This is a genomic window from Candidatus Kapaibacterium sp., assembly GCA_023957315.1.
Classification (GTDB): domain Bacteria; phylum Bacteroidota; class Ignavibacteria; order Kapaibacteriales; family UBA2268; genus PGYU01.
This window is the reverse complement of sequence record JAMLHE010000008.1, coordinates 115343-164037: the sequence shown is the minus strand read 5'-3', so window position 1 is coordinate 164037 and position 48695 is coordinate 115343. Positions and strand designations below refer to the sequence as shown.

The following is a 48695-nucleotide window of genomic DNA, read 5'->3' as shown; positions in this document are numbered from 1 at the left end:
GTTTATGAAACACGCAATCTTGCTATTAATATTTTTCATCAGCGTTGATACTGCAAATGCTCAATTCAAAGATAATCATGCAATATATCTAACAAGTGAATTGAACTTTGGGAATTATGTTGGAGTAGATTTCAACCTAAATTACGTTTACCAAGAACTGTATGCACTTAAAATAGGATATTCCGGTAATGTGAGCCCTGCTTCATCTACACCGGAGGATTACAGTCCCGGCTTAATAGGTTTTTTCATATTAGGATTAGGGGGTCCTTTTGACTATCTATCAAATTATCAAATTACTGTTGGAAAAATATACAAAATGAATGTTAAAGGAACCACTAGGGCAAATATTTCTGTTGGACTGGGTTATACAACAATTAACGAACCTACAAACTATCAAGGAACCGGTGATGGTATTATTGGTTCAAATTATAAATGGGATTATTATGAGTACAAAACAGTTAGCCTAATCATCAACCCAAAAATTGAATTTGCTACATCTACAATTTTTGGACCGACTATTACTCTCATGATTCAAATCAACAAAGACAGAGTTTTCTACGGACTTGGTTTTGGATTTATGTTAGGATTACTGCGGAAAGAGCTAGTGAAACCATGGCATATAAAGCAATAATTCATAAAAAAAAAAGAGTTTGCCTTGCGACAAACTCTGTACTCGGAGAGGGACTTGAACCCTCACGGGCTAATGCCCACAGGATTTTAAGTCCTGTGCGTCTACCGGTTCCGCCATCCGAGCGAAAAAAGAATACAAATATAAGGAGAAATTTTAGAATAGCAAAATGATATTTTTCTTTTGCGATTTTTACCCTTTTTTGAAACTAAATTTGTTTTGTTGCGTTATCTACTTATGGAGGTATATTATGAAAACATATAATTTAATATTGTCAATCGCCTTAATGGCATTCATCGCAGTGGGTTGTTCCACTACGAACTCATCGGATAACTATTTTGGTTATACGAACAATCCTAAGCAAGTAGAAGAGGCACCCGCTCCGGCTCCGCAACAGACTGCTGTTGCTCCTGCTCAGGCATGGACTAATCCTATGGCTGCCGGCGGTGGAGCTCCCGTTCAGGAAGTAGCTGTGCGTTCCGAGGATTTGAGACGCAATGATTATAATTACAACCAAACTGTTTATGTTCCTGTTATTGTGCCTTGGTGGTCTAACCACTATGGTTGGGTATCTACACATCATTATAGCAGACGCCATTACCATTTATCTTCCGGATATTGGGGATGTGGCTGGTATAGTCCTTGGTACGATTATCATCCTTATCACGGCAGATACTGGGACCCTTGGGCTCCTTGGTATAGCAGAGGCTGGTACTCACAACCGGTTTATGCATATTCAAACACAAAACCTAACAAACGCGACACTTATCGTTCCTTCGGTGCAAATAGGGGTTCTTATACTTATGACGACCGCAATGTTACAGGTCAATCTGCTCCACGTCCATCGGGACAATCCGAAAGGGTTTCAACCGGCTCTGCTCAAAGAGTGAGTGGTACAAGTTCGCCGATCAGATCGAGTAGCAGTAGCGATTATAACAGAACTGAAACTCCTTCAAGCTCGCCAAATTCGGTACGTTCGTCAGGCTCTTCAAATTCTGTACGTCCGTCCGGTACTCAAACCCGTAGTTCGGGTAACTCGGGGAATGTTTTCAGAGTAGTCGAAACTGAATCACGTCCTGCATCAGAACCGACCAGAACAAGTGGCGGTGGTGTAATCCGCAATGTAGGCGAGACACAGCCATCACCAACGAGAAGCTCGACAAGACCTTCTGAATCTGCTCCGGTATATCGTGACGCTCAACCAAGTAGCTCGGGCAGTAGTGCTCCGGCATCATCATCGGGTTCAGTCAGAAGCACTCCTTCGAGTAGCGGTTCGAGTTCAGGAAGTTCAAGTGGAAGAGGTAGTTCAAGTGGCTCGTCAAGGTCAGGTTCAAGTAGTGGAAGTGGTTCAGGTCAAAGAACGAGGTAAAATATGAAAAAAATTATAACTTTAATGGTTTGCCTAATTTGTGCAAACGTGGCATCTAATGCCCAATTTGTTGAAGACGCATTAAGATATGCGAAAAGCAATGCAATTGTCTCGCCAAGGTCGGCAGGTTTGAACGTAGCATTCTACGGTATCTCCGATGATGCTTCGGCTATGCTTTTCAATGCAGCAGGCTTAACGCTAATCGGCAAATCAGAACTCAATGTTGGGCTTGGTTTTACCAGAAACAATAGCGAAACAGATTATTTGAATTTTAATAATATGCTCAAGACTAATGTAGAATCAATCACAAATGCGGCGCTTGTTTCATCTTTTCAATTCGGTGCCGAAAAGCGGAATGGAGCAATCGGCATAGGATACTTTTTGGAAGATGACTTTGCCAATACTTTCAGATTCACGGGTGTGAATAATCATTATTCGATGATTGCATCCGAAGTGGACTTTGGTCCCGGAAATGCTGATGATAACTGGGCATACCAACTTTATTTGGCTGATGAAATGCAGAATGGTAGTCAGACTTCCTTTTCTACACCTTTTAGAGATAGTCTTTCGCAATCAGCTATGGTTACCGAAAAGGGAGGCTTGCACAATGTAACTGCAGCTTTCGCTTATGATGTCAACGAATTTGTGGCTTTAGCGTTCAGCATTGCGGGAAAATGGGGCAACTATGGTTATACTCGTGAGTTCAACGAACGAGACGCTACCGGCAAATATGCTAATACAAATGTAGGTGGCTATGTATTTGATAATTTGCAAACATATGAAACTCTCAACCAGAAAGTTTCCGGAATAACCGGTTCTGTTAATATTATGGCTCGCCTCGAAGAATTTTTGAGATTTGGAGCGACGATTAAATTCCCGACTTGGTATCAATTCGAGGAAGAGTTTACAGCGAAATATACTGCAAACTATCGGAACGAACAATCCCGTTTTTACGAATATGATGGCGAAAGTTCATATAATCTTCGTACTCCATTTGTTTATGCAGCGGGACTATCGGTCAATACTCTTGGCTTGACGTTCTCAGCAGGTGTCGAATATACTGACGTTACTCAAATGGAATTTAGCGACGCTTTGCCAAATGTTATGGCTTTGAATAATAATATTATTCTTGATTTGGTCGGTCAAACAACTTGGGGACTTGGTGCTGAGTACCAGATACCTATTTTCCCCGGTATGATTCGTGCAAGTTATGCTAAGACAACATCGCCATATCACCAAGACATTCCAAATGCCGGAGTCGAAAATTTTGCAATAGGCGGTAGTGTATTTGTTGGTAAAAATATCAGAATTGATGGAGTAATGCGTTGGGTCGATTATTCGGAGTTGCGTACTACTTATGCTTCACCTCACCAAATGCAACAATATTCAAGATATGTACTGACAAAAAGCCCCTTAAATATAATGTTTGGAATGGCTTACAGATTTTAATATTTCGATTCACTAAAAAATTAAAAAAGCTGCTAATATTAATTATTAGCAGCTTTTATTTATTTAATTTATACATATAATCCCTAATTAATAATAATAATAATAATTTAATTATCAAATTCTTATTCAGAAATTCCAAGTGTTTTCAATATAAAAGCATAATCAAAAGCAATTTCCTTAAATTTGGAATAGCGTCCCGAAGAGCCACCATGCCCCGAATCCATTTCAGTAACCAATAATAATAAATTATTATCAGTTTTAAATTCTTTTAATTTAGCATTCCATTTTGCTGGTTCCCAATAATGGACACGCGGGTCATTTAATCCGGCTCTGATTAATATATTCGGATAATCGGTTTTCTTGACATTGTCATATGGCGAATATGATGAAATATAATCAAAATAATCTTTTTGCTCAGGATTGCCCCATTCGCTATATTCCGCCACTGTCAATGGAATTGTGGCATCAAGCATAGTATTCAGCACATCAACAAAAGGCACTATTGCCAGCGCACTTTTGAATAATTCCGGGCGTAAATTCAGAACAGCACCAATTAACAAGCCTCCTGCACTTCCACCCTTGATAATTAATTTATCAGGACTTGTATATTTTTCATTAATTAAATATTCGGAGCAAGTAATGAAATCCGTAAATGTGTTTCGTTTTTTCATCATTTTCCCGTCTAAATACCACTGCTCGCCGTTTTCGCCACCACCGCGAATATGGGCAATCGCTATCACAAAGCCTCGTTCGAGCAAAGATAAGTAGGTATGGGAAAAGCTTGGGTCATTCGTAATGCCGTATGAGCCATATCCGACGAGCAATGTGGGATTATTGCCGGTAAATTCAATATTGCTTCGATGAACGATTGAAATTGGAATAATCGCTCCATCTAGCGCCTTTGCGAATAATCTTTTCGTGATATAATCTTTTTTGTCGTAATTGCCCAAAACAGTAGTTTGTTTAAGCAAGGTGAGCTGCCGCTCTCGCATATCATAATCAAAAACAGTTTTTGGCGTAATAAATGAACTATATGTGAATCGCATTGTGTCGGAATTAAAATCAGGCAAATCGTTCGAGTCGCATGAATAGGTCTCATCCGGGAATTGAATATAATGCTGCTCAGAGCTGAGCATATTCAATATTCGTATTTGGCTCAAACCTCCGGAACGTTCATTTATCACCAAATAATCTTTGAACGGCTCTATATTGGTGATTCTGATATTATCATCATAGGGCAGGAAATCAACCCAATTCTCTTTTTGAGCTTGGCTTTTCGGAGCTTTTACTATTTTAAAATTCAGCGCCTCATCATTAGTAACGATGAGATAATCATCCAAATATGATTCTAAATAATATTGAATATTCGGTTCACGAGCACGAATTAATTGTGGGAATGTGTCTGCTTCATTCAACGGAATAACCCAAACTTCTGATTCGTCCTTGCTCATCAATGTTATCAAGATTGTAGATTTATCTTTAGTTTTTTCAATACTCAAAAAATAAGCATTGTCTAATTCATGGTAAATTAATTTATCCGAATCTATCGAATCGCCCAAAACATGCTTCCATACTTTGTCGGCTTGTTGAATATCATTTAATGTCGAATAAAATAAAGTTTTGTTATCGTTAGCCCATTCAATATTATCGGAGGCATTTTCAATTTTATCAGACAAAATATCATCAGTATCAATTACCTTGAAATTAATTGAATAAGATTCGTAACCCTCTGAATCTGTTGAATATGCTGCGATTTCATGATTCGGGCTGACTGCAATCGAACCAATTTGTAAATATTGCTTGCCTTCGGCTAATTGATTATGGTCAAGAATGACTTGCTCGGGAGCATCCATTGAGCCTTTTCGACGGCAATAAATTGGGTATTGCAAGCCTTGAACCGTCCTTGAATAATAGTAATAATCGTCCCGCTTGACCGGTACAGATAAATCAGTCTCTTGGATTCTGGAAATGATTTCATTGTAAATCTTCTCTTGAAGTTCACTCGTATCCTTCATCTTTTGTTCGGCGTACTTATTCTCGGCTTTGAGATATTTTATGACATTGGGGTCTTCTTTGCGTCTCATCCAGAAGTAATCATCAATGATTTCAACCCCGTGAACCGTGCTTTTGTGTGATATTTTATTTGCCAGAGGAAATGATTTATTATTAGTTTTATCACCTTTAGGAGAGCTTTGCTTTTTCGATTTTGAGTCAAATTTCTTGGATTGGTGAGCGTTAACATCCGACATCGCACGCGCGAATCCGATTTTCAAGACCATTTCCAATGCCTTGACACCGTCATTAATCATATCATTGACAGTCTCATCTTCGTTTGGATAAAAATGCGATAAGACGTAGTCCGACATTCCGCCGGGACCGAAGTCTTTGCCAATTCCAAGCCTCAATCGAATAAAATTGCTTGCGTTTATATGCTCGATTACCGATGCAATCCCATTATGTCCACCATCGCTACCCGCTGATTTGAGATGAATTCTACCAACTTGGAAATTGTATTCATCCACGCAAATCACAACATTCTCGGGTGAAATGCCATATTTATTCAGCATTTTTTTGACTGCGATTCCCGAATTGTTCATATAAGTCGTTGGTAGGCAAGTATATACTTCCTGACCTGCATATTTGAATTCTGCAAATTCGCAATCCGGTCCGAATTTGAATTCAGACTTGCATTTTGATGTAAAGGATTCTACTACTCGCATTCCGATGTTATGCCGAGTTAATTGGTACTTTGAACCGGGATTGCCTAAACCAACGATAAGCCACTTAGTTTTCGTCATTGTTGTGAACGAAAATAAGACGTACTTCCCCCAATTAGCGAATAGACGTTTTTGAAGCCGTGCTTGTTCAGAATCGTTGCTGCGGTTTTGCTACGAACACCGAAAGTGCAATACACGACTATTTCATTATATTCAGGATACTTTGTTGTTATTTCATGAACAAATGTATCAATTATGGATAACGGTATATTTACAGCTCCTTCAATATGATTGCGATGGAATTCCCATTCTTCGCAAACGTCAACTAACAAAGGCGGTTCGTCATTTTCCATTACGAATTTCAAATCGTCAGCTGTTATTTTTTTGTAAGCTTTCTTTTGTAAAATTTTCTTGTACACTTAAAAACCATCCCATATAAAAATGAAAATCAACACAAATAAAAAAAAGTAATCTACAATATTGCATATAGATTACTTCAATATACGGAATTTTGGTCAATTATGCAAATGATCTTGCAAATAATTCTTCAATAGCTTTTTTGCCATTGTCTTTAAGCAGTCTGGTGCCTGTTCCGGTAAAATGTGCATTTGTAATGACCGGGTCGGTGACATTTATCCAATTTTCACGATTCCATTTGAACCAACGATTTTGCTCTTGGTCAAAAACGTAAAGAGGCTTATTGCAAATTTTGGCAAATTCAGCGCCCCATCCGGTGCCACCTTTGACAGTCTTATCATTTTGGATTTTCCCGATTACGAAAACTTCCTGACCCTTGTTGATTTGATACCAAATCGTTTGCAAAATCTTACGGAAAAGCTGAGTTTCAGGGTATTTTCGGTTCATCAAGCGCGAAGCATATGTCATACTGATATCGCCTTGCTTCAATTCTTCATGATTCAAAATTCTAATTCCACGCGTACGGGCGATTTCGTGCCCTTCGAATGAAAAATTCACTTCGTCGATTCCATATTTTTCGGCTATTCTGCCAAACTCTTCTTCGGCACCATTGGCACCACCGCTAAAGAGTATTGTGTCTTCTACTTTCAACATGTATAACTCAAATTTGTTTTAAATAACATAAACTCACTTTTTAACGTTTATCTCATGATATTCATTTAAAATTGTTGTGACTCTTTGTATTTTAGTGTATTATTATTAAATTAGATTTTTAAATTTGACATATTGAGAAAAACATGAAAATTGTAAAAATTTTAGTAGCTTTTGTTGTTGCATACTTGTTGTTTGGCAGTATGGCAGCATTTTCCGCTGATGGCGACACAGTCAAAGTCCGCACAATCGAATTTCAAGACCGCAGAGAGGGATGGTACGATTTCCCTTCGATTGACGAAGAATTCCAGAGAATTTTGCTCCATTTCACTCTTAGATGCCCACCCGGTAAGCCATGCGGCGAGTGGGATTACATTTCGAATGTTTTCGTCAGTCATTATTATGCTCCCTCATTCCGAGTCAACGGCGGCTCACCTGCAACTTATTCCTTCGTGAATGATACTGCTTGGAACTATGAGAGAATTCAGGTAGATGGCGTGTGGGAAACCAAAAAAACTGCCAAGAATTCCACAGTGCTATATTTTTACGATATTGATTCGGAAACACCGACTAAGGCAGTAGATTCGATGATTGTTTGGAATTTGTATTATGATAATTATGAATGGGATGAAAACGGCAAAGCAACTGATTCCACTCTTGTCGCGGCTGATTCGGTGATAACGTTAGCTAAAAAACGTGTGTATTTCAATGACAATGTCACAATTAGAGAACGTTATGAATTGATGAGATTCATCACGCCTTACGGCAATGGCTTAAACTTGGGTGCAGGTTTTACTTGGACATTGGACGTTAGCGATTTGAAAGATATGATAGCCGGCAGAGTGCACCTTTCTTCGCCCAATGGCGGTTGGGGAGACCCGTTTGACCAAAATGACCAAGAGGATTTGCAACTGACTTTCAGCTTCATCGAGGGCACTCCACCACGAAATATAATCAACCGACACACATATTTACAATATATTAGTGCAGTGTATGACGGAAATTTTGAATCGAAAGTTCCTGCTTTTGATTATACGTTTTCAAATGAAGAGAAGGGTGCAAAATTAATCGTCATCCAAACCGGACACGGATTTGGTGGTAACAGTGATAATTGTGCAGAATTTTGCCGAAAAGAAGCGTATGTCAAAGTGAATAATGTGCAGACTCATTCGCAATGGATTTGGCGTGATTGCGGAATCATTCCGGTTTTCCCGCAAGGTGGCACTTGGATTATAGACCGCACAAATTGGTGTCCGGGAGCAGAGGTCGTGCCTCACGAATACGAAATTACACCTTACATAACGTCGGGCAGCACAGCTTCAATCGATTATGATATGGAATTCTATAATACTCCTTGGAATCCCGGCAGTAATCGAGCACCTGTTTGGGTTTTGTCATCATACCTTGTGACTTACGGCGACCATAATTTTGAAACTGACGCCAGATTGGAAGGCATCATAGCCCCAACAAATGAACAAATGCACTTGCGTCAAAATCCGATTACGACAAATCCCATCATTCAAATTAAAAATACAGGCAAAAACCCGATTTCCACTATTAAAATCAAATATGGCAACAATCCTGATAATTTGGCAGAATATACTCATGAATTTGGGGAATCAGATCTATTAAATTTCGGCGAAGTAGCCACACTCTATTTGCCTTATAATAACTGGCTGCACGCAAGTTCGCCTAATTTATTCATCGCCGAAATTATTGAAGTCAACGGCAATCCTGATGATTACGCATCGAACAATATCGGGAAAGCCTTTTTCACGAAAAATACAAATATTTATCCGAGCAAATTCGTTGTTGATTTGACTACGAATAATTCTGAAGTTTTAGGCATTAGCTCGCCATATAATTGGGCTATTTATGATGCGAATTTCAACATTGTTAGCGAAAGAGCCTCAACGCAAAACAGCACACGTTACCTTGATACAGTCAACTTACCTGAAGGGAATTATAGGTTTATTATTCGTAATCCTGCCGGTTACGGGCTCGGATTCTGGTTTTATAACAGCCAATTAGGTTTGAATAACGGAGCTCTGAAATTTACGCGTGACGGTGCCACTATTCGTACATTCGCAGTTGATTTCGGAGATTTTATAATTCATGAATTCATAGTTGCAAATAAGCCGACTGTAATTTCTTCAATAATTGGCGATAAAATTGAATTCGCATCAGTTGGTGTCGGCGAAAGCAAAATTATTGATTTAGTTTTGAAGCCCGAAAATAATGCAGGTGTAATTATAAACGATTTATCCTTATTTTTTGCTGATAATAAAAAATTCGAAGTAAGCGAGATAATCGGCAATGGAAGTGATTTCCCGTATAATTTGGAATTAGGCGATTCGCTAATTATCAAAATTAAATTCACTCCGCAATCTGTTGGTCCCAAGACTGCTCAAATACGAATTTCGACAAATGACCAATTCAAGTCAAGCTTAGTATATAATTTGTCGGGCTCCGGCACCGACGGCACAAGCGTAGAATCTATGCAAACGCCATCATTCAGCATTACGCCAAACCCGGCAGATGACTTCTTAACAATCCATCTAAACGGCGGCAACCCTACGGTTAACCGTAGGGTTGAAAACACAGATATAAAAGTGCAGATTTATGATGTGTTGGGAATTGAAGTAATATCTTTAGAAACACTGCATGCAATGTCTGCCCAAAAAATCAATGTCTCCCATTTACCCATTGGCTTATATATCATCAAAATTGGCAATTATACACAAAAGTTTATGGTGGTGCGATGATTTTTCGTCAGAACTATGATTTATATGATTAATTTGATTTTTTTGATTTGATAATTTAATGTTTGAATTATTTGAATCATATTAATCACGAAAATCATGTAAATCATAGTTCAGACAATTATATTAATCACAATAATCAAGAAAATCATAGTTCAGACAATCACATTAATCACCTAAATCAAGAAAATCATAGTTCAGACAAGAATGAACTTGAATTTCTTGTGTAATAATTCATCCGATGACTCCCACTCATATGTGCCACAAATTTAATAAATTCAATGCATATGAATAGGGCAAGTCATCGGATGAATAAATTAATTTATCATAGTGAAACAAACACAAAAAAAATGTGTCTTTGCAATTGAGAACGATGATGAAAAATTACAAACGATATAACGACGAAGAATTGATTAGTATCACGGCAAGCGAGCCTGAGCCTGAGAAGTCGGGTGCATTTTCGGAGCTGTACAATCGCCATTGCAACAAACTGTACTTGTATTGCCGAAAGATTTTTGGTGATGGTACTTATGCCGAAGACATTTTCCAAGACACATTTATGCAACTTATTCGAAGTATCGAGAGCAAAATTGTCATCGGCAATGTGCAGGGTTATCTGCTCCGAACCGCCCGAAATCTATCGCTAAATTTCAAGAGAAACAACAATAAATTACTTGTCGAATTTGACGATTACCATGCTTATTTCACTGAGAGAAATTTCGAGGTGAAGGAACTGACTCAGATGATAGACGCAGCACTGGATTTGCTTCCCGAAGAACATAAAGAAGCGTTCATTTTGCAGGCTTACCAAGGACTAACATACAGCGAAATTGCTACACTAACAGAGGTTCCACTCACAACTGTCAGAAATCGAGTTGTAAGGGCGAAATCGAAACTGAGAGAAATTTTGTCGCCAATGCTTGAAGAAGGAAAGTAGGAGAAAAATTATGAATGAAAATATAAAATATAATGATTTGATTTATCTTGTGATTGACGGGGAGGCGAACGAAATCGAGAGCTCGACCCTTTTTGCGGCGCTCAATGATAATATCGAATTGCAAAATGAATTTCAAGCGGCGCTTAAATTAAATCGTGCTTCAGAAGCTTATGTAACTGACTCGGCTGTGCCTATCGGCGTGACTTCAAAACTGTTCAATCAAGCAGGATTAACTTATGTCCCTATGGCTACCACGACTGCTGCTAAAGTTGCAACTGGTAGTGTAATGAGTAAGTTCATGAAATCTACGCTTGGAAGCATCGGGTTCACAGTTTTGGGGCTTATTTTGGGTGCTGCAATTATGTATTTGCTGAGTGATAGCAAGAGAACTGACGAACAAAATAAAAATCAATATACCATAAATAATAGGCATATTCAATTTACTAAATCCGACAAAACGTATCCCGAAATGACTTCATTCAGCGACGAACGAGAGGTGCCAAAAGTTAAAAAGATTAAGCCGAAAGCTATCATCAATACTGAAGATTCGCAAAACGACATGGCTTTATTGGAGAATAATGCACCCAAAGCGGCTTTGAATGTTGCACCCGAAATAAATCGTTCTCTGTATGTCTCTAATCACGAAAGTCTTGATTTGCTAAAGTCAGCTGATTTTGAAGCTATGAATATGGTGAATGCAGACATTCTCCCGATTTCCAATTTCGATTTTAAAGATTGGGGCTTATCCATCGAAGTGAAAAACTCATCATACTGGAATCTCCCGAAAGAGTCTATCTATCCGAGTGAAATATCAAAATTTCATAATATGTCGGTGTCATTATTATATGATTTATCTGAAAATTGGAAAATTGGCGGCGAAGTCCGACATGAAACTTTTTACGTTAAATATTTGAGCACGGACGCTCTCCGACAGGATTTCATATTTGAGCAGCAACCGAACTTGACGAGTTATGGTGCACTTGTAAGATACTCCTTTTATAATACTGAAGCATTAAAAATCTTTGCACAAAATAATTTATCAGCTAATTATTATGGCTTAGTATTTCGGGGTTCATTAGGTGTTGAATATTATATTATTCCCGAACTTTCAATATTATGCGCTGTGGACTTTGCCGGATTATACTACAAACATCAGACGAGAACGAATACATCGGAAAAAGTTGGCATTTCTTATGGTATTAATTTTAAATTATAAATGTATAAAATGAGAGTATGAATTATGAAAAAGTTTGCTACCATTTTTGTTTTTATTACGTTTTACATATTTCAAGTACAGGATTCTTTTTCTCAAGATGTTAATTTAGGTCTAACGGTTGGAATGAATCATTTCATGCATAATTCAGACAATGCAAATTTCTCTTGGGCTGAGGGAAATATGATTGCACCTGACAAGTTAAGTGATTGGGGCAAGTCTATTCTATTTGGTTTTGTAGCAGAATTCCAGCCATCCGAAACTGCAAAAGATGCCTTCCAATTCCGTTTTTCGTACAACTCTTACAGTTTCCAAAGCGATTATAATTATACTAACAATTATAGAACAGAGAGCATGCCGGAAGAATTAATTGATTCAACAATTACAAAAACCTTTAGATATCGAAATGACTTTACCTTGAATAGTTTCTCTGTGGATTTATTGTATGCATATTATATTTTTGAAGATGTTTCTATATTGGCAGGTACAAAAATCAATTACTTCATCAGGAAAGATGTGATTGCAACCGATGATTTCATATTACCGATTCAAGGACAATTTACCGGTGTTGATAAAAAATATATTAATAATCATAGGACTATACTTATTTATCAAAATGATAATGTCGAAGAAATTTCAAGTTTTAATATAGGAGCAACAATTGGATTTCAGTATAAAATCAAGTTGAAGAGTTTAGAAATATGTCCCATTGTCTTATATAATTTTTACTCAACTAATCTTATGAATGATTTAGGATGGAAATTGACTACATTTATATTTGGTTTTGATTTTATGTTCGGTGTTTAAGTTTTTGTGAAATTGTTGTTTAAGTATAAATAAATATTAAATTTTAAATTTGAGAGAAAGATGAAAAAGTCTATTAATTTGCTTGCCCTTTTAACTTTGTTGTTTGTAGTTTCCTGCGGAGATATTGTTGATTCTGATGACAATATCAAGAAAACAGCTGTAACTTACGCAAAAGTTCTTGAAAACCAAGAAACAGGAGTGATTTTGCCTTTGAAAGTAGGGAATAAATGGCTCTACACAGTTGATGAACTTAATGAAAACGAACTTGTGTTTAGAAAAAGGGCTGATTCGATTGTAGTGATAAGCGAACTTACTTTAGACGACGGCATATGGTTCGAGGTATATTTCCCATTAATTTCTAAAAAAGAAAATGTTTTGATGACAAATACCGAAAAAGGTCTATGGGTGCGATGCGAACAATGCGAAAATAAATCATTTCTTTGGGCTGAATATCCCTACCAAAATAAATTATTTTATGTAATGGAAAAACACTTTGTAATATCAGATTCAAACGGCGATACACTTGCTGAAGATTTTGGTAGTATAGGGAAAACTGCCCAATCAGCTTCTATTAAATTGTCAAATGGTCAAGAATATGAAACAATTAAATACGATGTTTTCGCAATAAATAAAGAAAAAATGATAACACAACTTCATCTTGGTGATGAACATTACGTTCCGGATTTCGGATTAGTATCATCATACATCAAGCCATATTCCAAAATGATTGGCGAAAATTACGAATTAGTTCAATTTATAAATGAAGAACAAGAGGATAAATCCTGTGTATTTGATGAGTATATCAACTTAGGTGAAATTCGTAAAGATAGCCTTGTAACAATTTCAAAAGAAATCATAAACACAACAAATAATAGCTTCAAATTAAAAGGGATTGCAATTATTCCGGCAACCGAAATAATCAGCTTTGGAAAGTTTAAACCTTCGATGCATGAATGGCTCAATGCATCGCTCAAACCCGGACAAACACAATCAATTGAAATAAAAGTCACTCCCGACAAATTAGGTGAATTTTCCACCACAGTTATGATAATATATTCAGACCTAAATAAGTGCTTTTATAATATATTAATTGAAGGTACTTGTATAGAGTAGCATTTTTATTAAATCAATTATCCGATGACTACGGTCATCGGATGAATACAAAGCATTTGCCCGCAGGCTTCATCAAAATAGGTGATAATATAGAGAAATTTGTGAAGTGGTAAGGCTTTGTCTGAACTATGATTTTTGTCTGAACTATGATTATTTTGATTAAATTGATTATTATGATTTTATATTGAGTTAAATCACATTAATCACAAAAATCATGCAAATCATAGTTCAGACTACATAGCAATTCATCCGATGACTCCCTCAGATTTGCCACAGCTTCATTTAAACCAATTCATCTAAAAAGCGCAAGTCATCGGATGAATAAAAGAATTTAAGAGCTTCTAATTCACATAAATCATAGTTCAGACTTCATATTAAAACGGTGCAGTTACCGATAAGGCACCGCCGGTTCTACCCTTGGCGTTTGGACCAATGCCAAACCGAACATCAAATGACCAATAAAGTACATTGCTAAAAAATGTTGGTATGCGAGATAATCCAAAACCTGCTTCAGAATAACCGGCTGAACCAGTTTCTCGGTAAAATGAATTTGAATTGTTGTAATATTCGCCATATGTGCCACCGATTGTTAGTTCAGGACCTCTGCCTTCATATGTTGGAAGTCCAATCCATCGCCACCAAATATCAGATAAATTATAAAGTGCTTGAACCGAATAATATTTATTTCCGCCATAAAACCCAAGTGGTGCTGTATAGAAATTACCCACATTGTTCAAAATAAATAGCCTCGTAGCCATGCGGTGTTGGTATTGGACCGGAGTATCGTCTGTTGCTATACCACCTGAAAGTGACAACATGAGTTTCATCGCTCCATATCCTGTCTGAAATGTCGGAATTGAAACAATGAATCTGCCACTAATACCACCAAAATCTGTTTCAGTTTTCGTTTCCTGACCTCCGAAAGCATCAATATTGATTTCGGCATCAATCGTTTCAGGAAGCATAATTGGAATAATTTTACCATAAGCAATGATTGAGCGCAAGATTCGATAATCACCATCAATTGCTTTTGGATGATTTCGCCATTCATAATCCTCAAAAAGAGATGCATTTGTAGTTTTATCAAGTGAAAAATTTCTTGAAAATTCCGCACTTAAAGCGAATTTAAGATTTTTGGAACTTATATCCAACCCTAATCCAAATCCATCGTTTTGATAATAGTCGTTATAATCCTCATGAACGAATGCAGCCGCTGCAGTATTGAAAAGTCGGGGATACTGACCTATGGAATGCCCGAACTCGTCCTGAACTGAAAAAACTTTACCACTAAATATGAAATCCGCACCTGCCATTTTTAAAGGTGGCAATTCCAACTGAACGCTCCCAAAAACATCCTGCAGCCCAAAACTAAAATAACCCAAAGTATTTAAATTAAATCCATATGCTTCCAAACTTGGTTTCAATCCCAAAGAAACAGAAGAAACCCTGTTGAAATCTATATAAGGTATCATCCAGCTAAAATTGACATTGCTTTGGGTTTGAGCGGTTTGAACAGAATCAAGCGCTACGGCACTTTCAACTTTCGCATAAATCTCAATTTCTCTATCGGACAATTCACGCATCGAATTTTGCTCCCAGAATAAGGAGTCTCGTGTATCAGCAAGCGAAGAAATCCTTATGCTACGCTTGCTCATATCTTTTGTATAAAAAGAATCCGGCAGGACTACATTTATTTTTGCATCACTAAAAATACTTGTTGCTTTTACATCCGTCGAGAAACCTAATATTCCTTTGACAACATCAACTTTGGCTTTAGCACTTACCTCAAGAAATGCCGGATACCAGACTTTTTCTTCAGATTCGCTGTACTTTTGTTTTATTACAAGGTTTTGAAAAAATGGAATTGCGGTTGTAGAACTTGGGCTAAGTTCAAGTTCTACGATATTATATGTTTCTTCCACTATTCGAATTTCACCTTCAAACCGAGGGTAAATATCTGACTTCGGCTCAACATTTAATACATAAATATATCTATCATTTTGGTTAATTCTATCTTTTAATGTGAAATTATAATCAGATAGGGCAGAAGTACCAATGGGAGAAGGCATTGTCGTTTTCAGAAAAGTAATATCATCATCGTAAAAACTAACAAACTGAGTGATTGCCATAATATTCTGTTCAGATGGAATATTTGCAGTTTGGCGGCGTTTATTTATAGTCGCTTCGCTAATATTTTTCTCATAATCCTTTTGAACTGTTGAAAATGTTTCCATAATTATATATTTTTTACTGTCCGAAGGCTCTTCACTTCCACCTATACCAACTGATGCACCCATAGACACTTTTCCATCTTCACTTGTATTAATTGAAAGCAGAGAACCATCAAGTTCCATTACTAATTTTGAGTATAGCTCACCCGAAAAAGTGCGTAGCTTTTGCACATTTTCATTCCGTTTCTTCACAGCCCTTTCTATTATTTGTTCTGGAGTAATCGCAGCCGTTACATTCACATTTCCGGTAACCACCGGAACAGGTTTGAGTTTGAATTCCAATTTCTCCGGCTTAACTTTAACTATCAACGAGTCTGAGCTATAGCCCAAGGACCGCACAAGCAGTGTTTCGCCTTTGTTTACACTTAGTCTGAAAAATCCTTTAGATGATGAGTAAGTACCTCGGTTTGTTCCTTCAATTCTGATGCTCGCCCCGGGAACAGCCTTGCCGTTCGTGGCATCAATGACATTCCCTTCAACAACAAAAACCTCGGCAGAGTAAATAGTCGAAATATTAAACAAAATGGTAGCAATGATCAAAGTTACAATTTTCATTCTATTCTCGTTTTCATTTCTAAATAATTCATATTACGGATGGTGTATAAATTAGTTGCAATAATAGTTCAGACTATTGTTTGTTTCAGATTTTATGATTAGTTTTGAAAGAAAGCAATATTTGTTTTGTTGAAAATAAATAGGAGACCTAACAGTGAAAATGTTCTTATCCTTGATAGTAATTTGTGTTTTATTTGTTATTTCATGTGATTCCACTACAGAACCTACCACTAAACCTATGATTTATGGTACTTTCGTAGATGCTGACGGTAATCCCTTAGCTGATGCTGAGATTTGTTTGATTCCTGATAGAATCTCAAAAGCAGTAATTGGCAAGATTGCATTTAGCGATGCTCCAAAGCCACCTATGCTTCAAGTTGTCGAACTTCAGTATTTTACTGCAAACAGGAAGGATGGACATGTTGAATTGGAATGGGCTACTTCAAGTGAGCAAAATTGCGACCGTTTTGAAGTCATGCGTGCCGTAATGAAAGATAACAAGCCCGATGTTTATACGAAAATTGCAACTGTTCAAGCAAAAGGGACAAGTTCGACACCCTCTTCTTATTCTGTGACAGATGAAAATATAGTTCTCAATAATTCTTACTTTTATAAATTAAAGATTATTGATAAGGATGGAAGTTCAGTAGAAACTGACGAAGTTTTAATGGTAAATTTTGAAGCTCTTATTGAAATGAAAGCAAATCTACCTAATCCCTTTACCAATTCAACATCTATAATATACAAATTGCCCAAATCAACTGAAATCAAGTTCAATATTGTTGAAAAAAGTACAGGAAACCAATATTATGATTTGAAAATGCACGCTCCGAGCGGAAATCATATGTATGAATGGCATCCATATCTTGACGAAGCAAATAATAATTTCACTATACTTCGCCCGGGTGTTTTCATGGCTAATCTAATTACTACAGATACTACAATATCTATCGGAATGATTCTTGATTTTATATTTATGGAATCTAATTGCGAAATTCCTCTCCATATTGTTAAAACTGATAAAGATGGAAAATTTGAGATTGATTGGAAATGGGTACCCGAACTTGCAGAATATTATCGAGTAGCTCATGATGGTTCTGTACTTGGAAAATTTATGTATGGTGATAGTGGTGAAATCATTGCCAGAAAATTTGTTTCTGAAAATGATAACACTAAAAAATACTTAATAGGACGGCATTCTTTTGTCGCTGATAGAAATGGAAAATTGAAAATAAAGCTCACAGCTAAAGAAGTTGAAGTTCAAAAGTAATATTTTGACATTATGACAATTTACTCTCAACGAACTTCTTGATTTTGGGCAATAACAACAGGCTCAATAAGATTCCGATTGCATCCGCTGCGACATCCCAAAAATCACACATTCTGCCGGGTACAAAGTGTTGGTGGAGTTCGTCACTCAAGGCATATAAAATTCCTATTATCGCTACTGCGAAGTAAGTTTTTTTAAGTGTCAGATTTGGTTTTTGAGCTACAACCGCAAATTGCAACAATATTCCGAATATAAAATATGCAGTAAGATGTAAAATTTTGTCTTGACCCATGATTGCATCCGAAACAAAGGGAACTTGGTGTATCGAAGACATCACAAAAATTGCAATTGCCATCATGACGACCGGCAATGTAAAAATCAGTTTTTTATTTATCATTATTCTATTTCTGTGCTTATAATAGATTTGAAAGAGCCCGGCAAATAATCAATAATCGAAGATGCTGTAAGGGTGTATTCATCATTTTCCATTGAATACAAATCTCCGGCTCTCGAATGTAAATATGCCGCCAATGCAGTCGAATGCAGCAAATCATCGGATTGTGCCGCTAAAGTGCCGATTATTCCGCTCAGTACGTCACCGCTACCGGCAGTTGCCATTCCCGAATTTCCCCCCAAATTCAAAATAGTGCTATCACCATTTGTAATAATTGTGGGGTGTGACTTTAAAAGAAGCGTACAATTTTGTTCGAGAGAAAATTTCTTAGCAATATTCATTATATCATTTTGAATCTCCTCAACGGGCAGATTCGCCAATTTGGAAAATTCGTATATGTGTGGCGTAAGTATTATATTATTATTTAACTCAATGTCATTGCTGATGATTCGCAATCCGTCTGCATCTATCACAATAGGTGTTTCAGGAAATTCAGCTATAATCTCATTCAGCATTTTCAAAGTTGAATCATTCGTTCCAATTCCGGGACCAATTACAATAGAACTTGCCTTTTTGCAACGACTGAGGATTAAATCTTTGTTTCCGGGCGAAATTGTTCCGTCAGAATTTGATTTCAATTTATATGCAATGACTTCGGGCAAAAGTGCCGGATGAATGTTTGGCGTGAGCAACTCAACGAGACCTGCTCCTGACTTAATCGCCGAATTTGCTGTTAGTGCAGCTGCTCCGGGCATTGAATCCGAACCCGCAATGACAAGGACTCGTCCAAAATCAAATTTGTCACTATTTTGATTACGAACGCCAAGAATTTCACTTGCCGATTCATCATCCAAGCACATATAAGCATCTGCGTGAGGTGAATTTAGAGGTGCTCCGAGATTGCAAACAATGATTTCACCGCAATGATTGGGCCCATCTTGCAGATACATTCCCAATTTTGAGGCAAACATAGTCAAAGTGATTTCGGCACTGAAAGCATCAATATGTGCCCGTCCCGTATCGGCATTCAATCCTGCCGGTACATCAATTGCGATTTTCATTGCATCGGCAAAATTCAAAAGTTTTAGCAAATCCGGAGTATTGCCGCGAAGATTTTCATCAGCTCCAACGCCTATTAATGATTCAATCACGACATCCGATTCTTTCAGCATATCAAATATGAAACTATGCTCAAGATTTTCATACATTGGAATTTGCATTTTTCGGACTATTTCGTAATTGCTTCTTGTTTCGGCACTCATCTTGTCCGGCGAACCAAAGAGGAAAATCTTGATTGATTCGAATCCATTCACATGCAAATGTCTCGCCAAAGCCAAACCATCTCCACCGTTATTTCCTGTACCGCAAAATATTGCAATACTTTCTTCTATTAAAACTCTTTCTCTTATCACTTCAAATGATGCGCGTGCTGCATTTTCCATCAAAATCTGAGAGCTGATGCCCAGACTTTCGATTGCGTAAGCATCTGCTTTGCGTGTTTGCTCGATTGTTAAAATATTTTCCATGCCTATTTGACGTTTAATGACTCATAAATTTTGGAACTTTCTTTTAAAAAAGTCGTATATCTTGTATGGATATGACGATATAATGAGGGGAAATCGTTTGATTTTGAATATTGATGATTTTTTTCTTTAGGCTAAACCAAATGTCGGTATAATTTTTGTAATTGATTAATAACATTTGTTGGATTTGCGAGTCTAAAGCTTAATATAATGTTCAAAGGAGAAACCGATGATTGATGAAAAATTGAAGATACAGACCAAAAAAAATGAAGATATACATTGTGTGTATCTGAATGGCTATCTTGACGCTCACACAGCACCAAAACTCGAAGAGACCTTCCAACGAATAATTAATGATGGAGACTATAAGATTTTGGTCAACTTTAGCGAGTTGGACTATATCAGCAGTGCCGGTTTGGGTGTATTCATGGCATACATCGAAGATGTACGCAATAATGGTGGCGACATCAAACTAACTTCGATGAAGGATAAAGTCTTCTCGGTTTTTGACTTGCTCGGTTTCCCGATGCTTTTTGATATTGATGCTGACGAGCAAGACGGAATTGCGAAATTAGCGAATAATCAATTTAGATGAAAGCTGATAATTCACATAACAACTCTATTTGTACGGCTGGTGACGCAGTTGAACTTTCGCGTATTCGTGACTTTGTCAAATCTAAAGCTGAAGTCTTCGGTTTCGGCGATGGCGATTGCAATAAAATAGTGCTTGCGGTGGACGAAGCCTGCTCAAATTTGATTGAACACGCTTACCGAAAAGATGCCTCAAAACTACTCTGCGTTGAAATTGATTCATCAGATAAGGACTTCATCATCAAAATTTTGGACAATGCAACACCCTTTGACCCTTTGAATGTACTTCAAACCGATATGGAGGAGTATTTCAAAACGCTCAAAAGAGGAGGGCTTGGCATCAAAATCATGCTTATGGTGATGGACGAAATCCTTTACTATCCTTCAAATGAACAGAATCCTGTCAATACTTTAATCCTAAAGAAGCATTTAAACTAAATAATATCATTAAATATTCGTAATTTTGTATGAGATGTATTTGTAAAATTTTACAAAGGTTTTATGAAATTTGTTATAATGTTTGGGGCTATAATCTTAGCGGCACTATTCGCTGCAATTGGTGGTTACACTAAACCCAAAGCTTTATGGTGGAAAGTTATCGCAATCCTGATGGTCGCATTCGCTCTGATTCTGACTATTCTACCGCCTGTATCCGGCAATCTTGCTACTGCTCGCTATATCAAAGAGGGATTTTACGAAAGCCTCAACCTTCATATCACTAATAAAACCGAGAATCATTACTTCGACGCCCAATCAGGCAAATGGTTTGTCTATTTCGGCGACAAACCCGCTGACCTTTCCGACCCTTCGGTAGTGAATTTCAATCGCAAGTTGGTCATACATTCTAAAGAACTTCCACATGGATTTTCCGAAGATTCAGAATTAGTAATCAAAGCCGGGTACGACAAAGAGAACGATGCCATTAAATTTATCGAAACTAAATATGTCAATCCTCTTTTCGATTATCCTTTTGTTCCCAATTTGGACGAGCGAATCAAAATCTTGAATCTGCATGTGCCAATGGCTTGGATAGCAGTAATAGCTTATTTGATGTCTATGATATATGCCATTCGATATTTGAAATCGGGCGATTTGAAATGGGACATCAATACTGCATCTGCTGCAGCCTTAGGCAACCTTTTCGCAATATTGGCTACTGTAACGGGTATGTTGTGGGCAAAATATAATTGGGGTACATATTGGAACTGGGACCCTCGTCAAACGTCTATATTTGTATTGATATTGATTTATGCAGCATTTTTTGCTCTCAGAGCTGCGATTGATAACCCGGAGCGTAGAGCCAAACTCAGCTCAGTTTATTCAATCATATCCTTTGTTACAGTGCCTTTTTTGGTCTTTATTTTGCCAAGAATGTCAAGCGGCTTGCATCCCGGCTCTGCCGATGATGTCAATGCAGGACCACTTGTTTCAGCACAGCCAAGTGCTTTGGATACTAATTTAGTTTGGGGCTTTGGGTTGGCTTTGTTTGCATTTACAGTCATTTACTTCTGGCTGTTCAATATTTTAGTCAGAATGAACATTATTAAGAATAAATTGAGTTAAGGATTTTAATATGGAACAATTTCTGCATGATAATTCGCTCTTTGTAGTACTTGGAATCGCATTGATTCTATGGTTCGGCTTAGGTATTTACATGTTCTCTTTAGATAAAAAAGTCAGTAAATTGGAAAAACAAATCGCAACAAACAAAGAATAGTTGCATTGACAGTACGATTTTCTGCGTTTAGTTGGAAAAAATGTGTTATATTACATTGTAGTAATATTGTAAATTAAGGTAAATTATGAAAACAAAATATATAATCGGAATCGTTGCGGTAGCAATATTTGCCGCACTCGCTATATTCTCTTTCGATTCTTCTAAAATCGAATATGCAAGTTTCCCCGAAGCTAAAGACAAAGCAAAAGTTGTCCAAGTTATTGGTTCATGGGACCAAACCGAAGGACAAGAGTACAACTCCGAAGCTAATACTTTTTCTTTCTCGATGGTTGATGAACTCGGCAACAAAGCTCGAGTGGTAAGCACAGGCTCAAAGCCAAATAACTTCGACGTTGCTCCTATGGTTGTAATCAAAGGTAAATTCGAAGGTAACGATTTTCATGCGTCCAACATTCTTACAAAATGCCCTTCAAAATACGAAGGCGAGTTTGAAGAATTGGAAGGAACACAACTTTATAAAAATTAATTTTTCAGAAATTTCCTGAGATAAAATATATGTTTGGTAAAATTTTAATCATTTTGACAGTGCTTTTTGGCTTACTGTCAACTATTCTCTATTTAGTTTCCTACAAGAAAGACCACTTACGCAAGTTAGGTAGGATATTTTACTATTTGATGACCGCAGGAATCGTGGGAGCAAGTATTTATCTGCTTGCCAACATCTTGGGGCACAACTTCCAATTCACTTATATTTGGGAGTATTCTTCCACCGAACTGCAGAATTACTTCTTGGTTGCCTCTTTTTATTCTGGGCAACAAGGCTCATTCATGCTATGGATGATTGTTCTTGCTATCGTCGGACTGTTTCTCATAAACGGTACCAAGAATAATGGATATGAATCATTAGCAATGGGATTCTTCACATCCATAATTTTCTATATTGCATTGATTTTAATCTTCAAAAGCCCATTCGATTATGTTTGGGAAACATTTTCAGGCGAAGGACTCGAAGCCGGGTTTATGCCGGCAAACGGGCGAGGGCTCAATCCGATTTTGCAAAATTATTGGATTACAATTCATCCGCCGATTCTATTTATTGGCTATTCGATGATGGCTGTGCCTTTTGTATTGGCATTAGCCGCTCTTATCAAAAAAGAATACAAAACTTGGATTGACATTCTGATGCCGTGGGCATTATCCGGAACTGCCATCTTAGGTTTGGGCATCATGCTCGGTGGTTTTTGGGCATACGAAACATTAGGTTGGGGTGGTTTTTGGGCTTGGGACCCGGTCGAAAATTCATCACTTATTCCATGGATGATAGCCGTTGCTTTGGTGCATACCTTGATGGTTCAGCGTCGAACCGGCGGATTAATCAAAACGAATCTTATTCTGGGAATGCTCTCTTTCATTTTTGTGGTCTATGCAACGTTTTTGACTCGCAGCGGTATCTTAGGTGATACTTCAGTTCACTCATTCGTTACTCCCGGGGCAATCGTATATACCATGTTGATATTTTTCCAAATCACCTATTTAGGACTTGGAATTTTCTATATCGCATATAGATTCAAAGATATTAATAAGTATCTGAGTAAAACCACTATCAAAGATTTCTCTAAAGAATATTCCTTGACATTAGGTTCGATACTGATTTTAGCTATGGCTGCTATTGTAATTATGGGAACAAGTTGGCCCGCAGTTGCAGAATTATTCGGACAACAAAAAGTAGCAATCGAAATATCGGTCTATGACAAATTCGGAACTGTCTTTGCAATTGTTTTCCTTCTCATCAACGGTTTTTCACTATACCAAAAATGGATGATTGGCAATTTGAAAGATGTATTCGGCAAAATCATACTTCCATTTATAGCTTCAGCATTACTCGTAGTATTGCTTGCATTCATGGGATTAGACAGCTTTAATTTCATTTTGCTCACATTTGCCGCAGTTTTCTCACTTCTCACAAATCTCGAATTTTTGATTAGAAATCTCGCTAAAAATCCCAAAAAGCTTGGTCCATACCTTTCTCACTTTGGTGTTGCATTCTTGATTTTAGGTACCGTTGCAAGTGGGGGGTATGAAGCCACTCAGCAAATTAGATTGACTGAAAATCAGACAAAATCTGCTTTCGGTTATGACTTCACATTCATCGGGAAAAATAGAATCGAGCAAGAGTTCAAAGACAGAGAGAAATACCGATACAATGTATCTATTAAAAAAGGCAATGAAGAAAAAGTAGTCGGACCAATTATTTATTGGAGCGATTTTAATGAATGGAAATCACCATTCTTAGAACCCGGCGTATTCGTAAAAGTCGAAAAAGATATTTATCTGGCTCCAAAAGCTGTCGAAGCGGCACATACTTCACCAGAAGCATACCTCCGTAAAGCCGAGTCAACATTAGTGCCGATTGATTCGAGTCTCAGAATTTCAATCACAGGATTTGATTTTGACCAAGTATCAGGCGTCAGAGGAAATACTGCAGTAATAGGAACTATTTTGAAAACTCAATTTGCTGACGAAAGTTCACGAGCGGACACGCTTTATTCGATGTTGGACGTAACTACTTGGGAATCGCAGCCAAATTGGTATCAAATCCCCGATACAGAAGTTGAAATTAGCATGATTAGACTCGTTCGCGATATGAATGATGTCCAAAATACCAAAGCACACTTAGTATTCAAAAAGGCAGGAATGCCTGAACCTGAACCAATGGAAATTTTCACATTCGATGTTACAATCAAGCCTTTCATCAATCTTGTTTGGCTCGGAACTATTCTAATCGTGGTAGGATTTTTGCTACCGATTTCGAAGTACACGGCAAAAGGAAGGAAAAATAATATTACTCAAGAGTAATATGTAATTGTTTTCATTTGTAATCGTCTTAAAAGTACAATTGTAATCATTTAAGGAGAATTTAATGTCTGTTACTAAGTTTAAAAAGACTTTTGCCTTGCCCTTTGCCTTAGTGGCGGTGGCTGCCATATTAGTGTTTTCATATACAAACACAACTCAAGCCCAAGCTACGAGCAAAGCAGGCGACCCGATTGTTTTGACAATCAATTCTGTGATTCCGAATAACGTAGCCGGTACACCCGTAAACTTCAAGTTTACCCACAACGGAAAAGAAACCACTTTTTCAGAGTTCACCAAAGGTAAAGTTGTATTTTTGAATTTTTGGGGTACTTGGTGTCCGCCTTGTCGCAAAGAGATACCCGATATAATTGAAATACAAAAGGAATTGGGAAACAAGGATTTTGTGGTAATCGGCATTGCTATGGAAAGAGACCGTGACCCGATGACAAAAGTAACAAGCTTTTCGAAAGCACAAGGAATTAATTACATAAATTTCATTGGAGTCAAGGAACTCTTTAACGCATATGGTGGCATTAGTTCAGTTCCGACTACATACATAATTGGTGCTGACGGCAAAATTGAAGAAGTAATCGTTGGAATGCGTGCCAAAGCACAATTTATGAAATCTATAAACAAAGTATTGAAATCATAATCAAAGATTTTTTACTTTAAAATATATTCAAGTGGCTGCCTTCGCAAAGGGCAGCCACTTTTATTTTGTGGGGGAGAATAGCTATGTGAAGTCCAAAGCCCGAAGGGCTTGAATGTCAATAACCCCGTATGAAATGCGGGGAAAAGCATTTGCAGCCAATTATCTTTCGTATCCGTAAGTTTCACATACTGTTATTCACATTTAAGCCCTTCGGGCTTTGACCTTGTGCTTAAGTTAATTACACTGCCCGTAGGTTTCACATACGGTTATTCACATTTAAGCCCTTCGGGCTTTGACCTTGTGCTTAAGTTAATTACACTGCCAGTAAGTTTCACATACTGTTATTCACATTTAAGCCCTTCGGGCTTTGAAATAAATCTAAAGCTAATTTGTCTATCAAAAAAAGTAATTTATTTGATTTCGTTAAAATTGAGCTATTTCTAATTCAAATTGAACAGATTTCAACAATATAACTTATAAATTAAAGAGTTTATGAGACATTCGAATATTTAAAGCAGTATAATTATGAAAAAGTCGGGCTTCAAAAAATCAGATAGTACAGTTACTGTTGATGAACAAATAAGACCCCAAAAAGCGGCTTTCAATAATTTTCCTGTTGTAGGCATTGGTGCTTCAGCCGGTGGCTTAGAAGCACTTGAGCAATTTTTTTCTAATGTTCCCCCCGGTATAGGGATGGCATTTATTGTCATCCAGCATCTCGACCCCAATCATGTCGGAATGTTGCCTGAAATTCTTCAACGCACAACTGATATGAAAGTAACTCAGGCTGAAGACCTTATGAAAGTACTACCCAATCATGTCTATGTAATTCCACCCAATAAAAGCATGTCAATCGTAAAAGGTCATCTGCGTTTATTAGAGCCGATTGAAATACGCGGGCTGAGATTGCCGATTGATTTCTTTTTCAATTCGCTTGCAGACGAACAACTCAATAACGCTATCGGTGTTATTCTATCCGGAATGGGTAGTGATGGTAGTCAGGGTATAAAATCAATCAAGGAAAGGCATGGTATTGTTTTGGTTCAAGACCCTGCAACTTCAGTTTTTGATGCAATGCCCAGAAGTGCAATTGATTCTGTAGTTGTGGATATTCAAGGCACGGCTAATGAATTACCCGGCAAACTGATAGATTTTATTAATTTTAATACTAATAATGCTATCAAAAATGACTTTGATGGTGCCAATAAAAGTAATATCGAGAAAATAGTTCATTTGCTTCGCACATCTACAGGTCATGATTTTTCCCAATATAAAAAGAATACCCTGTACCGCAGAGTTGAACGGCGAATGGGTGTTCATAAGATTGATAAGATTGCCAATTACGTAAGGTTTTTGCAGGAAAATCCGAGTGAAATTAATATTCTTTTCAAAGAATTATTAATAGGAGTTACTAATTTTTTCAGAGATTCTGAAGTATGGAATAAGCTTAAAAATAGCGTTCTTCCTGAAATGCTCAATGAGTTGCCTGATGGTTATATTCTCAGAGCGTGGGTTCCGGCTTGCTCTACCGGAGAAGAAGCATATTCTCTGGCTATTATTTTTGATGAAGTATATCAAGAAATCAAACATAAAAAGAAACTATATTTGCAAATATTCGCTACAGATATTGATAATGATGCAATAAATATCGCTCGAAAAGGAAATTATTCTTCGAACATTGCAACAAATGTTTCATTAGATAGAATTGACAAATATTTTAAAAGTAATGAGTACGGCTATAGAATAAACACAAATATTCGAGAAATGGTTGTTTTTGCAAGCCATAATATAATCAATGACCCTCCATTTACAAAATTAGATATTCTATCATGCAGAAATTTGTTTATATATATAGAGCCTGATTTACAGAAGCAACTTATGTCATTATTTTACTATAGTTTAAATGTCGGTGGATTAATGATTCTCGGCACTGCTGAAAGTGATAGTTCCAAAAAAGGTATGTTTGACTCAATCGATACAAAATTGAAATTGCTGAAACGCTCTAATAATGAAATAGAATCAATATTTACAGATTTTCCAAGCTCTTATTTAACTAAATTAAGAATTCCGATGAATGAAAAAAAAGCAAACATGATGCCGGATAGTATCCAGTCACTTGCAGAGCAATTATTGCTGCAAAGATATGCACCGGCAAGCGTTCTGATTAGTGGTTCGGGTGATATAATCTATATTACAGGTCGCACCGGCAAGTATTTAGAGCCTGCTGCCGGAAAAGCTAATATGAATATCTACATAATGGCTCGGGAAGGTTTGAGCCACAAGCTACCTGAAGCTATCCGAAAAGCGAAACAAAATTATGAGCCTGTTTTAATTTATGATTTAAAAGTTGGTTCTGAAAAAGATTATCACATGGTTGATGTTATTGTACAACAAATTGAAAAACCTGATTTATTAAAAAATAATATTATTGTGGTTTTTTCAGAAGTTCCTGAATACAGAGTACCGATTTATACTAAATTAAAACCCGGGCAAACAGACGCTTTGCTACCATTGAATGAGTTAGAAATAGCACTTGCCCGCGCTTATGAAGATTTGAAAACCTTGAGAGAGGAAATGGAAACTTCGAACGAGGAACTAAGCTCCTTGAACGAGGAACTTCAATCCTCAAATGAAGAACTTCAATCCTCAAACGAAGAATTAACTTCATCAAAAGAGGAAATGCAAAGTCTGAACGAAGAGCTTCAAACTGTTAATGCCGAATTACAAATCCGTGTAGCAGATTATCTTGAAGCAGATAATGACATGAAAAATCTTCTCAACAGTACTGATATTGCAACATTATTCCTCGATAGAGAATTGAATATCCGTCGTTTTACAGACCAATTAACTAAATTAATAAAACTGAGACCAACTGATATTGGACGACCTTTTACTGATATGGTTTCGGAGTTACAGTATCCCGAAATTGCAGAACATTCTAAAGAAGTTCTCCGAACACTGGTATTCAAAGAAATGGACATTGCAACCAACGATAATAAATGGTACACTGTAAGAATTATGCCTTACAGAAATTTTGATGACAGAATTGACGGTTTAGTAATAACCTTCATTGACATAACATTTGCTAAACATTTGGAAGCTGAACTAAACAAAACCAAAGATTTACTTCGTAAAAATAATTTAATGTAAGGTGCCTTCGGCTTAGTCTGAACTATGATTTTTATGATTTTTGTGATTGAGATGAATGTGCCAAAGGTTGTAAACATATTTCAGGACAAAAACCAAAGAACCTCACCCCGACCCTCTCCGAAGGAAAGGGAGAAAGAAATAAACATAGTCCACGAATTTATTCGTGGATTTGAATTATAGAATATCATTGATGCCCGTTGCGGTGCGACCTCGAAGAGGTCGAATTCATATCATCAACGATTTTGCTATAAACATGTGACTCTTTCAGAGTCAATAAATGTTTCACCTGACGAAACGGAAATTATTAAAACTCTTCGATTTTAATACCGGATTGCTTAATAATTTCATATAATGTACCTTTCGGCAAATCCTTTTTGTGCATTGGTATCACGACTCTTGTTTTAGTATCATGGTTAATTAGAATGTGGTGACTACCTTTTATTCTGTCAATCAAAAAGCCATTTTTAAGAAGTATTTTCATAATTTCCGTAGGCGTCAATGATGGCAGTTTAGGCATAAGATTCTACCATAACACTATACTCCAAGGTTTCATTATCATTTGGAATAGATTCATTATGCTCTGAAAGGCTTTCTAAATATAGTTCGATTGCTTCCTTAGCCATAATTTTTGCCTCAATAAGCGTTGAACCATACGAGATACATCCGGGCAAAGAGGGCACTAAAACTGTAAAACCACCTTCCGGCTCTGGTCTTAATAATACCTTGTAATTATTATATGTCATATCAAAACCTAAAAATAATAAATCATAAAAATCGACGAAATGTAAATCTTAATATTTTCCCTTTCCCGTCAGGAGTTACACCTAACTTATACATTTTGTCATTCTGAACGAAGTGAAGAATCAAGATTTCTTTATGAATTAATCCCGGCAGGGATTACATGTTTATCGAAAATCATCTATATAGGTGGCGGTTCGACCTCGAAGAGGTCGAATGTATATTGTTAACAATTTTGCTATAGATATGTGACTCTTTCAGAGTCAATACGTCACGTCAGGTGCAACACCTGACAGAACGGAATAAATTAAAAAGGATTGGGAATCACGAGTTGTTTGCAGATTTCTTTACAAGTATTATTTTTCAGCTCATTATGTCTGGGGACATAAGACCGAGTGCATCTAAAACATTTTCACGAGCTTCTTCCTTAGTCTCACCTTCAGATATCACACCTCTCATTTCTTTAATATATGCGGTATAGCCACCTTCTTCGCAAGGCGTATATACAATGGTAAGTTTTAATTTGTTTTCCATATTTTTTCCCTTCTTTTATACCTATATTGATACGGTTTAGCAGATTTTTTATTACTTGATATATTTTTCGTCCCGTCAGATGTTACACCTGACGAAATTGGCAAAATCTTAAATTCCCGCTCCCTGAGCCTGTCGAAGGGTGAGGGGTGTATGCGCAGCAGACGGGGTGGAAATATTGACCTAAAATTCATAACCCACGAATGAATTCGTGGGCTATGTTTGTTAAGATATTTTTGTACAGAATGGAATTTACGATTTCATCAGCTTTTCTAATTCTTCGGTGTAGCGTTTGATTTTTTGTATCGTAAGTTCTATGGGTTTGGGGCTGCTCATGTCAACTCCGGCTTTTTGCAATACGTTGATTGGGTAATCCGAACTACCTGAAGAAAGGAAATCCAAATAGCGCTTGATTGCAGGGGCGCCTTCGTTCTTGATTTGCTCGGCTAAAGCGTGGGCTGCTACAAATCCGGTAGCGTATTGGTAAACATAGAAATCGTATTTTACCAAATGATGAACGCGTGCCCATGATAAGCCTTCTTCAGCATCGGTTACCATTTCGGGTCCCCAATACTTTTGGTATAGCTCGGCGAATAATTCAGTCAGTTGGTCTGCTGTCAATATTTCACCTTTTTGAGCCTTTTCGTGTGTCAACATTTCAAATTCGGCGAATCGTGTTTGACGGAAAAATGTCATTTGTGCTGAGATTAAGAATTTTTCGAGTAGTTCAGCTTTTTCTTCTTTTGTTTTAGCATTTTCGAGCAAGTAATCGAGCAATAATGCTTCGTTTGTAATTGATGCCACTTCTGCTACGAAAATCGAATATCCGGTATAATGATATGGTTGGTTTTTCTCGCTGAAAAATGAGTGCATATTGTGCCCGATTTCATGAGTCAATGTGAACATATCGTCCATTGTGTTGTTCCAATTCATCAAGATGAATGGGTGAGGACCTGCACCTGTACTATTGGAATATGCTCCGCTGCGTTTGCCCTGAGTTTCGTAAACGTCAATCCATCTATTTTCAAATCCGAATTTCACTTGTTTAACGTATTCGTCGCCTAATGGTTTGAGCGATTTTAGTACGATTTCGGTAGCTTCGTCATATTGATATTCACGCTGTGTAGCAGGGAAGAGCGTCACATATGTATCATATGGGTGTAGCTCGTCTAATTTCAAAGCTGTCTTTTTGATTTTTGCCCATTTGTGCAGTGCATCAAGGTTGCTATTTACGGATTTTACTAAATTTTTGTAAACATCTACCGGAATATCGTTGCCTTTCAAAGCGGCTTCAATCGGGGAGGAATACTTACGAATTTCCGAATTCACAAGTCTTTGCTTTACTCTGGAATTGTACAATGATGCCATTGTCCCTTTTAATGCTCTGTATGGTTCATAAGTGGCTTTGTAAACGTCGCGGCGGTAATTTCTGTCCAATGCAAATAGTGCTGCTCTGTATCGACCGTGTGAAACTTGCATTTCCGTTCCGTCATTCATTTTGATATTTGGGAAAGGCAATTCAGCATCGTTCAAAATCGAATAAGTATTGCTTGCAGTCTGGAATACAGGACTAAGTTTTGCAAGAAGTTGTTCCTGGTCTGCCGGTAGAGTATGGTCGCGCATTTTGTAAGTTGATTCCAATCGGTGCCTGTAATCTGCCAAAACCTTGTCATTCAAATATGAATTGAATTTTTCTTTTGGAATGGCAATCAATTCAGGCGTAATAAACGAAGCCGCTGCAGAAAATTCCGAACCGAGCTTTTGGATTCTGTCGTACATCATTTGGAATTTGCCTTCGTTCAAATCTGTATCTCTCGACAAAGCGACGTATAAGTATAATTTCGAAAATGCCGCCGATACTTTATCAGTCAGAGCAAAGCAATCATAAACGGATTTTGCCGATTCGGCAAATTTGCCTTTGAACTGTTGAATCTTGGGGATTTCACTTTTTATACGTGCGAATTCCTGTTCCCAAGCATCATCGGAAACAAAAATATCGGCAGTATTCCACTTGTATTTGTCGTCAATTTCAGCCCTCGTGGGCAGTTTGGTTTGCGTATAGGTTTTCATGGAAGCTCCAATTATGCAAAAAATTACAATCCAAATCATATTAAACTTATTCATAAAGTTTTTCCCTTAAGTACGTAAAGAGTATATTTACAAAGAATCATTTTCATTTATTTCATTTTTATTTTCAAAATTATCAATAAATTGATTATGTTACACTATGCTGACGACAACTTTATATAAATACGAAAAAAAATTATTAAAGATTCTGATAATTTTCATGATTTTTCATCTACCGGTTAGTAGCAAGGATTCAGCAAGTGAACCTCTAATGCAAAGTGTTCTGTCGCTTAATCCGATAAATTTCAGGGAAGTTATTCATACTTTGGGACATGATTCGATGATGGGCAGACCCACCGACGGCAAAATCGGGAATAAAGCTGCGGAAGTGATAGCAAACAGATTAGCTGACTATGGCATTTTGCCGGGCTTGAACGGTTCATACTTCCAAAATATCCCATTGCATGAAATTTCGGTGTTACCTGAAAGCGAATTTAAAATTGAATGTAATGAAACTATTGAGTTCGCTCTTTATGAAGATTATATTGTCAATTCTACCGGAATGATGTCATATTTGCCACGACCTTTGGATATAGTATTTGCCGGTTTTGGGATTTTTGCTCCCGAATTTGATTATAATGATTACCAAAATATTGATGTAAGCGGCAAAGTGGTTGTTTTGCTAAATGGTGAGCCATATTCCGAAGACCTCGAATATTTCAATGGCATTTATCCGACTATATATTCAAATTTCCAAACTAAAGCCAAATATGCTTTAGCTCGAGGTGCAAAAGCTTGTATAATACTGCTTTCCGAGAAGGATTTACGATTCAAACCCTGGGCAGACATGTTGCTCGAATATAATTTGCCCGAGATGACATTGGCTCAGACAGCTTCAGAAATTTTAACTATAATTATGCCTTATACCAAAGCAGATAAAATTCTCGACTGTCTGGAGATTACTATTGAACAAGATGAATTCGGATTTTCAAATTTCAGTAATGAAAGTCAATCCAAAGCTACTTTTTCATTCAAGGGGAAATATACTGATAAGACTTTTTTGGCTCCAAATGTGGTTGGAATTATCCAAGGGCGAGGTGAAAATGTCAAAGATGAGTATTTGTTGCTTTCTGCACATTATGACCACCTTGGGATTGGTGTTCCGATTGACGGCGATTCGATATATAATGGTGTTTTGGATAATGCAATGGGAGTGTCGGCATTGTTGGAGTTGTCCAGATTGTTGAATTTATTTGCCGATAATTTGAATAGAAATATTATAATAGTGTTCACTACTGCTGAGGAAAGAGGTTTGCTCGGTAGTATTTATTATGCCAAAAATCCGGTCGTACCATTGTATAAAACTATCGCAAATCTGAATATTGATGGCATTGCATTCATTGATAATTTTAACTCTGTCATTGGTGTCGGTTCGGATTTCTCGGAATTGAACGAAATATTAAATAAAGTTGCGGAGAAAAATAATTTGTATGTAGAATTGTTGCCATATGAATTAAGCAAAGTGGGTGCTTTTAATCGCTCCGACCAAACAATTTTTGCTCAAGCCGGAATTCCCTCGATGCTTGTGATGGAAGGAACAGATTATGAAAATATTAGCCACGAATTCGGTTTCTATCGTTTGTATGACTACATGGTGAACTATTATCATTCGCCTTTTGATGATTTAAATTTTATGATTAATTACGATGCGGCTTTGCAACATGTAGATTTTTTGTTAAGTTTGTCTATTGAATTAATCAATTCGGAAAAAGTTCCCGAATGGTACGAAGGAACAAAGTTCGAAATTGAGAGACTGAGAACAAGGGCTGAAAGGAGATGAATTTGAAAATTTTAACATTGTTGGTTTGTGGTTTGATAATTTTGGGGTGTAGCTCCACTACAAAGGAGCCTACTCGTATCATTATCAAAGGCTCTGATACCATGTATATGCTTTCGATTAGATTAGCCGCAGAATACATGAAGAACAACCGCAATGTTTCAATTTATGTTTATAGCGGCGGCACAGCCTCAGGATTTCAGGCAATTCAAGATAAATCTGCCGACATTTGCATGGCATCACGTAATGTTGAACCCGAAGAAGTAAAGCGGCTTGCCGATGAATTTAGCGCTGTTGGAGTTTCGCATCTAATCGCAAAAGATGCCTTAAGTATTTACGTAAATAACAAAAACCCCGTGCAATCGCTTTCAATGCAACAATTGCAAAATATTTTCAAGTGCGAAATCACTAATTGGAGTGATTTAGGATGGGCAGGCTTGAAAATCAGTCCTATCAACAGGCAAGAAAATTCCGGCACGCGAGAATATTTTCTGACTCACGTTCTTGACGGACATGAATATTGCAAAAATATTCCTTCGGCGCTATCACTCAGCAATATGATTGAAATCATCAGCCAGGATTCTTTGGCAATTGGTTATGGCGGCATAACTTATGTAGAAGGAGTCAAGCATCTCAACATTAATGGTATCGAACCTACAACCGAAAATGTACTTAAGGATTTATATCCAATAATAAGATATTTGCAATTTTATACGATAAACTCGCCCAGAGGGGCTGTCAAAGATTTTTTGGATTGGTGTTTGAGCAAACAAGCACAAGATTTGATTAAGGAAATGGGATTTATTCCAATTTGGGATAAATAATTATCACAATTTGAAAATATTGAATGAATATTCTCGAGAAATTTTTCGGTAATGTGAGTTTCAAAAGCGATGCAGAAATTGATTTGATGCAAGATTCGGCTCGCATTGTTTCAGATACTCTTGCGATGCTCGCCGATGAAATTAAACCCGGAATTCAGACTATCACACTTGACCGTTTGGCTGAAACTTTCATTCGTGACCACAAAGCTACTCCTGCATTTATAGGATTATACGGCTATCCGAACACTCTTTGCACTTCGATTAATGATGAAATTGTTCATGGCATTCCCGGAAATAAAGAACTTCGCGATGGTGATATTATTTCGATTGATTGTGGTGCAATTATGCACCAATTCTATTCTGACCAAGCCTACACTTTCGGAATTGGCGAAATTTCCGACGATAAAAAGAGACTCCTCACCGTAACTTATGAATGCTTGATTTTGGGTATCGAACAAATGAAATCCTATTATAAAGTTGGTGATATTAGTTTTGCTATCCAGCAGCACGCTTTGCGAAACGGCTATCAAATTGTTGAAGAATTAGTCGGGCACGGGATAGGTAAAAAGATTCACGAATTCCCCCAAATACCGAACCATGGACAAAAAGGCTCCGGTACAATTCTTGTAACAGGATTTGTATTGGCAATAGAACCAATGCTGACACACGGTTCGTCGAAAATACTCAAACTTGAAGACGGATGGACAATTGTAACTCGGGACGGCTTGCCTTCGGCACATTTCGAACATAACGTCGCAATCAGGAATGGAAAAGCTACTGTGCTTTCCGATTTTTCTAAGATTGAATCAATTCTAACTCGTAGAGGATATTTCAAACCTCAAGATTTTGTTTCTATTGAAAATTCAATTAATTATTAATGATTAATTGTGCATTCTAATTTTTTTATTTATTTTTAAAATATTCTATCACTCAATTTCACACTATATGATGAGATATATTTTTATTACTTGTTTTTTGGTGTTGATTTGCTCAAGTCTCCAAGCCCAACTTTATTTGGGAGCGGGTCCTTCGATGTACGTTCCAACCCAAGATTTCGCCGATTTAAATAACGAAAGCATAGGATTCAATCTCCAAATCGAGAACCACTATTTTTGCAATCTTTGGTGGGGAGCTAAGATTGAATATTTCGAATTCGACAGAATTGAGTCGCTGCCTGCCGAATCGCCCTCGCTCGTAGATTATTTTGCGATTACTCCAAATGTCAAATTTAATTTAACGGATGTATCAATTTATGGCGATAATAGTTGCAACGGGAAATTCATTCCTTATATTAATTTGGGTGTGATTATGAGCATTTCCGATACATTCCAACCCGAAACCGATAAATTTGGTATTGGCGGAAATGCAGGTGTAGGCATTGCATACGGGTTCACTTTTTTAAATGCTTGTATGATGATTGACCTAAATGCAACATATAATTCTGCAAACTTTCTATACAAGGATGATGCTCGGAGTACAATTAATGCGCTGATTGTGGGACTAAATTTGAGCGTAAGATTATGAAAAAACAATTAGTGAAAATATTTACATTTATAATTTTTACCATGATTGTTTCGTGTAGCAGTTTTGAACGTACAGACGAAGCAATAAGAATCAAACCCGAAGCGACTCACAAATACAATGAAATTTTCAACCGCGATAGTAATTTCGTCGCTATCCGCAACAGCAATACTTTACGCGGAACTGTCCTGAAAATAGTCGAAGTTACAAAACCTGTGGATTGCACCGCCGAAAATGAACTTTTTGAAACACAAAAATATGTTGTATTTTTAGATTCTCTCCAACCCGATAAAAAATCCTTAGAGATGATTCCAATTGAAGACATCGAATTAATTGGACCAAAATTAACCGATTTGCCACCAAATGAGCATGGAAATATAAATTGGTTTGAAAGCTTTAATAATCCTCTTGACCCAACGACAATACGTGAAGTTCCGGTTGAAAAAATCAAAATTCCCTGCAAAGATTCAAGTACTAAATTCTGCGATTGTAGCCCTTTGGTATTGCCTACTTTGAACTGTCCCGATTGCGATTACAAATCTTATTTTGTGGAGTTACGCGGTGGCATTGCGGCTTATCGCGACCGAAAATTGACTGATATTGATATGACTCAACAAGTTTACGAAGGGCGCTCGGCATATTTTGGAGATATTGCAGCCGGCTACCGTTCAGAAAATTGGGGTCTCGGAGTAGTATTCAGCAGCGGTGTCCCGATTTATAATTCATTCGTCGGGGATGATTTTTATCGCCCATTTGCTTTGCTGCACGGCAGATGGCATTTCGACGATTTTTTCTGTATGAGACCTTTTTTATTCGGCGAGTTTGGGCTTGCAGTTGATGATATAACGCTCGATTTGTTCAGAGTAGCGATTTGTGAAGAATGCAACGAACAAATCCGAATCGAAGATAAAAGCAAATTCGATGTCTCGCTTCCGGTTTCTTGGGGCTTAGGTGCGGGTCTTGATATTCCCTTGCCTTTATGTTGGTTTGATTTATCTTTCGATATTGGTTACAGGTCTTTGGCAATAGGCGAATACGTAGATGCGTCGGGCTTTTCAAATGTTCCGTCCAAAAGAAGAGTGAACATGTTCTTTTTCAGATTAGGTATAACCCTCGGGTATTAATGAAGGATGAAAATGACAATGATAAATATTAAAAAATGCTTTATATCAGCTTCGATAGGAATTTTGTTGATTTTTATGGCAAATTCCTGTTGCGAATGTCCTCTTGAGCCTTATGATGCTCCGATTATTTGCAAGGTGCGTGAAGTAACCATTACCGAATTCAATCCCGGAATTAATCAAATTGATGATACAACCTTCGTCCCGGTTCCTGAGTATTCGATACATACATATCAGTTTCCAAGTTCGGATTTGAATTCCGGAATATTGCCAAATGATGAGCGTTTTGCTGATAGTGAGGTAATTGCTTTAGCTACAGAACCTTTCGAAGACTCGCCGTATTCCGCCGTAATTCTCGATACATATCCTATTAATAAGGACTTGAAAGGGGATATGATGGTTGTTTCAGCCGACCCGGTAAATTTACGTGCACTGCTAAGATTTAAGGGTAGTTTGCAACGCATCAATCCTAAATTTTTATCCGAAAATGCTAACGAGTTTTGCGACTATATTGAAAATAATGAAACTCAAATTAATGCCGCATTGGCTGATTTGAAGGAGTATGGCAAGGGCTTAGTTGGCTCAGAATTCATTTCGTATAATTCTACAAATATTGACGTGATTGATGCAAACGGTCGAATTGTAACTAACCAAGACGGTGTACCCTTTCCATCGCAAAATATGATTGACAAATTGCTTAATAGCATCAGCGAAGAAGCTGTGAACATACTTGTCGAAATTGGTGATGTTTTTGTTTATAAGGCAATTGACGGGAAATTTTTTGTGTTTGTAATTGCAGATGTCTCTCAAGGTACTTTTGAGCCACGTAAGAGGCGAGTCACCATCATGTTTAACCGAATCGGATAATTCATATGCCTAATGTAAACTTTGCAAATATTTCACTCGCTATTTTTCTTACAATTTTGTTAGCATCATGCTCGAACAAAATCTACAAATACCCTGATGGCAATTTAAACAATAGCAGACCCAATGCAAACAAAGAATTTAGTGAAGTGGCTCCTGTTCAAAAATCCCAAGAATATGATATATGCGGGGCTTTCGACCGTGAACATTCAAACAATGATTTTTCCGAACAATCTGTATCGCCATCGTCAGCATATATAAATCAAATGTTTCCTGTTTCAAATTTCAACAAGGAAATTGTTGATTTTTTGACCAAAAATATTGAATCTATCGTATTTACAGGTGTTGACAAAGGATTCGCCGCATTTGCACATCCAATTTCATTCGATTTGGCAAAAAATTTGAATTTGCCATTTTCACCCGAATCAAAAAATGTTGGTGGCGCAGATTTGTTTGAATTTTATAAAAATCGCGAAGGTAAGTTTGAATTTAAAATTTTAGATTCGCCCATTAATTCAATTTTCTGGGATTCGCATCCGACTGCAATCACGGACACTTTATCGGATGGTTCGTGCGTTACATTGTTGCTCTGGTCATCCGACAGAAACGCACCCTTTGCCGAACGAATTAGTTTGAGCGGCAAAAAATTTCCCGGCGGAAATGCTGATTTATTCTACGCTTTTAGATTTGCCGATGGTACTTGGTCTGAAGTCAAAACTTTAGCACAAAACATAAATACTGAATACAACGAAGGCACGCCTTTTATATATTGCTCGTGTTGCAATCCATTTCTGCTTTTTTCCTCCGACAGATTGAAATCCCAAGCGGGTGATTTTGATATTTTTTACACCAAATTGGCAATTGATTATAACAAATTTGAAATTAAGGTTCTTGATGATGCACAATTACTGGGGGAAAAAGCGAATGAAAGCAGGTCTGACATCAATACAATTAACTCTTTTTCCGATGACAGATTTCCTTTAGTTCCTTTGCCACACGGCTTATCCTCTCCAAATTTGATTTACTTTAGTTCAAATCGTTATGATTCGAAGTCGGACAAACAGGTGAAAATTGGCGGTACAATTATCGCAAATGCCGGCTCCTATGACATTTATAGATTACTATTGCCCGAATTCATGAACTGCCCTGCACCTGAACCGCCAACAGTCAAAATGAATGTGGCTCTAATCAATCTTGCAAATCCGGACGAACCTGTAAGAATGCCTGTTATCAGCTTGTTTGATAATAATGGCAATGAAATCGAATCACGAGATATGAGCCAAACTGAATTTGAAATAAAAAGCGGGAAACAATATTTCATCAAGGGTGGGTCGCATTTTAACATGCTTGATTGTGAATCCGAATCTGCCAAAGTTCTCTCGGGCTATCTCATCCCAAATGATACAATTGTTGTAATCGGGCGAGAAATTTCTACAGAGAAAAGAGTGGTAAATAATTTGAAATCCGGTTTAGCGGATTTTGAAAAATTGCAAAAGCTTCAGTATGACACAAGCTACAGCGAAACATTGGTTTTTGACAGAAAATTGAACGTTCAACATGCCCAAACTACTGTTATCACTAATCCGCGATTAGTCGATGAGATGATGGAATATGACCAAGAAATCACTATCGTTTCAAGTTATGATAAGCTCCGCCGACAAACTCCGAAAACTGTTTCACAAGCCTCAAATGCTCGATTATCAGGTGCAGGAGCGAATTCTGAAGTTTCCAAAAATGGGGGATGGAGTGTGTCACCTCGCAGTGGAGATAATCTTGTTTTTTACGATACAGTCTATGTTTTGCCCGAATATTTTGTCAAGCCGCCTTGCTATTGCGAGTTTACAGAATTCATGACCGGTTACGAACAAAACGTACCCTACTACCAAACAGGTTTTTGGGAAGTAAACACTTTGAGCAATTTCAGACGCGACATGAATAAATTGGGCAGACGCGAATTTGCCGAAGCTAAATGGGTTGAATTACATAGAAATAATCAATATTTCACCAATTCTCCCGAACGCCGCCAAAGCAGAATTTACGAATATGAAAAATTTGCTAAAATTGTTGACAAAAACTTGGATATGATGGCTGAAATTATCAATCGCAGAATAATTCCGGCTTTCAATATCGTTGACAGTATATCCGGTAACGAGAAATTGATTATTTCCCTCGATGCTTGGAGCGATAAACGCCCCGTTAGACGAGGTTGGTACATCGGTGATGATGTTGATTATTACGAAGGTGTTTTGAACGAATCGGCTTCTCATTATGATGTTAGTTTCAAAAAAGTGAGTATTCAATCAGGCGATTTACTGAATATGAACAATGACACATTATCCAAACTCAGAGCCTATTACGGCTATCATGAATTAATCACACGTTTGCTTGATACCAAAAAATTCGGCTCTGCATTTTACGATTATTTTGCACAAGGAAAAGTATTATTGCCCGACAATCGTACTCTTGGCTCGAGCCAATCCAATGTTGGAACTTTCGACCCTCAAGCGAGTATCGAAAATGCTAAAATTATTCTTTTAATCAAAGGGAATTACTTCGACCCGACTGATTTCAAAATCCCAAAATATATCCGCAATGTGGACTCATCACTTTACATGCTCGATACAATTCGCAGGATTGATTTGCGTATCAATAATTTGTATTATCAAGCCGGAAAATTGGTCGAATCTCCTTGTTGCAACAAATCGCTGCCTTGTTTGGATTATGAAATGATTGTAAGTTCATCAAATCCAAAACGCGAAAAAACAACTTCAGATACTAAAATAATTCCAAAACAAAATGAGCGTTTTATAATTTATTTTGGCTCGTATAACGATATCAACGTTGCCCAATTAATCATGGTAATGTTGAATGAAGTCACCGACACCAAATTGATGATTGAACAATCCGAATCCGAAGGGGAGCAAAAGTATATAGTAAGGACTGAAAGTAGTTTCTCGCCTGATGAAGCGCGAACTAAGCAAGATTCGTTTATAAGGCGAAGTAATATCCGAATTGAAGATTATCCGGGATTTGTAGTGGAGTTAATTCAATCCGAATAGACTATTTGACAAAAATGGCATGTATGTCATCTTCAATTTGTTGAAGGTACTTTAATTTAAATGTAGGAGCTTCATCTACACTTTGAACTCTGACTTGTCCGAAGGAGCTTATGCCGCTTCCGAAAAATTTCGGTGCTATGAATATTTGCAATTCATCGGCAATTTCCTTTTCGAGAATCGTTGAATGAAGTGTCGCACCGCCTTCCACCAAAATGGATGTGATTTTGTACTGCCGTTCCAATTTCTCAAAAACATTCTTAATATCCAATTTACCGGTTTCGTCTAAATTTGATACTAATACTTCATTTCCCATATCTCGAAGTTCGGTGGCTTTGTCAGTTCCGGACAATTCCGGTGAACAACAAATTATAGTTCGGTGATTATCATTTGTTTGAAATAATTTTAAAGATTTTTCGAGTTTTAAATTTTTGTCAAGTACAATTCGCCAAGGATTTCTGCCTTCCACGTGGCGAACAGTAAGCTCGGGATTGTCTTTCTCGGCAGTATTGGTGCCGACCATTACAGCATCAACCTGGGCTCTCAATTTGTGTGCTTCGGTTCTGCTCCCAAGGCTTGTAATCCATTTTGATTGTCCGTTTTCGAGTGCTGTAAATCCGTCTGCTGTTTGCCCTGCTTTTAGAATTACGTACGGTGAGCCACTTGTAATATGTTTGAAAAAGAAGCGGTTCAGCCAATCAGATTCACTCTTCATAACTCCTTCAATGACTTCGATTCCGGCTTTTCGCAAAATGCTACTGCCACCGCCTGATACATTTGGATTTGGGTCATTTGAAGCTATCACGACTGTTTTGAATTTGTTTTCAATGATGACATCTGTGCAAGGTGGCTGTTTGCCATGATGCGAACAAGGTTCTAAATTGACGTACAAAATTGCATCAGTCAAATCAATGCCATCGCATTTGCTTATTGCATCTCGCTCAGCATGAGGCATACCATAAGAGTGATGCCAACCTTCGGCAATAATTTTACTTTTTTTGACGATAAGTGCACCGACCAAAGGATTCGGACTCACCAATCCCGTGCCGTTCTTGGCTAAATCCAAAGCCTGTCGCATAAAAAATTCGTGAGTAAGCAAGACTAATCCATACTGAAAGCGAAATTGACCGAATAGTTGTTTGGTTGAGCAGGAATTACCATTCTCGCATTGTAAACACCCGGTTGCATGCGTTTTCCGTCATTGTCTTTTTTGTTCCAGACTGCGGTATATTCGTGTGTGTCACCGACTTTTTTGGGTCTCACATCACCGATAGCCATAGTGAAATTCATATTATAATCTGAATTCCAAACTTGTTTGCCATTTGAATCGCTGATATAGATTCTTATATCCTCCGAACTTGGTAAATATTCACCATCTACAATTCGATTCCGCACTGCTTTTACAGCAAAAGTAACAAAATCAGAAGTTTGTTCTTTTACTGAAGGTAATAATGTCAGTGGTTCAGCAGAACTGTTGCCGGCGCTTTTAGAACTGGAACAATTCATCATTGCCAACGAAAATGCTATTACGATTGTCAGATATACTATACTTTTCATGGTTGCGTCGCTCCATAATAATTGAATGTTACAAAATAATAAGACGATTCTTAAATGATAAAATTTATTCTAACTTTTGTTATGTTTTTTGCTGTGATTTATACAGTTTCAGCGTCATCGCCGGGCAAAGCGGGCACAAGCCCAAAATACGAAACTGATTTGATTGTTGACTTACCTACAGCCGGGATGCTGCCTGTTCGTCACGGAGCCGGAGTAATCAATTTCTTGCCGTCAGGTGGCTTATATTTCGAGGCTTCTTACGCACCATTTCAATCGTTCCTTGTAGGTGTCGCCTATGGCGGAAATGGAATAATTGGCAATTCGACACCTGAAATGCAAAATTTGCCGGGTATTACCGCCAAATATCGCTTTCTTGACGAGAGAGTGAATCTCCCTGCAATCGCAATAGGTTTCCGTTCGCAGGGAGGTGGTAATTACATTAATTCACAAGATAGATTTGTTGACCATTCTCCGGGTTTTTTCCTCGCAATTAGTAAGAGTTTTATATGGAATATGGGCGAACTATCTTTTCATTCGGGAGTGAATTATTCGTTTGAACCCAAGGAGTCACTGCGTTCGCCTGATGTTTTCTTTGGTTTTGAGCAATCTATCGGAAAGTTTGTTGCTTTGAATTTAGAATTTGATTTAACTCTTGACGAAGACGAAAAACTGCTCAACCATCGTGGTAGAGTTAATGCTGCTCTTCGATTTTCAATTGTTGATGGTGTTACTTTGGGAATGAAAATTCGCGATTTGACAAATAGCGTGAAACATCAAAATGGTCTTACGCGACAATTTTATGTTGACTTTGTTAAAAATCTTAATTAATTCCGCTTAGTTTGGATTGCCTTAACAAGATTATGTGATAAACATATGGCGGATTGACCTGAATTACTTCGATATCGGGCGGAAATTCAATATTTGGAATCAATATCCCCGATTTATCTTTGGCTATAGTCGTGAAATCCAAATATACAGATAAGTTTTCGACATTAAGATTTTTGACTTGCTCTAATCCACCTCTTACTGTGATGTCAATTTTGTTGGGAGTAATCGAACTGTTTCTCGGCATTGTACCGTCTCGGACAATAATGGGAATATCATAAAAAGTTCTTTCCAAAGTTAATTGAACGTCAGCATAGAATTGGATTTCTCGAGTATTGAAGTTAATGATATCACCTAATGAATCGGATAATTCCACTATTCCTCTTATAGGTTTGTTTGCTCCTTCAATTTTCAAAACTTTTGTGCTCCAAGATTTTATCTGCGATGTGATTTTATCATTACCAATGATTCTGATGCTATCAGGCTTGAGTCTTATATCGCCTACTAATGAAAACCCGTCTTTTGGAGTTATTTCTACCATGGAAACAATTGGCACGACATATTCGCCGATTCTGCCTGTACGTAATGTTAATGAACTCGGTATTACATCGGCAAGTTCTACCGTTTCAAAAGACTCGATTCCTTTCAAAAAATCAGACCTGCCAATTGTAAATATGCTATCTTCAATTCTGGTGTCGCTCAAATCAACGTTTGCTCTTTTGCTGTTATTAAGATATAATAAGTTGAACAAATTCCAACCTGTCCCACGACTTTCAACTGAAATGGTAGCCGGCAGTTCTTTTTCAATCGCGCGAGTAGGAGGCAATTTTACTGAAAGCGGTATATCAACATAAGTAGAATAATTCGTATTCAGACTGGTATAGCTCCATAATGCAATAGCAAATAACAAAGCACCGATGAATGCCCTTTTCGTAAAAATCCGCAATATTTTGAGGATAATTTTCATTAAATAAAATCAAAAAGTTTGATTGCCATAATTATCATTGATAATATAAGGAAAATTTTGATAAATTTCTCACCTTTTCTTACAGAAATTTTTGCAGCAACTAATGCACCAATTGCATTTCCTATTGCTAAGACGATTCCAAGCAAATAATTAACGTGTCCGCTAATCATAAATACAATCATTGCCGGAGTTGTGAATACGAATGCTATAAAAACTTTGTGCATATTTACTCGCGTAAGTTCCATCTTCAACATTTTTTGCATGATTGCCATCATCATAAATCCCACACCGACTTGTATGAATCCGCCGTAAAGCCCGACGCCGAACATTGCCAAAAATGTCCAGAAATTGGGCGGAACTTCTTGCCCCTTGCCTTTCTTGGGTGTGGGAATAATCATCGAAATGATGATAACGAGCATAATCACACCAAGTACCTTATTGAACACTTCGTCGTTCATTTGCAATGCCGTCACCGCTCCCAAAATACCACCGGGCAATGTAATAGCAGCTAATTTCATGCTCTTGCCAAATTCCGAATATTTGTCGGATTTGAAAGATGCAATTGCGGACAAGCTCTGGACGACGATAGCTACGCGGTTTGTGCCATTTGCAGTAGCTGAATCAAGCCCAAGAAAAATCAACAATGGCAATGTCAATGCCGAACCACCACCGGCTGTTACATTTAAGAAACCGGATGCAAATCCTGCTATCAAAAGCAGTAAAGTTTGGATTAGGTCTATCTCAATCGGCAATATTATTCTTTACTCTTGTAATTTTCAATATAATCTCTCACAGCCGGCATTAAATATACATCATTCAAATCAAGTTCTAAAAAATTTTCGACAAATAATTTGATAATGCTTTCATCATCATCATCTTTATTTATGAGAATGATTTTTTTGTTGTTTAGATTGCAAAAGCTACTTTCAAAAGTTCCACTCTCTTTTCTTACCGCAAACCCCAATTTCTTGGCTTGCTCAATAAGCATATCCAACTTTCCGTCAGCTTCCAAGTTCTTCACGATATTCCTTACGCAATGGTTGCCATACACATAAAATTATAATCGTGATTGCCGACATAAATGATATTCCCTTCAAAATTGACAGAACTATATTCTCGAATCTGACTAAGAACAGTTTTCTGAATATTGGAGAGGTATAGTAAACAAATTCATTCCTAAAAAATATCTCAATACTAAGTTGATAATCTAAGAATATATAATATGCCTCAATTGGTAAATTCAGCAAGAACAATACTATTGACATGAAGAGCCAGCCTTGATACTTGAGTACTTTACGGAATCGAATTGTAAGGAAAATAATGGAAATAAAACTGATAGCGTACGCAATATTGGTATATAGAGATGCTTGAGCAAACAAATATATGTTGTATCCTACGGTTCCTTGGTCTTGCCTGAGGTCTTGACGGATGCTGATAGTACCTGTATCGAATAAATCGTATGCTAAAGCTGTTCGGATTATTGTGCCTCCGAACCAAATCATAAAACCTGTAACTAATAAGGCAACGAAAAATCGTTCAAGATTGCTAATTTCAGTATATTTTATCATCTCCAAAAATACAAAGAAATCACAAATTAATGACTCTGTCAATCGTCATTCTCCAAAAATTTATGGAGATATTATGATAGAAAATACTGCATCTTTCACAACTACAGAGCTTAGAGCTATTCTTGACAAATCTGAATTTCATAATTTGAATGAATCCAAATTGTTCACGGGCGTCTCTATAGATACTCGTTCAGTCAAGCAAGGAAATGCTTTTGTAGCTTTGAAAGGCGAAAACATAGATAGTCATAGCTTGATAGACAAAGCTTTAGAAGCCGGTGCTGAAGTATGTTTTGTTGAAAAAAAATCCTTGTCCGAACTTCAAATCGAAATCGGCAACAGACCAATCATTGTTTCCGAAGATAATATTGAAGTTTTAGCAGAATTAGCATCATTTCATAGAATGAAATTCAATATTCCGATTGTGGCTATTACCGGCTCAAACGGCAAAACAACCACAAAAGAGATGATTGCCGACGTGTTAGCTACAAAATATAATGTGCTCCGTACTTATGAAAATTACAACAATTTGCTCGGCGTTCCTCTTATGTTATTGAGTTTGAACAATTCATATGACCTTGCCGTGCTCGAACTTGGAACCAATCAATCAGGCGAAATTTATCGTTTGGGCGAAATTGTCCGACCAACACACGCATTAATCACGAACATCGGGCGCGAACATCTTGAATTCCTATTAGATTTAGATGGCGTGGAGCTTGAAGAAACCTATATTTTTGCTCACGTTCGTTCGGAAGGATTTGCTTTTGTGAATTATGATGATGCGCGATTGAAACTTTACGGGCATGTTTTGCAAAAATTCATGACATTCGGCACTCATGAAAATGCCGAACTTAGAGCATCAATCATACTCGATAATGATATGAAACCAATCCTTGATTTCGACCATGACGACAAAAAATTCAGCGTCAACATGCAGACTATCGGGCTTGGCTCTGCCTATAACGCCATTGGTGCAACAGCTGTCGGCATTCATTTCGGAGTAGAATTCGAGTTGATAAAATCAGCATTAGAAAAATTCACCGCTCCACTTTATCATGGTTATGGCAGAATGGCTATTGAAACGCATTCTGATATTAAAATTATAAACGATTGCTACAACGCAAACCCCGAATCTATGATTATTGCTTTGTCAACGCTTTCCAAATTTCCGGGTGATGGCAAAAAGGTAGCCGTTCTTGGTGACATGCGCGAGCTCGGACAATGGTCTGAACAGGAGCATAAAGATATTCTCAAACTTGCATCCGAATCTGCCGATTTGGTCTATCTCACAGGCGATGAATTTGCAAAAGCATATTCGGAGCTTTCGCAAATGTATCCTAATGTTCAACATTTTAGCAAAAGTGAAATAGCCCAAAAACTTAAAGATACTTTGAATTCGGGTGATATTGTGCTCGTCAAAGCATCTCGAGGCATCACACTCGAAACAGTAATCTCAGATTTAAAAAATATAATTTAATTTTCGCATCAATAAGTGATAATTTATTTTTAAATTAGTGTTTATTCAAAATCTAAAAACCTAATTAATGCTCTATTATTTGTTTGATTGGATTTGGAAGACTTTTGACCCGCCCGGATTCGGTCTATTCCAGTATATTACATTTCGTTCTGCTTTGGCAGCCATCACAGCTCTATTAATCAGCTTCATCGTTGGACCGATAATCCTCCGGAAATTGACTAAGCATCAAATTGGAGAGCAATCCAAAAATGAGCTTCAGAACGTCGGGAATCACTCCTCCAAAGCCGGAACTCCGACAATGGGCGGATTGATAGTCCTTTCGGCACTTCTCATCCCAACTTTGCTTTGGGCAGACTTATCAAATATGTTTATAATAATGATAATGCTGACAACAATTTGGCTCGGAATAGTAGGGTTCATTGATGATTACTTGAAGGTGATTAAAAAATATCCCCAAGGTTTGATTGGCAGATATAAAATCATCGGTCAGGTATCAATTGGCATCATACTCGGTTCGGTAATATATTTTTGCCCTGATTGGTTCTCGCAAGATTTTCATAAGTATAACACGCTGACTACGGTTCCCTTTGAAAAGAATCTCAATTTCAATTTCCAATTCATGTATATTCCGATGGTGATTTTCATTCTTACAGCAACATCTAACGCAGTCAATTTGACTGATGGCTTGGATGGGCTTTCTATCGGTACTGTGGGAATAGCAGCATTAGTATTAGCTTTGATAGCTTACGTAACGGGAAATGTGCGTTTTTCTGAATATCTTA

Annotated in this window: 43 protein-coding genes and 1 tRNA gene (1 of these 44 cut by a window edge); 27 read left to right on the top strand and 17 right to left on the bottom strand. The window is 37.4% G+C overall.

The window, feature by feature from the left end:
• Nucleotides 1-4: 4 nt before the first annotated feature.
• Nucleotides 5-631, top strand: a complete 627-nt coding sequence (locus M9949_10245; GenBank protein ID MCO5251784.1) for a hypothetical protein — start codon at nt 5-7, stop codon at nt 629-631.
• A 39-nt stretch (nt 632-670) separates the two neighbouring features.
• On the opposite strand, the gene M9949_10240 is transcribed toward M9949_10245, so the two are convergent.
• Nucleotides 671-754, bottom strand: a tRNA-Leu gene (locus M9949_10240).
• 124 nt (nt 755-878) lie between these two features.
• On the opposite strand from M9949_10240, the gene M9949_10235 reads away from it, so the two are divergent.
• Together M9949_10235 and M9949_10230 are read left to right on the top strand one after the other, a co-directional pair.
• Nucleotides 879-1997, top strand: a complete 1119-nt coding sequence (locus M9949_10235) for a hypothetical protein (protein MCO5251783.1) — start codon at nt 879-881, stop codon at nt 1995-1997.
• A gap of 3 nt (nt 1998-2000) precedes the next feature.
• The gene (locus M9949_10230; protein MCO5251782.1) at nt 2001-3446 is read left to right on the top strand and encodes a hypothetical protein; all 1446 of its coding nucleotides are present in this window, start codon (nt 2001-2003) and stop codon (nt 3444-3446) included.
• A 122-nt stretch (nt 3447-3568) separates the two neighbouring features.
• On the opposite strand, the gene pth is transcribed toward M9949_10230, so the two are convergent.
• The 3 genes from pth to M9949_10215 all read right to left on the bottom strand — a co-directional run bounded on the left by pth (nt 3569) and on the right by M9949_10215 (nt 7234).
• Nucleotides 3569-6244 (bottom strand): aminoacyl-tRNA hydrolase, encoded by a 2676-nt coding sequence (gene pth / locus M9949_10225; GenBank protein ID MCO5251781.1) that lies wholly within the window; start codon nt 6242-6244, stop codon nt 3569-3571.
• Nucleotides 6241-6582, bottom strand: coding sequence for a rhodanese-like domain-containing protein (locus M9949_10220; protein MCO5251780.1), 342 nt, complete (start codon nt 6580-6582; stop codon nt 6241-6243). The genes pth and M9949_10220 overlap by 4 nt, the downstream gene beginning before the upstream one ends.
• Nucleotides 6583-6682: 100 nt before the next feature.
• Nucleotides 6683-7234, bottom strand: a complete 552-nt coding sequence (locus M9949_10215) for a hypothetical protein (GenBank protein ID MCO5251779.1) — start codon at nt 7232-7234, stop codon at nt 6683-6685.
• Between the two features lie 143 nt (nt 7235-7377).
• Here M9949_10215 and M9949_10210 point away from each other — a divergent pair, with 143 nt between their 5' ends.
• From M9949_10210 to M9949_10190, 5 genes are all read left to right on the top strand, one after another.
• Nucleotides 7378-9996 carry a T9SS type A sorting domain-containing protein gene (locus tag M9949_10210; protein ID MCO5251778.1) on the top strand — a complete coding sequence of 873 codons (2619 nt, stop codon included), beginning with the start codon at nt 7378-7380 and terminating at the stop codon, nt 9994-9996.
• A 370-nt stretch (nt 9997-10366) separates the two neighbouring features.
• Nucleotides 10367-10930, top strand: a complete 564-nt coding sequence (locus tag M9949_10205; GenBank protein ID MCO5251777.1) for an RNA polymerase sigma factor — start codon at nt 10367-10369, stop codon at nt 10928-10930.
• 10 nt (nt 10931-10940) lie between these two features.
• A complete protein-coding gene (locus M9949_10200; GenBank protein ID MCO5251776.1) occupies nt 10941-12146 on the top strand; it encodes a hypothetical protein in 1206 nt (401 codons plus the stop codon).
• Between the two features lie 135 nt (nt 12147-12281).
• Nucleotides 12282-12950: a hypothetical protein gene (locus M9949_10195; protein MCO5251775.1), complete on the top strand. Its 669-nt coding sequence runs from the start codon at nt 12282-12284 to the stop codon at nt 12948-12950.
• A 60-nt stretch (nt 12951-13010) separates the two neighbouring features.
• Nucleotides 13011-14063, top strand: a complete 1053-nt coding sequence (locus M9949_10190) for a hypothetical protein (protein ID MCO5251774.1) — start codon at nt 13011-13013, stop codon at nt 14061-14063.
• A gap of 374 nt (nt 14064-14437) precedes the next feature.
• Here M9949_10190 and M9949_10185 read toward each other — a convergent pair whose 3' ends face one another.
• Nucleotides 14438-16849: a DUF5686 and carboxypeptidase regulatory-like domain-containing protein gene (locus tag M9949_10185; GenBank protein MCO5251773.1), complete on the bottom strand. Its 2412-nt coding sequence runs from the start codon at nt 16847-16849 to the stop codon at nt 14438-14440.
• Between the two features lie 154 nt (nt 16850-17003).
• On the opposite strand from M9949_10185, the gene M9949_10180 reads away from it, so the two are divergent.
• Nucleotides 17004-18119 (top strand): hypothetical protein, encoded by a 1116-nt coding sequence (locus M9949_10180; GenBank protein ID MCO5251772.1) that lies wholly within the window; start codon nt 17004-17006, stop codon nt 18117-18119.
• A 10-nt stretch (nt 18120-18129) separates the two neighbouring features.
• Here M9949_10180 and M9949_10175 read toward each other — a convergent pair whose 3' ends face one another.
• Together M9949_10175 and M9949_10170 are read right to left on the bottom strand one after the other, a co-directional pair.
• Nucleotides 18130-18516, bottom strand: coding sequence for a VanZ family protein (locus tag M9949_10175; GenBank protein MCO5251771.1), 387 nt, complete (start codon nt 18514-18516; stop codon nt 18130-18132).
• On the bottom strand, nt 18516-20039 hold the full coding sequence (locus tag M9949_10170) for an NAD(P)H-hydrate dehydratase (protein ID MCO5251770.1): 1524 nt from the start codon (nt 20037-20039) through the stop codon (nt 18516-18518). Before M9949_10170 ends, M9949_10175 begins: the two co-directional genes overlap by 1 nt.
• Before the next feature lie 226 nt (nt 20040-20265).
• Here M9949_10170 and M9949_10165 point away from each other — a divergent pair, with 226 nt between their 5' ends.
• The 8 genes from M9949_10165 to M9949_10130 all read left to right on the top strand — a co-directional run bounded on the left by M9949_10165 (nt 20266) and on the right by M9949_10130 (nt 28963).
• The gene (locus tag M9949_10165; protein MCO5251769.1) at nt 20266-20631 is read left to right on the top strand and encodes an STAS domain-containing protein; all 366 of its coding nucleotides are present in this window, start codon (nt 20266-20268) and stop codon (nt 20629-20631) included.
• Nucleotides 20628-21065, top strand: coding sequence for an ATP-binding protein (locus tag M9949_10160; protein MCO5251768.1), 438 nt, complete (start codon nt 20628-20630; stop codon nt 21063-21065). Before M9949_10165 ends, M9949_10160 begins: the two co-directional genes overlap by 4 nt.
• Before the next feature lie 63 nt (nt 21066-21128).
• Nucleotides 21129-22190 carry a cytochrome c biogenesis protein CcsA gene (gene ccsA, locus M9949_10155; protein ID MCO5251767.1) on the top strand — a complete coding sequence of 354 codons (1062 nt, stop codon included), beginning with the start codon at nt 21129-21131 and terminating at the stop codon, nt 22188-22190.
• Between the two features lie 10 nt (nt 22191-22200).
• Nucleotides 22201-22344, top strand: a complete 144-nt coding sequence (locus tag M9949_10150; GenBank protein ID MCO5251766.1) for a CcmD family protein — start codon at nt 22201-22203, stop codon at nt 22342-22344.
• An 85-nt stretch (nt 22345-22429) separates the two neighbouring features.
• Nucleotides 22430-22831 (top strand): cytochrome c maturation protein CcmE, encoded by a 402-nt coding sequence (locus tag M9949_10145; protein MCO5251765.1) that lies wholly within the window; start codon nt 22430-22432, stop codon nt 22829-22831.
• A 29-nt stretch (nt 22832-22860) separates the two neighbouring features.
• On the top strand, nt 22861-25161 hold the full coding sequence (ccsA, locus tag M9949_10140) for a cytochrome c biogenesis protein CcsA (GenBank protein ID MCO5251764.1): 2301 nt from the start codon (nt 22861-22863) through the stop codon (nt 25159-25161).
• A gap of 64 nt (nt 25162-25225) precedes the next feature.
• Nucleotides 25226-25813, top strand: coding sequence for a TlpA family protein disulfide reductase (locus M9949_10135; GenBank protein ID MCO5251763.1), 588 nt, complete (start codon nt 25226-25228; stop codon nt 25811-25813).
• Nucleotides 25814-26338: 525 nt separating this feature from the next.
• Nucleotides 26339-28963, top strand: coding sequence for a PAS domain-containing protein (locus M9949_10130; GenBank protein MCO5251762.1), 2625 nt, complete (start codon nt 26339-26341; stop codon nt 28961-28963).
• A gap of 304 nt (nt 28964-29267) precedes the next feature.
• Here the strand turns inward: M9949_10130 and M9949_10125 are convergent, their stop codons facing one another.
• The 4 genes from M9949_10125 to pepF form a co-directional block, all read right to left on the bottom strand.
• A complete protein-coding gene (locus tag M9949_10125) occupies nt 29268-29480 on the bottom strand; it encodes a type II toxin-antitoxin system HicA family toxin (protein MCO5251761.1) in 213 nt (70 codons plus the stop codon).
• On the bottom strand, nt 29473-29706 hold the full coding sequence (locus M9949_10120) for a type II toxin-antitoxin system HicB family antitoxin (protein MCO5251760.1): 234 nt from the start codon (nt 29704-29706) through the stop codon (nt 29473-29475). The genes M9949_10125 and M9949_10120 overlap by 8 nt, the downstream gene beginning before the upstream one ends.
• A gap of 358 nt (nt 29707-30064) precedes the next feature.
• The gene (locus M9949_10115) at nt 30065-30235 is read right to left on the bottom strand and encodes a type II toxin-antitoxin system HicB family antitoxin (GenBank protein ID MCO5251759.1); all 171 of its coding nucleotides are present in this window, start codon (nt 30233-30235) and stop codon (nt 30065-30067) included.
• A gap of 249 nt (nt 30236-30484) precedes the next feature.
• On the bottom strand, nt 30485-32356 hold the full coding sequence (gene pepF, locus M9949_10110; protein ID MCO5251758.1) for an oligoendopeptidase F: 1872 nt from the start codon (nt 32354-32356) through the stop codon (nt 30485-30487).
• A gap of 163 nt (nt 32357-32519) precedes the next feature.
• Here pepF and M9949_10105 point away from each other — a divergent pair, with 163 nt between their 5' ends.
• The 7 genes from M9949_10105 to M9949_10075 all read left to right on the top strand — a co-directional run bounded on the left by M9949_10105 (nt 32520) and on the right by M9949_10075 (nt 41525).
• A complete protein-coding gene (locus tag M9949_10105; GenBank protein MCO5251757.1) occupies nt 32520-34139 on the top strand; it encodes a M28 family peptidase in 1620 nt (539 codons plus the stop codon).
• A gap of 2 nt (nt 34140-34141) precedes the next feature.
• On the top strand, nt 34142-34960 hold the full coding sequence (locus tag M9949_10100; GenBank protein ID MCO5251756.1) for a phosphate ABC transporter substrate-binding protein: 819 nt from the start codon (nt 34142-34144) through the stop codon (nt 34958-34960).
• A 23-nt stretch (nt 34961-34983) separates the two neighbouring features.
• On the top strand, nt 34984-35838 hold the full coding sequence (map, locus tag M9949_10095; protein ID MCO5251755.1) for a type I methionyl aminopeptidase: 855 nt from the start codon (nt 34984-34986) through the stop codon (nt 35836-35838).
• Nucleotides 35839-35905: 67 nt separating this feature from the next.
• Nucleotides 35906-36484 carry a hypothetical protein gene (locus M9949_10090; GenBank protein MCO5251754.1) on the top strand — a complete coding sequence of 193 codons (579 nt, stop codon included), beginning with the start codon at nt 35906-35908 and terminating at the stop codon, nt 36482-36484.
• Nucleotides 36481-37605: a hypothetical protein gene (locus tag M9949_10085; protein ID MCO5251753.1), complete on the top strand. Its 1125-nt coding sequence runs from the start codon at nt 36481-36483 to the stop codon at nt 37603-37605. Before M9949_10090 ends, M9949_10085 begins: the two co-directional genes overlap by 4 nt.
• Before the next feature lie 18 nt (nt 37606-37623).
• Nucleotides 37624-38469, top strand: coding sequence for a hypothetical protein (locus M9949_10080; protein MCO5251752.1), 846 nt, complete (start codon nt 37624-37626; stop codon nt 38467-38469).
• Nucleotides 38470-38474: 5 nt separating this feature from the next.
• Nucleotides 38475-41525: a hypothetical protein gene (locus M9949_10075; protein ID MCO5251751.1), complete on the top strand. Its 3051-nt coding sequence runs from the start codon at nt 38475-38477 to the stop codon at nt 41523-41525.
• 1 nt (nt 41526) lies between these two features.
• Here the strand turns inward: M9949_10075 and ribD are convergent, their stop codons facing one another.
• Both ribD and M9949_10065 read right to left on the bottom strand, forming a co-directional pair.
• Nucleotides 41527-42600, bottom strand: a complete 1074-nt coding sequence (gene ribD, locus M9949_10070) for a bifunctional diaminohydroxyphosphoribosylaminopyrimidine deaminase/5-amino-6-(5-phosphoribosylamino)uracil reductase RibD (protein ID MCO5251750.1) — start codon at nt 42598-42600, stop codon at nt 41527-41529.
• Between the two features lie 23 nt (nt 42601-42623).
• Nucleotides 42624-43079, bottom strand: a complete 456-nt coding sequence (locus tag M9949_10065; protein ID MCO5251749.1) for a BsuPI-related putative proteinase inhibitor — start codon at nt 43077-43079, stop codon at nt 42624-42626.
• Between the two features lie 54 nt (nt 43080-43133).
• On the opposite strand from M9949_10065, the gene M9949_10060 reads away from it, so the two are divergent.
• Nucleotides 43134-43907, top strand: a complete 774-nt coding sequence (locus M9949_10060; GenBank protein MCO5251748.1) for a hypothetical protein — start codon at nt 43134-43136, stop codon at nt 43905-43907.
• Here the strand turns inward: M9949_10060 and M9949_10055 are convergent.
• Genes M9949_10055 through M9949_10040 form a run of 4 tightly spaced genes read right to left on the bottom strand, consistent with a single transcriptional unit; the run spans nt 43900 to nt 46481 of the window.
• A complete protein-coding gene (locus M9949_10055; protein MCO5251747.1) occupies nt 43900-44871 on the bottom strand; it encodes a hypothetical protein in 972 nt (323 codons plus the stop codon). The two genes, M9949_10060 and M9949_10055, sit on opposite strands and share 8 nt — an antisense overlap.
• Complete coding sequence (locus M9949_10050) at nt 44871-45623, bottom strand: sulfite exporter TauE/SafE family protein (protein MCO5251746.1); 753 nt, start codon at nt 45621-45623, stop codon at nt 44871-44873. The genes M9949_10055 and M9949_10050 overlap by 1 nt, the downstream gene beginning before the upstream one ends.
• Before the next feature lie 2 nt (nt 45624-45625).
• A complete protein-coding gene (locus M9949_10045) occupies nt 45626-45892 on the bottom strand; it encodes a hypothetical protein (GenBank protein ID MCO5251745.1) in 267 nt (88 codons plus the stop codon).
• Nucleotides 45873-46481, bottom strand: a complete 609-nt coding sequence (locus tag M9949_10040; GenBank protein MCO5251744.1) for a hypothetical protein — start codon at nt 46479-46481, stop codon at nt 45873-45875. Before M9949_10040 ends, M9949_10045 begins: the two co-directional genes overlap by 20 nt.
• A 31-nt stretch (nt 46482-46512) precedes the next feature.
• Here M9949_10040 and M9949_10035 point away from each other — a divergent pair, with 31 nt between their 5' ends.
• Both M9949_10035 and mraY read left to right on the top strand, forming a co-directional pair.
• Nucleotides 46513-47913, top strand: coding sequence for a UDP-N-acetylmuramoyl-tripeptide--D-alanyl-D-alanine ligase (locus M9949_10035; protein MCO5251743.1), 1401 nt, complete (start codon nt 46513-46515; stop codon nt 47911-47913).
• Nucleotides 47914-47980: 67 nt separating this feature from the next.
• Nucleotides 47981-48695, top strand: the 5' portion of a protein-coding gene (mraY, locus tag M9949_10030; GenBank protein ID MCO5251742.1) for a phospho-N-acetylmuramoyl-pentapeptide-transferase. The gene runs 416 nt beyond the window's last position; only the first 715 of its 1131 coding nucleotides appear in the window; the start codon lies at nt 47981-47983; its stop codon lies off the right edge, out of view.

Excerpts from the sequence above, each read along its gene's own strand:
- M9949_10205 (MCO5251777.1), top strand. The coding sequence starts at position 10,367 with ATGATGAAAAATTACAAACGATATAACGACGAAGAATTGATTAGTATC.
- pepF (MCO5251758.1), bottom strand. The coding sequence starts at position 32,356 with ATGAATAAGTTTAATATGATTTGGATTGTAATTTTTTGCATAATTGGA.
- M9949_10185 (MCO5251773.1), bottom strand. The coding sequence starts at position 16,849 with ATGAAAATTGTAACTTTGATCATTGCTACCATTTTGTTTAATATTTCG.
- M9949_10135 (MCO5251763.1), top strand. The coding sequence starts at position 25,226 with ATGTCTGTTACTAAGTTTAAAAAGACTTTTGCCTTGCCCTTTGCCTTA.
- M9949_10190 (MCO5251774.1), top strand. The coding sequence starts at position 13,011 with ATGAAAAAGTCTATTAATTTGCTTGCCCTTTTAACTTTGTTGTTTGTA.
- M9949_10035 (MCO5251743.1), top strand. The coding sequence starts at position 46,513 with ATGATAGAAAATACTGCATCTTTCACAACTACAGAGCTTAGAGCTATT.
- ccsA (MCO5251764.1), top strand. The coding sequence starts at position 22,861 with ATGTTTGGTAAAATTTTAATCATTTTGACAGTGCTTTTTGGCTTACTG.
- M9949_10195 (MCO5251775.1), top strand. The coding sequence starts at position 12,282 with ATGCATAATTCAGACAATGCAAATTTCTCTTGGGCTGAGGGAAATATG.
- M9949_10060 (MCO5251748.1), top strand. The coding sequence starts at position 43,134 with ATGATAAAATTTATTCTAACTTTTGTTATGTTTTTTGCTGTGATTTAT.
- M9949_10075 (MCO5251751.1), top strand. The coding sequence starts at position 38,475 with ATGCCTAATGTAAACTTTGCAAATATTTCACTCGCTATTTTTCTTACA.
- M9949_10235 (MCO5251783.1), top strand. The coding sequence starts at position 879 with ATGAAAACATATAATTTAATATTGTCAATCGCCTTAATGGCATTCATC.
- map (MCO5251755.1), top strand. The coding sequence starts at position 34,984 with ATGAATATTCTCGAGAAATTTTTCGGTAATGTGAGTTTCAAAAGCGAT.
- M9949_10160 (MCO5251768.1), top strand. The coding sequence starts at position 20,628 with ATGAAAGCTGATAATTCACATAACAACTCTATTTGTACGGCTGGTGAC.
- ccsA (MCO5251767.1), top strand. The coding sequence starts at position 21,129 with ATGAAATTTGTTATAATGTTTGGGGCTATAATCTTAGCGGCACTATTC.
- M9949_10090 (MCO5251754.1), top strand. The coding sequence starts at position 35,906 with ATGATGAGATATATTTTTATTACTTGTTTTTTGGTGTTGATTTGCTCA.
- ribD (MCO5251750.1), bottom strand. The coding sequence starts at position 42,600 with ATGCGACAGGCTTTGGATTTAGCCAAGAACGGCACGGGATTGGTGAGT.
- M9949_10145 (MCO5251765.1), top strand. The coding sequence starts at position 22,430 with ATGAAAACAAAATATATAATCGGAATCGTTGCGGTAGCAATATTTGCC.
- M9949_10065 (MCO5251749.1), bottom strand. The coding sequence starts at position 43,079 with ATGAAAAGTATAGTATATCTGACAATCGTAATAGCATTTTCGTTGGCA.
- M9949_10170 (MCO5251770.1), bottom strand. The coding sequence starts at position 20,039 with ATGGAAAATATTTTAACAATCGAGCAAACACGCAAAGCAGATGCTTAC.
- M9949_10125 (MCO5251761.1), bottom strand. The coding sequence starts at position 29,480 with ATGCCTAAACTGCCATCATTGACGCCTACGGAAATTATGAAAATACTT.
- M9949_10115 (MCO5251759.1), bottom strand. The coding sequence starts at position 30,235 with ATGGAAAACAAATTAAAACTTACCATTGTATATACGCCTTGCGAAGAA.
- M9949_10120 (MCO5251760.1), bottom strand. The coding sequence starts at position 29,706 with ATGACATATAATAATTACAAGGTATTATTAAGACCAGAGCCGGAAGGT.
- M9949_10165 (MCO5251769.1), top strand. The coding sequence starts at position 20,266 with ATGATTGATGAAAAATTGAAGATACAGACCAAAAAAAATGAAGATATA.
- M9949_10150 (MCO5251766.1), top strand. The coding sequence starts at position 22,201 with ATGGAACAATTTCTGCATGATAATTCGCTCTTTGTAGTACTTGGAATC.
- M9949_10080 (MCO5251752.1), top strand. The coding sequence starts at position 37,624 with ATGATAAATATTAAAAAATGCTTTATATCAGCTTCGATAGGAATTTTG.
- M9949_10085 (MCO5251753.1), top strand. The coding sequence starts at position 36,481 with ATGAAAAAACAATTAGTGAAAATATTTACATTTATAATTTTTACCATG.
- M9949_10215 (MCO5251779.1), bottom strand. The coding sequence starts at position 7,234 with ATGTTGAAAGTAGAAGACACAATACTCTTTAGCGGTGGTGCCAATGGT.
- M9949_10200 (MCO5251776.1), top strand. The coding sequence starts at position 10,941 with ATGAATGAAAATATAAAATATAATGATTTGATTTATCTTGTGATTGAC.
- M9949_10105 (MCO5251757.1), top strand. The coding sequence starts at position 32,520 with ATGATTTTTCATCTACCGGTTAGTAGCAAGGATTCAGCAAGTGAACCT.
- M9949_10130 (MCO5251762.1), top strand. The coding sequence starts at position 26,339 with ATGAAAAAGTCGGGCTTCAAAAAATCAGATAGTACAGTTACTGTTGAT.
- M9949_10175 (MCO5251771.1), bottom strand. The coding sequence starts at position 18,516 with ATGATAAATAAAAAACTGATTTTTACATTGCCGGTCGTCATGATGGCA.
- pth (MCO5251781.1), bottom strand. The coding sequence starts at position 6,244 with ATGACGAAAACTAAGTGGCTTATCGTTGGTTTAGGCAATCCCGGTTCA.
- M9949_10245 (MCO5251784.1), top strand. The coding sequence starts at position 5 with ATGAAACACGCAATCTTGCTATTAATATTTTTCATCAGCGTTGATACT.
- M9949_10230 (MCO5251782.1), top strand. The coding sequence starts at position 2,001 with ATGAAAAAAATTATAACTTTAATGGTTTGCCTAATTTGTGCAAACGTG.
- M9949_10210 (MCO5251778.1), top strand. The coding sequence starts at position 7,378 with ATGAAAATTGTAAAAATTTTAGTAGCTTTTGTTGTTGCATACTTGTTG.
- M9949_10055 (MCO5251747.1), bottom strand. The coding sequence starts at position 44,871 with ATGAAAATTATCCTCAAAATATTGCGGATTTTTACGAAAAGGGCATTC.